52 protein-coding genes (2 of these 52 cut by a window edge) are annotated in these 55,737 nt (G+C 62.2%); 19 read left to right on the forward strand and 33 right to left on the reverse strand.

The window, feature by feature from the left end; translation table 11 throughout:
- Positions 1-542, reverse strand: partial view of an HAD family phosphatase gene (locus tag Q0P52_RS02310; RefSeq protein ID WP_293765524.1) — the 5' portion only. The gene continues 124 nt to the left of window position 1, outside the view; 542 of the gene's 666 nt are visible here — the first part of the coding sequence; the start codon lies at positions 540-542; the stop codon falls past the left edge of the window.
- A gap of 130 nt (positions 543-672) precedes the next feature.
- Here Q0P52_RS02310 and Q0P52_RS02315 point away from each other — a divergent pair, with 130 nt between their 5' ends.
- The 3 genes from Q0P52_RS02315 (at position 673) to Q0P52_RS02325 (ending at position 4,270) form a co-directional block, all read left to right on the forward strand.
- Positions 673-1,356 carry a ParA family protein gene (locus Q0P52_RS02315; protein WP_293765523.1) on the forward strand — a complete coding sequence of 228 codons (684 nt, stop codon included), beginning with the start codon at positions 673-675 and terminating at the stop codon, positions 1,354-1,356.
- A gap of 178 nt (positions 1,357-1,534) precedes the next feature.
- The gene (locus tag Q0P52_RS02320) at positions 1,535-2,485 is read left to right on the forward strand and encodes a GMP reductase (protein WP_293765522.1); all 951 of its coding nucleotides are present in this window, start codon (positions 1,535-1,537) and stop codon (positions 2,483-2,485) included.
- Between the two features lie 174 nt (positions 2,486-2,659).
- Positions 2,660-4,270 carry a PAS domain-containing methyl-accepting chemotaxis protein gene (locus tag Q0P52_RS02325; RefSeq protein WP_293765521.1) on the forward strand — a complete coding sequence of 537 codons (1,611 nt, stop codon included), beginning with the start codon at positions 2,660-2,662 and terminating at the stop codon, positions 4,268-4,270.
- Positions 4,271-4,335: 65 nt separating this feature from the next.
- On the opposite strand, the gene Q0P52_RS02330 is transcribed toward Q0P52_RS02325, so the two are convergent.
- The 4 genes from Q0P52_RS02330 to lptF form a co-directional block, all read right to left on the reverse strand.
- Positions 4,336-4,782: a MaoC family dehydratase gene (locus Q0P52_RS02330; RefSeq protein WP_293765520.1), complete on the reverse strand. Its 447-nt coding sequence runs from the start codon at positions 4,780-4,782 to the stop codon at positions 4,336-4,338.
- A gap of 69 nt (positions 4,783-4,851) precedes the next feature.
- Positions 4,852-7,422, reverse strand: a complete 2,571-nt coding sequence (locus Q0P52_RS02335; protein WP_293765519.1) for a [protein-PII] uridylyltransferase — start codon at positions 7,420-7,422, stop codon at positions 4,852-4,854.
- Position 7,423: 1 nt separating this feature from the next.
- Entirely contained in the window at positions 7,424-8,500 is a 1,077-nt protein-coding gene (gene lptG, locus Q0P52_RS02340) for an LPS export ABC transporter permease LptG (protein WP_293765518.1), read from the reverse strand.
- A complete protein-coding gene (gene lptF, locus Q0P52_RS02345) occupies positions 8,497-9,603 on the reverse strand; it encodes an LPS export ABC transporter permease LptF (RefSeq protein ID WP_293765517.1) in 1,107 nt (368 codons plus the stop codon). Before lptF ends, lptG begins: the two co-directional genes overlap by 4 nt.
- Positions 9,604-9,808: 205 nt before the next feature.
- Here lptF and Q0P52_RS02350 point away from each other — a divergent pair, with 205 nt between their 5' ends.
- The 5 genes from Q0P52_RS02350 to Q0P52_RS02370 are packed head-to-tail and all read left to right on the forward strand — an operon-like array spanning position 9,809 to position 15,690.
- Positions 9,809-11,374: a leucyl aminopeptidase gene (locus tag Q0P52_RS02350; protein ID WP_293765516.1), complete on the forward strand. Its 1,566-nt coding sequence runs from the start codon at positions 9,809-9,811 to the stop codon at positions 11,372-11,374.
- Positions 11,361-11,783, forward strand: a complete 423-nt coding sequence (locus Q0P52_RS02355; protein WP_293765515.1) for a DNA polymerase III subunit chi — start codon at positions 11,361-11,363, stop codon at positions 11,781-11,783. Before Q0P52_RS02350 ends, Q0P52_RS02355 begins: the two co-directional genes overlap by 14 nt.
- Positions 11,780-14,065 (forward strand): hypothetical protein, encoded by a 2,286-nt coding sequence (locus Q0P52_RS02360; protein ID WP_293765514.1) that lies wholly within the window; start codon positions 11,780-11,782, stop codon positions 14,063-14,065. The genes Q0P52_RS02355 and Q0P52_RS02360 overlap by 4 nt, the downstream gene beginning before the upstream one ends.
- Positions 14,065-14,619, forward strand: a complete 555-nt coding sequence (locus Q0P52_RS02365; protein ID WP_293765513.1) for a cob(I)yrinic acid a,c-diamide adenosyltransferase — start codon at positions 14,065-14,067, stop codon at positions 14,617-14,619. Before Q0P52_RS02360 ends, Q0P52_RS02365 begins: the two co-directional genes overlap by 1 nt.
- Positions 14,620-14,670: 51 nt before the next feature.
- Entirely contained in the window at positions 14,671-15,690 is a 1,020-nt protein-coding gene (locus tag Q0P52_RS02370) for a class I SAM-dependent methyltransferase (protein ID WP_293765512.1), read from the forward strand.
- A 66-nt stretch (positions 15,691-15,756) separates the two neighbouring features.
- Here the strand turns inward: Q0P52_RS02370 and Q0P52_RS02375 are convergent, their stop codons facing one another.
- The 5 genes from Q0P52_RS02375 to trxB all read right to left on the reverse strand — a co-directional run bounded on the left by Q0P52_RS02375 (position 15,757) and on the right by trxB (position 20,189).
- Entirely contained in the window at positions 15,757-16,593 is an 837-nt protein-coding gene (locus tag Q0P52_RS02375) for an alpha/beta fold hydrolase (protein ID WP_293765511.1), read from the reverse strand.
- Complete coding sequence (locus tag Q0P52_RS02380; RefSeq protein ID WP_293765510.1) at positions 16,593-17,996, reverse strand: PhoH family protein; 1,404 nt, start codon at positions 17,994-17,996, stop codon at positions 16,593-16,595. Before Q0P52_RS02380 ends, Q0P52_RS02375 begins: the two co-directional genes overlap by 1 nt.
- 52 nt (positions 17,997-18,048) lie before the next feature.
- Positions 18,049-18,501, reverse strand: a complete 453-nt coding sequence (locus Q0P52_RS02385; protein WP_293765509.1) for a peroxiredoxin — start codon at positions 18,499-18,501, stop codon at positions 18,049-18,051.
- Between the two features lie 78 nt (positions 18,502-18,579).
- Positions 18,580-19,230: a Smr/MutS family protein gene (locus Q0P52_RS02390; RefSeq protein WP_293765508.1), complete on the reverse strand. Its 651-nt coding sequence runs from the start codon at positions 19,228-19,230 to the stop codon at positions 18,580-18,582.
- A gap of 5 nt (positions 19,231-19,235) precedes the next feature.
- Positions 19,236-20,189, reverse strand: a complete 954-nt coding sequence (gene trxB / locus Q0P52_RS02395) for a thioredoxin-disulfide reductase (RefSeq protein ID WP_293765507.1) — start codon at positions 20,187-20,189, stop codon at positions 19,236-19,238.
- A gap of 118 nt (positions 20,190-20,307) precedes the next feature.
- Between trxB and Q0P52_RS02400 the strand changes: the two genes are divergently transcribed.
- Positions 20,308-20,499: a hypothetical protein gene (locus Q0P52_RS02400; protein WP_293765506.1), complete on the forward strand. Its 192-nt coding sequence runs from the start codon at positions 20,308-20,310 to the stop codon at positions 20,497-20,499.
- A 166-nt stretch (positions 20,500-20,665) separates the two neighbouring features.
- Positions 20,666-21,232: a tetratricopeptide repeat protein gene (locus Q0P52_RS02405; protein WP_293765505.1), complete on the forward strand. Its 567-nt coding sequence runs from the start codon at positions 20,666-20,668 to the stop codon at positions 21,230-21,232.
- Between the two features lie 68 nt (positions 21,233-21,300).
- Here the strand turns inward: Q0P52_RS02405 and Q0P52_RS02410 are convergent, their stop codons facing one another.
- The 6 genes from Q0P52_RS02410 to glnE form a co-directional block, all read right to left on the reverse strand.
- The gene (locus Q0P52_RS02410; protein WP_293765504.1) at positions 21,301-21,852 is read right to left on the reverse strand and encodes a hypothetical protein; all 552 of its coding nucleotides are present in this window, start codon (positions 21,850-21,852) and stop codon (positions 21,301-21,303) included.
- 71 nt (positions 21,853-21,923) lie between these two features.
- The gene (locus tag Q0P52_RS02415) at positions 21,924-22,514 is read right to left on the reverse strand and encodes a TetR/AcrR family transcriptional regulator (protein ID WP_293765503.1); all 591 of its coding nucleotides are present in this window, start codon (positions 22,512-22,514) and stop codon (positions 21,924-21,926) included.
- Complete coding sequence (gene waaF / locus Q0P52_RS02420; RefSeq protein ID WP_293765502.1) at positions 22,514-23,563, reverse strand: lipopolysaccharide heptosyltransferase II; 1,050 nt, start codon at positions 23,561-23,563, stop codon at positions 22,514-22,516. The genes Q0P52_RS02415 and waaF overlap by 1 nt, the downstream gene beginning before the upstream one ends.
- A gap of 94 nt (positions 23,564-23,657) precedes the next feature.
- Positions 23,658-23,858, reverse strand: coding sequence for a zinc-finger domain-containing protein (locus tag Q0P52_RS02425; RefSeq protein ID WP_293765501.1), 201 nt, complete (start codon positions 23,856-23,858; stop codon positions 23,658-23,660).
- 54 nt (positions 23,859-23,912) lie between these two features.
- A complete protein-coding gene (locus Q0P52_RS02430) occupies positions 23,913-24,836 on the reverse strand; it encodes a branched-chain amino acid transaminase (RefSeq protein WP_293765500.1) in 924 nt (307 codons plus the stop codon).
- 71 nt (positions 24,837-24,907) lie between these two features.
- On the reverse strand, positions 24,908-27,589 hold the full coding sequence (gene glnE / locus Q0P52_RS02435; RefSeq protein ID WP_293765499.1) for a bifunctional [glutamate--ammonia ligase]-adenylyl-L-tyrosine phosphorylase/[glutamate--ammonia-ligase] adenylyltransferase: 2,682 nt from the start codon (positions 27,587-27,589) through the stop codon (positions 24,908-24,910).
- A gap of 56 nt (positions 27,590-27,645) precedes the next feature.
- Between glnE and Q0P52_RS02440 the strand changes: the two genes are divergently transcribed.
- Genes Q0P52_RS02440 through Q0P52_RS02455 form a run of 4 tightly spaced genes read left to right on the forward strand, consistent with a single transcriptional unit; the run spans position 27,646 to position 34,607 of the window.
- The gene (locus Q0P52_RS02440) at positions 27,646-31,545 is read left to right on the forward strand and encodes a YhdP family protein (RefSeq protein WP_293765497.1); all 3,900 of its coding nucleotides are present in this window, start codon (positions 27,646-27,648) and stop codon (positions 31,543-31,545) included.
- Entirely contained in the window at positions 31,545-32,354 is an 810-nt protein-coding gene (locus Q0P52_RS02445; protein ID WP_293765548.1) for a carbon-nitrogen hydrolase family protein, read from the forward strand. Before Q0P52_RS02440 ends, Q0P52_RS02445 begins: the two co-directional genes overlap by 1 nt.
- A gap of 9 nt (positions 32,355-32,363) precedes the next feature.
- Entirely contained in the window at positions 32,364-33,806 is a 1,443-nt protein-coding gene (tldD, locus tag Q0P52_RS02450) for a metalloprotease TldD (RefSeq protein WP_293765495.1), read from the forward strand.
- Positions 33,807-33,812: 6 nt separating this feature from the next.
- Entirely contained in the window at positions 33,813-34,607 is a 795-nt protein-coding gene (locus Q0P52_RS02455; protein WP_293765494.1) for a transporter substrate-binding domain-containing protein, read from the forward strand.
- A 95-nt stretch (positions 34,608-34,702) separates the two neighbouring features.
- On the opposite strand, the gene Q0P52_RS02460 is transcribed toward Q0P52_RS02455, so the two are convergent.
- The 7 genes from Q0P52_RS02460 to Q0P52_RS02490 all read right to left on the reverse strand — a co-directional run bounded on the left by Q0P52_RS02460 (position 34,703) and on the right by Q0P52_RS02490 (position 42,553).
- On the reverse strand, positions 34,703-36,055 hold the full coding sequence (locus Q0P52_RS02460; protein ID WP_293765493.1) for a sigma-54 dependent transcriptional regulator: 1,353 nt from the start codon (positions 36,053-36,055) through the stop codon (positions 34,703-34,705).
- Positions 36,042-37,871, reverse strand: a complete 1,830-nt coding sequence (locus Q0P52_RS02465; RefSeq protein ID WP_293765492.1) for an ATP-binding protein — start codon at positions 37,869-37,871, stop codon at positions 36,042-36,044. The genes Q0P52_RS02460 and Q0P52_RS02465 overlap by 14 nt, the downstream gene beginning before the upstream one ends.
- Before the next feature lie 145 nt (positions 37,872-38,016).
- Positions 38,017-38,811 carry an ABC transporter ATP-binding protein gene (locus Q0P52_RS02470; protein ID WP_293765491.1) on the reverse strand — a complete coding sequence of 265 codons (795 nt, stop codon included), beginning with the start codon at positions 38,809-38,811 and terminating at the stop codon, positions 38,017-38,019.
- Positions 38,812-38,821: 10 nt separating this feature from the next.
- Complete coding sequence (locus Q0P52_RS02475) at positions 38,822-39,649, reverse strand: ABC transporter permease (RefSeq protein WP_293765490.1); 828 nt, start codon at positions 39,647-39,649, stop codon at positions 38,822-38,824.
- 64 nt (positions 39,650-39,713) lie between these two features.
- Positions 39,714-40,688, reverse strand: a complete 975-nt coding sequence (locus Q0P52_RS02480) for an ABC transporter substrate-binding protein (RefSeq protein WP_293813650.1) — start codon at positions 40,686-40,688, stop codon at positions 39,714-39,716.
- 206 nt (positions 40,689-40,894) lie between these two features.
- Positions 40,895-41,524, reverse strand: a complete 630-nt coding sequence (locus Q0P52_RS02485; protein ID WP_293765488.1) for a hypothetical protein — start codon at positions 41,522-41,524, stop codon at positions 40,895-40,897.
- A gap of 534 nt (positions 41,525-42,058) precedes the next feature.
- Complete coding sequence (locus Q0P52_RS02490) at positions 42,059-42,553, reverse strand: hypothetical protein (RefSeq protein WP_293765486.1); 495 nt, start codon at positions 42,551-42,553, stop codon at positions 42,059-42,061.
- 188 nt (positions 42,554-42,741) lie between these two features.
- Between Q0P52_RS02490 and Q0P52_RS02495 the strand changes: the two genes are divergently transcribed.
- The gene (locus Q0P52_RS02495) at positions 42,742-43,425 is read left to right on the forward strand and encodes a response regulator transcription factor (protein WP_293765485.1); all 684 of its coding nucleotides are present in this window, start codon (positions 42,742-42,744) and stop codon (positions 43,423-43,425) included.
- 3 nt (positions 43,426-43,428) lie between these two features.
- Entirely contained in the window at positions 43,429-44,715 is a 1,287-nt protein-coding gene (locus Q0P52_RS02500) for an ATP-binding protein (protein WP_293765484.1), read from the forward strand.
- Positions 44,716-44,792: 77 nt separating this feature from the next.
- On the opposite strand, the gene Q0P52_RS02505 is transcribed toward Q0P52_RS02500, so the two are convergent.
- The 7 genes from Q0P52_RS02505 to Q0P52_RS02535 form a co-directional block, all read right to left on the reverse strand.
- The gene (locus Q0P52_RS02505) at positions 44,793-44,966 is read right to left on the reverse strand and encodes a hypothetical protein (protein WP_293765483.1); all 174 of its coding nucleotides are present in this window, start codon (positions 44,964-44,966) and stop codon (positions 44,793-44,795) included.
- Positions 44,967-44,969: 3 nt separating this feature from the next.
- Positions 44,970-45,353, reverse strand: a complete 384-nt coding sequence (locus tag Q0P52_RS02510) for a PTS transporter subunit EIIC (RefSeq protein ID WP_293765482.1) — start codon at positions 45,351-45,353, stop codon at positions 44,970-44,972.
- A complete protein-coding gene (locus Q0P52_RS02515) occupies positions 45,354-45,740 on the reverse strand; it encodes a PTS transporter subunit EIIB (protein WP_293765481.1) in 387 nt (128 codons plus the stop codon). It abuts the gene before it with no gap.
- Positions 45,733-46,428, reverse strand: coding sequence for an N-acetylmuramic acid 6-phosphate etherase (locus tag Q0P52_RS02520; RefSeq protein WP_293813651.1), 696 nt, complete (start codon positions 46,426-46,428; stop codon positions 45,733-45,735). The genes Q0P52_RS02515 and Q0P52_RS02520 overlap by 8 nt, the downstream gene beginning before the upstream one ends.
- A gap of 367 nt (positions 46,429-46,795) precedes the next feature.
- Positions 46,796-47,221, reverse strand: coding sequence for a BLUF domain-containing protein (locus Q0P52_RS02525; protein WP_293764105.1), 426 nt, complete (start codon positions 47,219-47,221; stop codon positions 46,796-46,798).
- 2 nt (positions 47,222-47,223) lie between these two features.
- The gene (folE, locus tag Q0P52_RS02530) at positions 47,224-47,931 is read right to left on the reverse strand and encodes a GTP cyclohydrolase I (RefSeq protein ID WP_293764108.1); all 708 of its coding nucleotides are present in this window, start codon (positions 47,929-47,931) and stop codon (positions 47,224-47,226) included.
- Positions 47,932-48,035: 104 nt separating this feature from the next.
- Positions 48,036-48,164, reverse strand: a complete 129-nt coding sequence (locus Q0P52_RS02535; RefSeq protein WP_293764110.1) for a hypothetical protein — start codon at positions 48,162-48,164, stop codon at positions 48,036-48,038.
- A gap of 144 nt (positions 48,165-48,308) precedes the next feature.
- Between Q0P52_RS02535 and Q0P52_RS02540 the strand changes: the two genes are divergently transcribed.
- Positions 48,309-49,283: a VirK/YbjX family protein gene (locus Q0P52_RS02540; protein WP_293764113.1), complete on the forward strand. Its 975-nt coding sequence runs from the start codon at positions 48,309-48,311 to the stop codon at positions 49,281-49,283.
- A 120-nt stretch (positions 49,284-49,403) separates the two neighbouring features.
- Here Q0P52_RS02540 and Q0P52_RS02545 read toward each other — a convergent pair whose 3' ends face one another.
- Positions 49,404-51,071 carry an SgrR family transcriptional regulator gene (locus Q0P52_RS02545; protein ID WP_293764115.1) on the reverse strand — a complete coding sequence of 556 codons (1,668 nt, stop codon included), beginning with the start codon at positions 51,069-51,071 and terminating at the stop codon, positions 49,404-49,406.
- Positions 51,072-51,165: 94 nt separating this feature from the next.
- Between Q0P52_RS02545 and Q0P52_RS02550 the strand changes: the two genes are divergently transcribed.
- On the forward strand, positions 51,166-52,356 hold the full coding sequence (locus tag Q0P52_RS02550; RefSeq protein WP_293813652.1) for an MFS transporter: 1,191 nt from the start codon (positions 51,166-51,168) through the stop codon (positions 52,354-52,356).
- A 106-nt stretch (positions 52,357-52,462) separates the two neighbouring features.
- Positions 52,463-53,881 (forward strand): HDOD domain-containing protein, encoded by a 1,419-nt coding sequence (locus tag Q0P52_RS02555; protein WP_293764121.1) that lies wholly within the window; start codon positions 52,463-52,465, stop codon positions 53,879-53,881.
- Positions 53,882-53,964: 83 nt separating this feature from the next.
- Here Q0P52_RS02555 and Q0P52_RS02560 read toward each other — a convergent pair whose 3' ends face one another.
- Both Q0P52_RS02560 and Q0P52_RS02565 read right to left on the reverse strand, forming a co-directional pair.
- Positions 53,965-55,407 (reverse strand): amidase, encoded by a 1,443-nt coding sequence (locus Q0P52_RS02560; RefSeq protein ID WP_293764124.1) that lies wholly within the window; start codon positions 55,405-55,407, stop codon positions 53,965-53,967.
- Between the two features lie 14 nt (positions 55,408-55,421).
- Positions 55,422-55,737, reverse strand: partial view of a DUF3138 family protein gene (locus tag Q0P52_RS02565; RefSeq protein ID WP_293764127.1) — the end only. The gene runs 1,073 nt beyond the window's last position; only the last 316 of its 1,389 coding nucleotides appear in the window; the start codon falls outside the window, past its right edge; the stop codon is at positions 55,422-55,424.

The following is a 55,737-nucleotide window of genomic DNA, read 5'->3' on the forward strand; positions in this document are numbered from 1 at the left end:
GCCGCTTGCGCCGCGCGCACGCCATATACCGAGTCTTCCAGTACGACGCATTGCGCGGGCGCCACATCCAGCAAGGCCGCCGCGGCCAGATAGATGTCCGGCGCGGGTTTGGTGTTGGCAACCTCGTCGCCGGCCACGGTATGGCGGAAGAAGCGCTGCAGCCCGGTGCGCGCCAGCTTCAGGTCGCACAATTCGCGCTGGGTGGAGGTGGCTACCGCCCGCGGCAAAACGGTGTCTTCCGCCCATTGCAACACATCGAAAATGCCGGGTTTCACGCGTAATTCGCCATGAGCGAGCAGGCGGCGATAATGGCGCCGGCAGCTTGCGCTCAGCGTTTCAGCGAGGGAGCGATCCTGAAAGTGCCCGGCAATGAAATCCACGCACTTGTGTACGGACAGGCCCACCATACCGAGGATGAGCGCCTCGTCGATGGGTTGGCCGACTTCCTCGGCCGCCAGGCGCCAGGCATCGCCGCTAACGCTTTCGGTGTCGATCATCAGGCCGTCCATATCAAACAACAGGGCGGTGAAGGGTGCTTGCATGGCTTGTCCTTGTGTACGGCTGCAGCCGCAGTGTGTGGTGAAGCAGTATGCCAGATAAATTGCCGGCTGCCGGCCCGGCGTCGCCTCGCTCTGGTATAGTGGGTCGTCCTACGCTCGATGGAGAGTCTGCGTGCAGTCCGTGTTAGTAGCCAACCCCAAGGGGGGCAGCGGCAAATCTACTTTGGCGACTAATCTCGCCGGGTACTTTGCCAGTTCCGGCCGCAAGGTCATGTTGGGCGACGTTGATCGTCAACAATCCTCACTCAGGTGGTTGGCCGAAAGAGACGCGGCCTTGCCGCCCATCGTTGGCTGGGAGATAGAGCCCGGCGCGCCGGCCAAACCGCCCAAGGGCACCGAGATGGTGATTCTCGACAGCGGGGCTGGTTTGCACGGCAAAAAGCTGGCGGCGCTGGTGTCCCGTGTGGAGCGCATTCTGGTGCCGATTCAGCCGTCTCCCTTCGACATGTGGGCGAGCGGAGAGTTTTTCGAGCAGCTGCTGGCGGAAAAGGCCGTGCGCAAGAACAAGGTTTTCATGGCGGTAGTGGGCATGCGGGTGGATCCGCGCACCCGCTCGGCCAAGGAGCTGGAACGTTTTCTTGAAAGTCACGATGTGCCGGTGCTCAGTTGGCTGCGCGACACTCAGCTGTATGTGCAGGCTGCCGCCAACGGTATGACCCTGTTTGATTTGCCCGCCTCCCGCACGGCCAAGGATCGCGAGGCCTGGAAGCCCATTTTGCACTGGTTGGGCGAGCCGGCCGCCACAGCCGTCGCGGCAGATTCCGGCAAAGACCCGGAGTGTTGGTTTGATAAATAATCTTCATGTGAAGAAATAATGCTTGACGCGAAGATAGTTGCAGCGTAGCTTGTATCCGTAATTGCGTGCGGCCCGGACGGGCGACGCAGGTACCACTGCACACGGGAGCCTATACGGCTCCCGCGTTTATTTGGGGCCCCTGTGTTTTCTTAATGAATCCGTCCGAAGGAATTACCGCATGATCAACACCGAACTCAACTATGGCGATGTTTACCTCGTCCCCAAGAAAACCATCGTGGATAGTCGCAAGGAGTGCGATACCTCGGTGCAATTCGGGCCTCGTCGTTTCGACATGCCCATCTATCCTTCCAATATGAAATCCGTGGTGTCCGCCGAAACCTGCGAGGCTTTTGCTCGTCTGGGGTGGTTCTACACCATGCATCGCTTCAATGTGGACGCCGCCGCGTTTACCGCGGACATGCAGTCCAAGGGCTTGTTTGCTTCCATCAGCGTGGGCGTCAACGAAGATACGCATGAGCAACTCAATGCGCTCAAGGCCGCGGGCCTCACGCCGGAATACATCACGCTGGATATCGCCAATGCCTGGTGCGTCAAGGCCGAGCGCATGATCAAGCACATCAAGCAAACCTTCCCCGGCAGCTTCCTGATTGGCGGCAACGTGGCCACGGCAGAAGCGGCCCGCGATCTGGAAAACTGGGGTTGCGACGCCATCAAGGCCGGCATTGCCGGCGGTCGCGTCTGCATCACCAAGAACAAGACCGGCTTTCATCGCCCGATGATCTCCACTGTGCGCGACTGTGCCTCTGCAGTCAGCGTGCCGGTGATCGCCGATGGCGGCATCGTGGAGCATGGCGACATGGCCAAGGCCATCGCTTGCGGCGCCAGCATGATCATGGCGGGCTCGCTGTTTGCGGGTTACGACGAGTCGGCGGGCGAAATCGTAGAAATCAATGGCAAGCACTACAAGGAGTACTTTGGCAGCGCCTCCCAGTTCAACAAGGGGGCTTATGTCAATGTGGAAGGCAAGAAAATCCTGGTGGAGTACAAAGGCAGCATTGGCAAATTGCTGCGCGAGTTGAAGGAAGATCTGCAATCGTCCGTCAGCTATGCAGGCGGTCGCGATCTGACCGCCTTGCGCGCCGTGCAGATGATTCAGGTGCATCGTTAAGCCATCTGGGCTGACAGACAAGAAAAACCCGCTGCGGCGGGTTTTTCATTTGCCGGAGTCAAAGGCTTGCGCTGGCCGCGGAATGTCTATGATGAAGTCAGTGAAAGCTTGTTAGAATGACGGGATTTGTATTTGCTTTTAAATAATTAAAAACTTTATAAGAAAATATATCAGATGAAGATCAATCTGCCTGTCACCACTACAGAGCGCATGGTCGACCCGGTCAATCCCATCGTTACCAAAACCGATGTGAAGGGCGCCATTACCTATGCCAACCGGGCCTTCATCGACATCAGCGGCTTCGAAGAGGCGGAGCTGCTGGGCAAAAACCATAATATCGTGCGCCATCCGGACATGCCGCCAGAGGCTTTCGCCGATTTGTGGGACACCATCAAAACTGGCAAACCATGGCGCGGGCTGGTGAAAAATCGCGCCAAGAACGGCGATTTTTATTGGGTGGAGGCTTATGTTACCCCGATCAGCGAGCATGGTCGCATTGTGGGCTACATGTCGGTGCGATCCGCACCGGAACGTGCCGAAGTCCAGGGGGCGGAGGCGCTTTACGCTGCCATTCGCGACAAGCGCGCCACTGTGCCGTCAACGCTGAAAAGCTATGCCAGTCGTTCGGATGTGCTGAAGATCGCCCCTTGGCTGGCTGGCGCCGGCAGCGTGCTGGCGATGGGCGCGCTGTTCTTGCCCGATACCATGCAGCCGTTGCGCGAGATTGTCGGCATGGCTGGCAGTGCGCTGGCGCTGGGTGCCGGTGTTTGGGGCTGGGTGCGGGTGTGTAAGGCCATGCATGTGCTGAATGACCGGTTTCTGGATTTGCGGGAAGGCCGGCTGGACCATGCCGTGCTGGTGCGAGAGGGCGGCTTGATTGGCCAGGTGTTGGCCTCGCTGGAAGCGATGCGCATTCATTTTCGTGCCACCATCGCCGATGTGATTCGCGCCGGCGGCGAAACCCACAAGCAAGCGGAGGCGCTCCGCATTGACATGCATTCTCTGGCGGTGCGCACGGGAGAGCAGCGTCACGGGCTGGATCAGATCAGCGTCAATATGGAGTCGCTCAGCATTGCAGTGCAAGAAGTGGTGAAGTTGGCCGAACGCAACCTGCAAGACTCCGCCGCCACTCAGCGTGTGGCGCAGGAGGGTAGGGAAACCATGAATGCCGCCACGCATGCGGCAGAGCGCGCGGTGGGAGTGGTCACCGAATCGCGCAATGCGATGGCCGAACTGGACGAAGCGATGAGTCGCATCCGCACCATGACCACGCTGATTCGTGAAATCGCCGATCAGACCAATCTGCTGGCGCTCAACGCCGCTATCGAAGCGGCCCGGGCCGGTGAGATGGGGCGCGGCTTTGCCGTGGTGGCGGACGAAGTGCGCAAGTTGGCCGAACGCACTACCAACACCACGGACTCCATTGGCGGCATCGTGGCGGAAATCGGCCGCATCACCCAGACCGCGGTGGGCAGCATGGATGCTACGGTGACCGAGGTGGGCGAGGTGAATGGTCAGATCGGCCTGTCTTCGGCCAACCTGCAGGGGCTGATCGAAGCCGCGCAGTCTTCCAGCCGACAGGCGGAAGAACTGGCGCAGGAGATGAGCAGCAAGTCCGACTCCATCAATGTGATGGCTGCCGCGCTTGAGCAACTGAACGCCCTGTCGGAACAAAATCAGGAAACCACTCACTCCGTGGGCGAGAGCGCACGTCATTTGGCGGATACGGCGCTGGATCTGGAGCATCTCACGGAAGATTTCCGCAAGTGGAGCACGCGCAACTGAGGTGCGGAGCCGAGTCGAGAAGGGCATGGTCTTGCGGCCATGCCCATTTTTTGCGACAAGAGGTTTCAGGCTGGCCGGCAGGCGACCCAAATGGAGGTTTCCAGCGCCATCACTGTCTCGCCGTGCTGGTTGACGGTGGTCCAGCTGAATCGCACTACGCCAAAATCCGGTCTGCTGCCGGAGCGGCGCTGATCCAGTACGGTGAGTTCCGCTGTCAGCGTGTCGCCGGGGCGGGTTGGGCGCGGCCAGCGCATCTTGTCGATGCCCATGCCGATCAGGCCGTTGGCTACGGTGGAGAGCTCGCTTTCCACGACCAGGCGCATGGTGAGGCTGCTGGTGTGCCAGCCGGAGGCCGCCAGACCGTCGAAGAAGGTGTGGCGGGCTGCTTCCGGGTCGGTATGGAAGGGTTGGGGGTCGTACTGCTGCGCGAAACCGATGATGTCCGCCTCGCTGACAGTAACGCTGCCGGTGCTAAAGCGCCGGCCCGGGGTGAGGTCTTCGAAATAGAGCATGGTGACGTCAACGTAATGACAAAACGCCAGCCTACCGTTGGTGCGGTTTCAGGTCAAAGTCTTTGACGCTCACAGCCTGAGGGCGGTGATGAGATCGGCCTCCAGCGCCAGTACGGTCTTGTCGTCTTTCAAGCGCGGGCCTGAAATCAGGAAGGAGTCTTCCACGCGGCTGCCCAGCGTCATGATCTTGGCGGATTGCACGCTCAATTGATAATCGGCCAGTACTTTGGCGATGCGGGCCAGCAGGCCGGGGCGGTCGCCGGCCACGATGGACAGCACAAAGAAGTTGTCGCGATCGTCCGGGCGAATGAGCACCTGCGGGGCTATCGGGAAGTGCTTCAGGTGCCGGCTGATGCGGCCGTTGCCCGGCATGGCGATGGGCGCTTCCTGTTTGAGGCATTCAGCCAGTTCGAACTCGATGAAATTGATCATGTCGCGATAGTCGCCGTCATGATGCTCGGGCACGAATACATGGAAGGTATCCAGCGCGTAGCCATGCCGAGTGGTGTAGACCCGCGCGTCGGCGATGCTGTAATTGGTGCGGCCGAAAAAGACGCAGATGCGGGCAAACAGTTCCGGCCGGTCCGGCGTGTAGACCAGCACCTGGATGCCTTCGCGATCATCCGACAGGCGTGCGCGCACCATGGGCGCGTCCACATTGACGAAACGGTTGAGGATGCGCGCGTGCCAGGCGATTTCCTTGGCTTCGTGCCGCAGGAAGTACACGGTGTCGAGCTGCGACCACAGGCGCTGCTCCACCCCTTCAGGCACGGCGTAAAGGCGCAGCAGGCTCAAGGCCTGCGATTTGCGTTCTTCCAGTTCCGAGTTCAGATCCACTTCACCGCCGCGCAACAGGAAGCGCAGCGTGGCGTGGTAGAGGTCTTCCAGCAACTTGGCTTTCCAGGCATTCCACACTTTGGGGCTGGTGCCGCGAATATCGGCTACCGTCAGCAGGTACAGGGCGGCGAGGCGACGCGGCGTGCGGGTCAGTTCGGCGAAGCGCTGGATGGTGTCCGGGTCGTAGATGTCCTGCTTTTGGGCAATGCTGGACATGGTGAGATGTTCGCCCACCAGCCACACCACCAGTTCGGTGTCTTCGGCCGACAACTCGTGCTGTTCGCAAAATTCGCGCGCATCGGCCTTGCCCAGTTGGGAGTGGTCGCCGCCCCGGCCTTTGGCGATGTCGTGAAACAGGCCCGCCACGTATAGTACTTCCGGGCGCTCGAAGTCATTGATCAGGCGCGACAGGAAGGGGTATTCGTGATTGAAGGCGCTGATGGCGAAGCGGCGCAGATTGCGCACCACCATCAGGATGTGCTCGTCCACGGTATAGACATGAAACAGATCGTGCTGCATCTGGCCGATGATGCGGCCGAAGCCGGGCAGGTACTTGCCCAGCACGCCGTACAAATTCATGCGGCGCAGGCAGCGAGTCAGGCCGGGTTCGCGCAGCATCTGCATGAAAAGGCGGCGGTTTTCCGGGTCCTTGCGGAAGCGCTCGTTGATATGGCTGCGGGCATGCCAGAGGGCACGCAGCATGCGTGGCGCAAATCCGGTGAGGTCTGGATGGCGCTGCAGCATCAAAAAGGCTTCAAGGATGGCCGAAGGCTGGGTTTCGAACACGTCGGGCCTGCGGATGCCGAGCATGCCGTTGACCGAGTAGAAATTGTCGTTGAGGTTTTGCGTAATGCGCGGCACTTGCGAGTACAAGCGGCCGCGCAGGTTGGGCAGCAGGATGCCGTTGAGCTGGCTGACAGTTTTCGCCGCACGGAAATACAGCTGCATCACTTGTTCGCTGGCGCGTTTGGCGGGTGTGTCTTCAAGACCCCAGGCTTTGCCCATCTGTTGTTGCAGATCGAAAATCAGTCTGTCTTCGCGGCGACGGGCCAGAATGTGCAAGTCGATGCGCAAGCGCTGCAGCTGGCGGTCGCTATGGCGGATCAGACGTGCTTCGGCGTGGGTGAGAATACCGCGCTCCGCCAGGGCGTTCCAGTCGTCGCCCAGGCCGATGGCTTTGCTGATCCAGAGAATGGTGTGCAGATCGCGCAGGCCGCCGGGGCTTTCCTTGATGTTGGGTTCAAGGTTGTTGGTGACGCCAAAGTGTTTGGTATGGCGTTGCTGTTGCTCCAGTGTCTTGCCTTCGTAAAAGGCTACCGGGTCGCGCTGGCAGTCAAGTTGCCGGATCAGGTTTTGCCAGGGGAGAACCGCACCGGCGATGAGACGGTTTTCCAGCAGGTTGGTTTCAATGGTGATGTCTTTGGCTGCTTCGGTCAGGCATTCTGATGCGGAGCGCACGCTGTGGCCGACCTCCAGCCCGATGTCCCACATGCGGCCAATCAGCGCGGCGACCGACTCCTGCAGGAAAGCCGGGGCGTTTTCAGGCAGCAACACCAGAAGGTCGATATCGGAGCTGGGGAAGAGCTGGCCCCGGCCATAGCCGCCGACGGCGATCAGGCTGGCCTGATCGCCCAGCGCCGCCTCTCGCCACAGGGTCTGCAGCAACTCGTCCACCGCTTCGCTGTGCTGTTGCAGGTAGTCTTGCGGATTGCGCTCTGACTGATACCTCGCAGCCAGCTCCTGGCGGCGTTGTGTCAGCTGCTTGCGCAGCGCGGCGGCGGAGTCGGCAGCGGCGGCGTCCATGTCAGCGTCTTTCCTGTTTGAGGATGATGGCGATGCCGGCAAAGAGGAAAATCAGGGTCGGCAGGGTGGCGGACAGTACGGCGTTCCAGCTGTAGAGCAGCCCGAGGTGTCCGAACAGACGGTTGACGAAGTGAAAGCCGACGCCAAGGCAAATGCCGGAGAACAGGCGAACGCCAAGCTGGCCATGCCGGCGCTGCTGTGGCGTGAACGCCAGCGCCACCAGCGCCATGGAAACGCAGGCCAGCGGATAAAACAGTTTGCTCCACAGGGCGATGTCGTAGCGCTGGGTTTGCTGTTTGTTGGCTTTAAGGTGGTCGATGTACTTGATCAGGCTGAGTGCGGACATTTGCTCCGGCACCACCAGCAGCACATTGAGAATGTCCGGCTCGATGATGGATTTCCACTCGTAATGATCGCGGCGCGCGCTTTCCATCCGATCGGCATAGAGATGGGTTTCCTTGACGTTGTCCAGCTTCCAGGTTTTGGTGTCGCGGTTGAAAACGCCGCGTTCGGCCAACCTTGTCTGCGTCAGGGTAAAGCTCTCGTCGTAGGTATAGATGCGCACGCCCAGCAGGGTGCTGTCGGGTAGCATCTCATGCACATTGATGATGTTGTTGTTGTCCTTCACCCAGATGCCGGAGCGGAACTCTTGCGCCACCATGGAGTGCATAGCGGACAGCTTCATGCGCTCGGCCTGTTGCAGGGTGTAAGGGCTGACGAACTCGCCCAGTGTGATGGTCAATGCGGCAAAGCCGGTGCCGAAAATCAGCAGGGTGCGGGCAATCTGCCACAGCGTGATGCCGCAGGTGCGGATAACAGTGTATTCGCTGCTGGTGGCCAGTTGGGTCATGGCCACCATGCCGCCGATCAGCACAGCCAGCGGCATCAGTTCATAGGCATGCGCCGGGGCCTGCAGCAGGATGTAACCCAGCATTTTGCTGATGTTGTAGCTGCCCTGGTTGAGGTCAGGCACTTCGCGAATGATGTCGAAGAAGCCGTACAGGCCCAGTAGCGCGGCAAGGGTGAACAGGGTGGACTGGCTGAGCGCGCTGATGATGTAGCGATAGATCAGTTTCATCGGTCAGCGCCTCGCAACAACGATTTCATGGTGGTGGAGAAGTTGGCCGCGGGTTTGTCGCGGTATTTCAGCAGGAAGAGGGCAATCGCCAGTACGATGGCGTGCACCAGCAGAATGCTGGCCATGGGTACTTTGCCTTGCAAAATCCAGTTGCGTACCAAGGTTAGCGTGTTCTGGTACAGGAAGAATCCCATGAGTGCGGCGATCAGGTTGTAGGTATGACCGCTGCGCGGATTGAAATAGGACAGGGGAATGGCTAGCAGCGCCAGCAGGATGCAGCTCAGCGGCATGGATAGGCGCCAGGCCAGTTCTGATTTGTGCGACGGGTCTTTGCTGGCCAGCAATACCGACGTGGGCAAGGCTTGGCGATTGGTGGCCGGCGCCACCAGCTTTTGGCTGCCGCCAATCAGGACCGTGTAGCGCTTGAAGCTGCCAACTTCGTAGTCTGCCTGGCCGGGCTCGCCCACATAGCGCTTGCCGTCTTCCAGCACCAGCACGCGCTCGTTGTCCTGGTTGGCGGTGATGTAGCCGCGCTTGGCGAAGATGGTGGCCAGCTTGCCCTCGGTCATGTCCTGCATGAAGATATTGGTGGCCGCGCCATGCTCGCCGCTGTAGTCCTCGATGAAGTACACCTTGCTGGAGGAGGCGGATTCCTTGAATACGCCGGGCGAGATGGCGGAAATTTCCTCACGGCGCTTGATGATTTCCGCATAAGCCTGGCTGCGCTGCTCCGCCCAAGGGGCGACGAACAGCGAAATGCAGGCTACCAGCACGGCCAGCGGGATGGTGAAGCGCATCACAGGCCACACCCAGTCCTTGAGCGCGAGGCCGGAGGACAGCCATACGGCCATCTCATGATCCCGCCACAGACGGGTCATTACCACCATGACGCTGACAAATACCGTGAGAATCATCAGCAGGGGAAAGAGGCCGAGCGCCCAGAAGCCGATCAGCGCGGTGACCGCCTCGTTGGCGACCTGTCCTTCGGCGGCGCGGCCGAGCAGGTTGATGGCCTGAGTCGAGAGAATGATGGCGAGGAGCACGACGAACACGCCCAACGCGGTAAAAGTCAATTCTCGGGTCAGGCTTTTACGAAAAACCATTTATCTGTGCCTTTTTGACTTTTTATGACTTGCGTAGCGATAATTTGATTTGATAACTCTGAAACGCCGGTTTTGGCAAATTTCGGGATAGACACACTTTCTGTCTTCGCCATCGGAAAGCAGGGCATTCCAGCCAATAGCCTGCAGGGTTGCAGGCCTGTCGGGAAGCGGAAAAACAGACACTCGCACTACACGGGAGTACAAGATGGAATTTAACATAAAAAGCGGCAGCCCGGAAAAGCAGCGCGTCGCCTGCGTCATCGTCGGCGTCTATGAATCGCGCAAGCTCACTTTCGCCGCCGACCTGCTGGATCGCATCTCCAACGGCTTCATCAGCGACGTCATTCGCCGCGGCGACATGGAAGGCAAACTGGGCAGTACGCTGACCCTGCATTCGGTGCCGCATGCCCTGTGCGATCGCGTCATGCTGGTGGGCTTGGGCAAGGAACGCGACTTCCGCGCCAAGGAATACCGCGAGGCGGTACGCAGCTCGGTGCGCGCCCTCACGCAAACCTCCGCCACGGAGGCAGTCAGCTATCTGTCCGAACTCACGGTCAAGAAGCATGACGTGGAATGGATGATCGAGCAGGCCACCGTGGTAACGCTGGATGTGCTGTATCGCTTTGACCGCTTCAAGAGCAAGAGCGACGATCAGGCCAAAGAGCCGCGCAAACTGACGCTGGCAGTGCCCCGTCGCAGCGACTTGGCTGATGGCGAGAAGGGTCTGCTGCGCGGGCTGGCCATCGGCAACGGCATGAAGCTGGCCAAGGATCTTGGCAACCTGCCGCCGAATGTCTGCACCCCCACCTATCTTGCCGAAGAGGCTGGCCGCATCGCCGAGGCCTTCGGCGTCGGTCTCGAAGTGTATGATCGCGCCCAGATCGAAGAGCTTGGCATGGGTTCTTTCCTGTCCGTCGCGCGGGGCAGCGTGCAGGAACCACGGCTGATCGCGCTCAAGTATCAGGGCGCGAAAGACAAGAACGACAAACCCATCGCCCTGGTGGGCAAGGGCATTACCTTTGATTCCGGCGGCATTTCCCTCAAGCCGGGCGAAGGCATGGATGAAATGAAGTACGACATGTGCGGCGCGGCCTCGGTCTTGGGCGCGTTCCGGGCCGTGGCGGAGATGAAACTGCCGATCAATCTGGTGGCCATCGTGCCCGCCTGCGAAAACATGCCGGCCGGCAATGCCGTCAAGCCGGGCGATATCGTGACCAGCATGTCGGGCCAGACCATCGAAGTGCTCAATACCGATGCCGAAGGTCGTCTGATCCTGTGCGACGCGTTGACGTTTGCCGAACGCTTCAGTCCCAGCACCGTGATTGACGTCGCCACCCTTACCGGCGCCTGCGTCATCGCCTTGGGTCATATCGCCACCGGCCTGTACAGCAATCAGGACAGCCTGGCGCGCGAACTACTCGCCGCCGGCGAGGAAGTGGCCGACCGCGCTTGGCACATGCCCCTGTGGGACGAATACCAAGAGCTGCTGAAGAGCCCGTTTGCCGACATGGCCAATATCGGTGGTCGCCCGGGCGGCAGCATCACCGCAGCCTGCTTCCTGTCGCGCTTTGCCAAGGCGTATGACTGGGCGCATCTGGACATCGCCGGCACGGCCTGGAAGAGCGGCAAGGACAAGGGCGCTACCGGTAGGCCGGTGCCGTTGCTGGTGCAATTCTTGCAAGACCGCGCCGACATCGCCCTGGGCAATGTGGTACGTCGCGGTCGCCCGCGTCGCGAGGCCCCGGAAGCGGTGGAAGATGACGCGGATTGATTTTTACACCAATGTGGCGCAGCCGCAGGACTTCGCCTGCCGGCTGTCCGCCACGGTGTTTCGCAAAAAAGAGCGCCTGCTGGTCTGGCTGGACGACGAGCGGGCGCTCGACACTTTCAGCAACCGGTTGTGGTGCATGGACGATACCGCTTTCATCGCCCATTGCCGCCTGGGCGCTGCCGAAGCAGATGAGACGCTTATTTGGCTGACGGCGTCCCTGCCGGTTGACCTGCAGCATCCCGTGCTGCTGAATCTGGGGTCAAAATTACCCGCCAACCCGGACCATTTTTCTCGTATTCTGGAAATCGTCGGTAACGATGAACACTCCCTCGCCGTGGCGCGGGAGCGATTTCGCGAATACCGGTCCCGCGGGTATGACATTCAACACCATGACATGAGCCAAAAGTGACCATGACCGAGTCGCCCAAGCCTGATCTGCCTTCCTGGGACGATCTGGACCTCCCCGTGCTGAGCGATGTGGTGGACGAGACGCACGTCCCCACGTTGAGCGAAGAGGCTCTGGATGTGCCCGAGTTTGACTTCTCCAGCGAGCTGGATGCCCTGCAGCAAAGCGTTGCCGTGCCTGAAACCGGCATGGCTGAGCTGGAAATCCCCGAACTGACGCTGGAAGATCTGGATGTCAGTCCGCCGTCGCCGGGCGCGCTCGATCTGGGCACCTTGCCCTCACTGGACCTTTCCGTGCCGGTGGCCGGTGAGCTGACCCTGGACGATGTGCTGCCGGACCTGGGCAAGCCCGTGCGGGCGGAGCCTCCCGCAACGGCGCTGTTTCAGCCGCCCGCGCCGGTAGCGATTGCACAGTCGCTGCCGGAAATGCCGGCGGTGGCGGTAGATGGTTTTGAATTCACGTTGGACGAAGAGCCTGGGCAGACGGACTCCTTCGCCGGCATGCAAGTTAGCTGGGACGCGCCCGCTGAGCCTGCTGCTGCCGCGCCGGTAGAGTTGGTGCATCATGTGGCCGGCGAATCCAATGTGGCGGACGGCCTGGATCAGTTGCTTTCCAGCCTCAACGCGCTGCAAGGCGATGTGCCGCCGGAGGAGGCGGTAAATCACTTGCTGGCCGACGCGGAGCCTGGCGATGCTGTTTGGCCTGCACCGGATAATGTCTTGTCGCTGCCGCATGTTGAGGCAAGCCATGAGGCGGCGCACGAGCTGGCCTCTGCCGGTTTTGCCGCGGAGATGCCTGAGGCTGCGGCCTCTACGCCGGAAGAGGCATTGCCTGTCTTGTCGCTTGAGGCGCACGAGGCGGAATCAGTATTGCCGCCTCAAGCCGCGGCAGGCGAGCCGCCGGAGGTCGTGGCAGGGCGCCAGCCCGCCGCCGAAACCGCGCAGCTTGTGCCGGAAAGTCATGCCTTTTCGGAGTCTCACGCCGTTGCCGGCGACTTGCCGACGCTGGAGCATGCTTTTGATGCCGGCGTTTCGGATATGCCCGCAGCCATCGAGCATATCTCCTTGGACAGTCTGCCCACCGGTGTGCTTGGCGGTGGTTTGGGACTGGCCGCGGCATACGAGGCGGAAGCGCCCACGTCCGCCGAGCCGGTGCTGCATCACCCGCTGGACGAGGTGCTGCGTGCTGCTGAGGCGACGTTGGCCGAAGAGCGGAAGGGTATGACACCCGTCCCCGCGGTCGATGCGCCAGATGAAGATGAATGGACGCCGGCCAGTGAGGTGGATCACCAAAGCGAAACCGAAGACCCTTTGCAAGAAGGCCTGCCGCAAACTGGTCTGGAGCGTCGCGTACCGGATAGCCTGAGTGCGCCGTCGCCGCAACTATTGCATCCGCCTCATCTGGATGCGGCTGCGCCTGTCGCGGAGGAGATGCGCGCCAGCGAGGAGTGGCCTGCCGCGCATGAAGTGGGGCGTGAAAACGAGGCTGAGACAGAAGCCGAGGCTGCGCCGCCTGCTCCCGTGTCGATGCAAGTGGATACCTTGTTTGGCGAATCGCCTTTCGCTAGCGAGCGTGCGGCTGCCTTGCAGGCGTCAAGCCCACTTGAGCCTGAGCATGCCTTGCCGGTTGCCGCAACACCGGATGCGTTACCGGTACTGAGCGAGGAACCGGCGCTGGACGCTGCCGTAGAGCTTGTGCCGCAAGACGCACCGGCTGAGGTTGAGGCACCGGCCACCCCGCAAGCCATGTTGGCCGAAATCGATGAGCCCGAGCCGCAAGCCTTGCCGATACTGACTGAAGAGGCGGCAAGCGACCATGTGGACGAGCCGTTTGCGCTGGAGGCAGGTGTGCTGGCCGGGGGCGCGATGGCGCTGGCGGCAGCTGGCGTGGCCCAGGTGGCTGGTCAGGACGCTGTTGTGCAAACGGATACGGCGCGCAAGGGTGTTTCCGTGCTGAGCGTTTCCGCTATGAGTTCCCAAGCGACTTCAGCGCAGATGATGCAGCCGCAGTCGCAGGATCACACCATTGCAGTGGTGGACGAAAAGGCGCTGGTGGATGCCATGTATGAAAAACTGCTGCCGCGCATGAAGGTGGAGCTGACATTGTGGTTGCAGGACGCGCTGGAAATGCAGGCCAAGAGCATGCTGTCCGGCGTGATGCAGCAGCTCAAGGAAGATTACGACATGTTGTTTGGCGACACGCTGCGGGAGAGCCTGCGACAGGCCATCATCGCGCTGGGCCGCGAGCAACAGGATGAACAGGATAAAAGGGAAGGTAAGCACTAATGGGTCACAGGCTTTCGCGCATCGTTACGCGCACCGGCGACGATGGCAGCACCGGTCTTGGCGACGGTAGTCGCGTCGGCAAGGACTCCTTGCGCATTCAAGCCTTGGGCGATGTTGACGAGCTCAACTCCGTGGTGGGTCTCTTGTTGGCAGAAGACTTGCCGGCTGACGTGTCCGACCGCCTGCTTGCCGTACAGCATGATCTGTTCGATCTGGGCTCCGAGCTGGCTGTGCCCGGCTACGAAGCCTTGAAAGAAAACCATGTAGCCATGCTTGAGACCTGGGTTGGCGAAATGAATGAACACCTGCCCATGCTCAAAGAGTTCATCCTGCCCGGCGGCAGCCGGCAGGCTGCCTTGTCCCATCAGGCGCGCTCGGTCTGCCGCAGAGCGGAGCGCTCTGTCGTGGCGGCCGCGCGAGAGGCGGAAGTCACCCAGGCGGCGCGTCAGTACCTAAACCGGCTATCGGACGCGCTGTTTGTGCTGGCGCGACATCTCAACAAGCATCTGGGTCGCCCGGACGTGCTGTGGCAGCCGCATCGTCGGGATGCCTGAGTCTGTGCGCTGTGCTTGCTGCTCAGTCTTTACTGAACTGATGGTCTTGTCATGAATCGTGCCGACTTCGACGCAGCCTCTTACCCCTGGATTCGCGAGGCGTTGCGTGACAGCAACCAAGCCTTGCGGGGGGCGGAAAAGGCGGACTTTTCGCTGTTGTTGGATGAGACCGGCGAATTCTTGCCCGGCGTCAGCGCGCAGCGCAGCTGTCCGATGTGCGATCAGCCTTCCGCAAGCGCGACCGAGCTGTTTGTGGCGCACGGCATGCATATCATGCGCTGCGCTGCTTGCGACTTTATCTACAGTCGCGAGGTGATCCTGCCTGAGGCCGAGCGCGCCCGTTATCGGCATAGCCAGTCCAGTCAGGCCAACCAGGCCCTGAAAGCCAATGAAGCTTACGCGTTTCTGGAAAAGAAAAAGTCCGAATACATTGTGTCGGTGCTGGAGCAGTTTGCCGCGCCGGGACGACGTTTGCTGGACGTTGGTTGCTCCAACGGCGCCTTGTTGGCCGAAGCGGCAAGCCGGGGATGGCAAGCTGTGGGCATCGAACTTGGCGCCACGGCGGTAGCCGTGTGTCGCGAGCGTGGGTTGAACGTGGCTCAGGGGTGTTTTCCGCAGGATTTGCCGGCAGGCTGGCGAGATCAGGACGTGGTGGTGCTGCTGGATGTGCTGGAGCACCTGCCTGAGCCACGACAAGCTATGTCGGCGATGACGGACTGTCTGAGAGATGGCGGCCTGTTGTTGGTGCAGGTGCCTAATCAGCATAGCCTGCTGTTGCAGATCGAGCAGGCCGGCAACAACAATTACTGTCATGGGCACTGGAGCTACTTTACGCCAGTCTCCCTGCAACGGTTGATGGATGGTGCGGGTTTTGACTGTCTGCGCTTGGAAACCTACATCAGCGAACTGGATCGCGTACAAGCGCATGATGCGGCGCGGGTGGCGGCTGCATGGCAAGCGATGGGCGGCGACGAGCCGTTGACTGCTGAGGCAATGTGGCGGCGGGGGGTGGGCTACAAGATTTTTGGCGTGTTCCGCCGCAGGCGCGGAGCAACAGGATTGTCCTTCTAAACCAGCACATGCATGACAAAGCCCGCGCAAGCGGGCTTTGTCATGCTGGGGGCGAATAATATGGGTTTAGTGCGCGATCAGTGTTTCTTCCTCGGTACCGGCGCCGATGCAATCCAGCGTTTCCAGCCACGCCAGCAAGCGCGAGGCGGTTTTATCCCAGTGGGTGTCCAGCATCATCATGTGACCCATGTGCGGCAGAATTTCCGCGCTCACATCCAGGCGCTCAGCGGTGGCTACGACATCCTGCGGCGAAATCAGCGCGTCGTCCGCCGCGCCCAGCACCAGCGTGGGGAGTGGCGCGATGGCGCGAATGCCAAGCGGATTCACCAGTGTCATGTCCATCACCGCGCGTTGGCTTTCTTGCTGGCAGTGCTGCATGAGGTAGTCAACGGTATCGTCCGGCGCGTCGGGGGATAGCAGCATTTCCCGCAGCTCTTCCGCCGCCGGGTCGTAGCGGCCTTGCTGGTAAAGGTTCAGCCCCAGCAGCATGGCCGGAGCCTGCGCCATCAGGCGCAGGCTGGAGGAAGCCAGTCCGTTGGGCGGCACCGAGGCGAGAAAAGCCGCTGCGGGCAGGCGATGATGGGTCAGATACTGTTGCAGCACAAAGCCGCCCATGGAGTGGCCGATCATGATGGGCGCGGCGCGCAAGCGCTTTACCGCGGCGCCAAGATTGCGCACGTAGTCGTCGATGCTGACTGCCGCCAGGTACTGATGGCCGTCACTGTCGCCGTGGCCTTCCAGGCTGAGGGCCCAGCAGTCAAAGCCGCGTTCGGCAAACCAGGGCATGAAGTGGCGCTGCCAGCACCAGGCTGCGCAAAAAGCGCCATGGACGAACAAAAGGGGTGGCGATTCGCGCGCCACCCCTTTGGCCGCCTCGTGCAACAACTCGAGGCGTGGCTGCATTACAGCACCTCGCCGGCGTGGTCCGCCAGCCGCGAGCGTTCGCCGCGCTGCAAGGTGATGTGGCCGGAGTGCTCCCAACCCTTGAAGCGGTCCACCACGTAAGTCAGGCCGGAGCTGCCTTCGGTCAGATACGGCGTGTCGATTTGCGAGATATTGCCCAGACACACCACCTTGGTGCCAGGGCCAGCGCGGGTGATCAGTGTTTTCATCTGTTTGGGCGTCAGGTTCTGCGCCTCGTCGATGATCAGGTACTTGTTGAGGAAGGTGCGGCCGCGCATGAAGTTGAGCGATTTCACCTTGATGCGAGAGCGAACCAGATCGCGGGTGGCGGCCCGGCCCCAGTCGCCGCCATCGTCGTCGCTCTTGTTGAGCACGTCGAGGTTGTCTTCCAGAGCGCCCATCCAAGGGGCCATTTTCTCTTCTTCGGTGCCTGGCAGAAAGCCGATATCTTCGCCCACGGGTACGGTAACGCGGGTCATGATGATTTCGGAGTAATGCTTTTGCTCCAGCGTCATCGCCAGGCCGGCAGCCAGCGTCAGCAGTGTCTTGCCGGTGCCCGCTTGCCCCAGCAGCGTGATGAAGTCTACTTCCGGATCCATCAGCAGGTTGAGGGCGAAATTCTGTTCGCGATTGCGCGCGGTGATGCCCCAGACATTGTTCTTCTGGTGGCTGTAATCTTTCAGCGTTTGCAGGACGGCAGTCTTGCCTTCCACCTGGATGACTCGCGCCTGCAGGGGCTGCGGGCCTTCCTGCCAGATCATCTGGTTGACGTGCAGATTGACTACGTCCGGACCCTTGATCTTGTAATAGGTGCGGCCTTGCTCCTGCCAGGATGTTATGTCCTTGCCGTTGCGGTCCCAGAACGCACTGTCGATTTCGCGCGTGCCGGTGTACAGCAGGTCGGAGTCTTCCAGTACCTTGTCGTTGAAGTAGTCTTCAGCAGCCAGGCCCAGCGCGCGCGCCTTGATGCGCATATTGATGTCTTTGGACACCAGAATCACGGCGCGGCCGGCGTAAAGATCTTGCAGCGCCATTACGATGCCGAGGATCTGGTTGTCCGCCTTGCCAACGGGCAAAGAAGGCGGCAGCACGCTGTGAATGGCTTGTGTCTGCAGAATCAGCTTGCCGACGGCGGCGTCGCGGCTGGCGCTCTTGAGGGAGATGCCCTCGTCGATTTTCTCTTCCGCGCCACTGATGATGTCATCAAGGAAGCGGCTGGCCTGACGCGCATTGCGGGCCACTTCGGACATGCCCTTCTTGTGGGTGTCCAGTTCTTCCAGGGTGATGATGGGGATGAACACATCGTGTTCTTCAAAGCGGTACAGACAGGTAGGGTCGTGCAACAGAACGTTGGTATCCAGAACAAACAACTTGGTGGCCTTGCTCTTTTTGCGGCTTACCATGATGGACCCCTTGATCAGTGCAGGACCCGGCGACAGGGCCGGGCGTCTGCGTTTAGAGAGTTTTGACGAAGGCGAGCACTTCTTCTGCGTGACCGGGCACTTTCACGCCTCGCCATTCCCGCGCCACCTTTCCGTCGGCGCCGATGACGAATGTGCTTCGCTCTATGCCCCTTACCTGTTTGCCGTACATATTTTTCATCTTGATGACAGCGAGGAGGTTACAAACAGTTTCCTCCGAATCGGACAGCAGTTCAAACGGCAGTTCCAGCTTGGCTTTGAAGTTTTCGTGGGACTTCAGGCTGTCGCGGGACACACCCACTACGTCTGCGCCGGCAGCGGCGAAGTCGGCGTAAAGATCGCGAAACGCCATGCTTTCGTTGGTGCAGCCAGGTGTGTTGTCTTTGGGGTAGAAGTAGATGACCAGCGGTTTGGCGGCGCTGGACAAGGTGAAAGTTTTGCCCGAAGTGGCGGGCAAAGTGAAGTCGGGGCAGAGATTGCCTGACATGCATGACTCCTGTGCGTGGTTGATGTTGTTGGAGTGCATCCGCCTTGCCTTCAGCTTAGCGGAAAAAATCCGTCCTTGTCATCCGCCATCCCTCATGTCGGCCGGCTGGCTCTGATGCCTGCGGATGAGCACCAGCAAGGCTCCGTCGCCGCCCATGGTTTCATCGGCCTGGCAGTAGGCCAGTACCTCGGGGTGATGACTGAGCCAGGAGCGCACCAGCTTTTTCAGTATGGGCTGCCCGTTGGAGCCAAACCCTTTGCCATGAATGATCCGCAGGCAGGGCCCCCGATGACGGGCGCGATGCAGAAACAAGGCTAGCGCTTCTTGCGCCTGATGCCTGTCCATGCCGTGGAGGTCCAGCTGCGCGCCCACCGGCCAGTTGCCGGTGCGAAGCTTGCGCAAGGTTTGTGCGGGTATGCCTGGGCGGGTGAATTGAGCCTGCTGCTCGATGGGTTCGAACAGGCCGATCATGTGCCGCCAGACTTCATCCTCGGTCAGTTCCGACATGGGAGAGGTTGCGTGCCGGTGCTTGGGGTGAGGGCTGGGGCGGGGCGGGGCGGGGTGATGGCGTGCGGTGGCGCGCAGCGGTTTGACGTCGCTGAAGAGTAGCCGGAAATCCGGTTCCGCTTCTTGCTGTTTCGCTGCGGCAAGGTTGGCCGAAGACCGGGCGGGCGCGCTGTCGCGCACCTGCCCGCGGATGACCTTCAAAGAGTCCTTGAAGGTTTTCAAGAGACTTACTTCAGGCTGTCGAGATAGCGCTCGGCATCGAGCGCAGCCTGACAACCGGAGGCGGCGCTGGTAACAGCCTGACGGTAGATGTGGTCCTGCACATCGCCAGCGGCGAACACGCCTTCCACGCTGGTCAGGGTAGCATTGCCTTCGCGACCGCCTTTGGTGATCAGGTAACCCGTGGCGTCCATTTCCAGCTGTCCCTTGAAGATGTCGGTATTGGGCTGGTGACCGATGGCGATGAAGACGCCCATCAGCTTGATGTCTTCGGTGGTGCCGTCATTGAGCTTGATGCGCGCGCCGGTCACGCCGCTGTCGTCGCCCAGTACTTCATCCAGGTTGGCATTCAGCTTGAGGGTGATCTTGCCTTCGGCCACGCGAGCCATCAGCTTGTCCACCATGATTTTCTCGGCGCGGAAGCTGTCGCGGCGATGAATCACGGTGACGTGACGGGCGATGTTGGCCAGGTACAGTGCTTCTTCCACGGCTGTGTTGCCGCCGCCCACGACTGCGACGTCCTGATTGCGGTAGAAGAAACCGTCGCAAGTGGCGCAAGCGGAAACGCCCTTGCCAGAGAAGGCTTGCTCAGAGGGAATGCCCAAGTACTTGGCGGAGGCGCCGGTGGCGATGATCAGCGCGTCGCAGGTGTACTCGCCGGCATCGCCCACAAGGCGAATGGGCTTTTCGTGCAGGTGGGTGGTATGGATGTGATCGAAGATCATTTCCGTGCCGAAGCGTTCGGCGTGTTGCTGGAAACGCTGCATGAGCTCCGGGCCCATCACGCCGTTGGCGTCGGCCGGCCAGTTGTCCACTTCAGTAGTGGTCATCAGTTGACCGCCTTGCGCAAGGCCGGTGATCAGAACCGGCTTGAGGTTGGCGCGGGCGGCGTAAACGGCGGCGGTGTAGCCGGCTGGACCGGAACCGAGAATCAGGAGGGGGCTGTGACGGGTGTCGCTCATCGTGTTGTTCCTGTTTTGGTCGTTTGAGCGCTCATTTTAGCAGCATTGCCATGACAAATCGGCTGTCGGCGTCTACACTCGCAAATGAACGCAGTAATCAGTAGAGGGAGGTGGGGGCATGAACGGATTAAGTCAAGTGAGTGGTCAGAATGTTTCTTCGGCCAATGAAATCTATGCGCTGAAGAAATCACTACAGGCCAATGGTCAGTCTGTCCTCTCATTGCTGGACGGCGCAAGCCAGAATGCCGCGCAAATCAACCAGACAGTAAATCCGTCCCATCTGGGGCAGAATGTCGATATCAAAGCCTGATCTGGCTTGGTGTGAGACAGTGAGAAAGGCAGCTTCGGCTGCCTTTTTGTTTTGCTGTAAGAACGGATTGTCCTGCGCGACTCACGCACAAGGAGGTGGCGCAATGAGACGAGCGATAGCGCTGATGTGTTTGTGGGTCGGCTTGGCGCGGGCCGGCGGAGCTGTGATGGTGCCAGGCTGGGCGGCCTATCAGTCTGGTGATTATGCAACCGCTGTCAAACAGTTTCAGGCGGCGGCCGTGCGGGGCGACCGTGTGGCGCAATATGACTTGGCAATGATGTACTGGCGCGGCGAGGGCGTAGGTGTGGACAAATCGGCTGCACTGGCATGGTTGGAAAAATCAGCAGCGAACAGGCTGTCGTCGGCTGAGTTTGCGCTGGGGCAGGTTTATGAGTCCGGCGACGGCGTGGTCAAGGATCTTGTCAAAGCGACGCTGTGGTTTGAAAAGGCTGCGGCGCAGGGTCATCGAGATGCACAGGTCAGCGCCGGGACGCAATACTATCTTGGGCGCGGAGCAGTGCAGGATTATCGCAAGGCAGCGCACTGGTATTTGTTGGCTGCCAAGCAAGGAGATGTAGGCGCGCAGTATCTGGTGGGCAGCATGTACGAGCATGGCGATGGTTTGCCGAAGGATTGGAAGCTGGCGGTGAAGTGGTATGCCGCCGCTGCGGCGCAGGGCGATGTCGGTGGCGGCGTGAAAGCCAGGAGTTTGCAGGCGGAGCATGCCCGTTGAATGAAATGTGGCTTTTTAATGAACAAAGCCCGGCTTCGGCCGGGCTTTGTTCATGGTTCAGTGCGGAGTCAGGCGCGCTCCGCGACCCGGTTGCGGGTTGGCGGGCTGGTTTGCAGCAGGGATTGGTTGTCCTGATACTGGGCTACGGCAAGTTGCCCGCTGCTCTTCTGGTTTTCCAGCGAGCGCTGGGACGGCGTGGGCGCGGTTTCTTGCGGCTTGTTTTGCGCCGACTGCTGCTCTGACTCCTGCTTGCGAGTACCGTTGCTGGCGCTGCTTTGCTTGGCGTCTTGCACTGCGGCGGAGGAGATTGACTCCACCTGAGCTGCTGCCGGGCGGGCGCTGATGCTTTGTTCGCGCGCGCTGACCTGGTTGCTCTGGCTTGCCGCCAGCTGGCTGGCAAGCTGTTGCGCCACCTCGTCGCGATTGCGGCTTTGCTGTGATCGGCTGCTGGAAGTGGTTTGCGTTGCCTGCTGGTTTTCCTGCCGCTGAGTGACAGCCTGGGTGCGGGTGCTGGGTTCGGAGGACGTGCTGGCGGCGCGCGTTTCTTGCGCATTGCGCGCCGACTGCAGTTGCGCATAGGCTTGCGCCGACTGGCTGGCGATGCTGCTGACGCTGTTCATGGCTGTCCTCCCGCGGTTCTATCTTTATGATTCTAGAACAGATTTCGCTGTTTGTGCACCCGGAGGCCCGATTACTTGAGCACAACCAGCGCCAGCATGCGTTCGGCCAACGCATCCACGCTTAATTCGCCGTCGGAGCGATACCATTGTACTGACCAGTGCAGGCTGCCAAGCAGCGTGCGACGCAGCAGGCGCGTGTCGTTCTTCACCAGACCTTCTGCCGCCGCTTCGTCCAATACTTCCTGCCACAGCGCCTCATAGCGGTCGCGCAGAACGATCAGGCCGGGCTTGGCGGCTTCGGACACGCTGCGCCATTCGTAAAGCATCACTTCCAGCGCTGCCTGGTTGTCGCCCAGCAGGGAGTTGAGGTGTACGTGAAACAGTGCGGACAGTTTGTCCCGCGTGCTGCGCGCACGGGCAATGGCCGCACCAAGTTGCTCTGTGGTGGCGGTGATGCCAAGCGCCATGACGGCGACCAGAATTTCTTCCTTGGTGCGGAAGTGGTAGAAAAGGCTGCCGGACTGTAGTCCTACCGCATTGCCGAGGTCGCGAACTGTAGTGCGCTCATAGCCCTGGTCGCGAAACAGTCGGGCGGCTGCGCGCACAAGCTCCATGCGGCGGCTGTTTTCTTCCGGCGGATTGTTCTTGTCTTGGTTGTTCATTATTCGGTAGCCGATGGGTTGGCTGCTTGTTCCTTTGCCGGCAGGAGGCGTTGCGCGGCTTGCCAGACCATATCCGGCATCAGGTTTTCCAGGCAGTGGGTATGTTTGTAAGGGCACTGCCGTTCAAAGCAGGGGCTGCATTCCAGTCCTAGACTAACGATGGCCGCATTGTCAGACAAGGGTGGGGTGAAGTCGGGGCTTGATGAGCCGTACAGCGCGACCAGCGGTTTGCCCAATCCAGCGGCCACATGCATCAGGCCGGAGTCGTTGCAGACTGCCAATGCGCACAGGCCCATCAGGTCGATGGCTTCTTCCAAGCCTGTGCGCCCACACAGATTGATGGCCTTGCCGTCCGCCAGGCGGGTAATGTCGTCGCCGATTTCCTTGTCTTTGCCGGAGCCGAACAGCCAGACCGCATGACCGGCGGCGTCAAAACGCTTGGCCAGTTCTGCAAAGTGGCGGGCGGGCCAGCGTTTTGCCGGGCCATACTCGGCGCCGGGGCAGAAGGCGAGCACCGGGCGCGAGATATCCAGGCCAAGCCTTGCTGCTGTGGCGTGCTGCGCCGCGCTGTCTACTGTTAACGAGGGGTGGGCGATGGGGCGTTGCAGCGCTTGTTTGCGCTCTTCTGCAAGGGCGCAGAAGCGCTCCACCATCATGGGCAGTGCTTGTTCGTCCAGTTCGCGGGCGTCATTGAGTATCCAGTAGCGGGATTCGCCAATGAAGCCTGTACGCAGCGGAATGCCGGCGAAAAGGGGGATCAGCGCCGACTTGATGGAGTTGGGCAGTACGATGGCCTGGTCGAAGCGCTCGCGCGCCAGTTGGCGCGCTGTCCGCCAGCGATCACCAAGGCGCAGCGCGCCGTGACCGAAGGGGTTGAGATGGGCCTTGGCCACTTCCGGCATGCGCTCAAGCAGCGGCAGCGTCCAGGAGGGGGCAAACACATGCAGCTCGAGGCCCGGGTGTTTCTCGTGCAGTCGTTGGTACAGCGGTTGCGCCATGACGCTGTCGCCTACCCAGGAAGGGCCGATTACCAGAATCTTCTTTTTCATCTTCCGTTTCCGCTGTGGGACGGTGTCCTCGCGGCAAAGCAAAAAGGTGCGACCTATGTCGCACCCTTGGTTTTGTCTTGATCGGCGAGGCTGTTTAGTGGTGACCGCCGGCCGGCCCGATCAGCTTGTAATGGGTGCCGCAGTAAGGGCAGAGCGCTTCGCCGGTCTTGTGCACGGGCAAGAAGACGCGGGGGTGGGAGTTCCACTTCACCATGTCCGGCATGGGGCAATGCAGCGGCAGGTCCTTGGCGGTGACTTCAATGGTGCGTTGGGTGTTTTCTTTCAGTTCGGACATTGCTTTTCCTTGTCGGGCCGGCGGTGGCCGGCCCAGCATGCGCTAAATAACGGGTCAGGCGACGTAGGTGAGCCAGTGCTCGTGTTCGGCGTCCTGTCCCTTGACGATCTTGAAGTAACGATCCTGGATGGCTGCGGTGATCGGGCCGCGTTTGCCTTCGCCAATGGCGCGGCGATCCAGTTCACGAATCGGGGTGACTTCCGCAGCGGTGCCGGTGAAGAAGGCCTCGTCAGCGCTGTAGACTTCATCGCGGGTGATGCGTTTTTCGATGACTTCCAGGCCCTGTTCCTTGGCGATTTGCACCACGGTGTCGCGGGTGATGCCTTCGAGGGCGGAGGTGAGGTCCGGGGTGTAGATCTTGCCCTTGCGGATGATGAAAATGTTTTCACCCGAGCCTTCCGCCACAAAGCCGTCCACATCCAGCAGCAGGGCTTCGTCGTAGCCGTCGGCGGTGGCTTCGTTGTTGGCAAGGATGGAGTTCATGTAGTTGCCGTTGGCCTTGGCCTTGCACATGGTGATGTTGACGTGGTGGCGGGTGAAGGAGGAGGTCTTCACGCGGATGCCTTTTTCCAGGCCTTCATCACCCAGGTAGGCGCCCCACGGCCAGGCGGCGACGATGACGCGCACGTCGTCCTTCTTCGGCGCCACGCCCAGTTTGCCGGAGCCGTAGAAGGCCATCGGACGGAAGTAGCAGGACTGCAGCTTGTTGGCTTTCACCACGTCAAGGTGAGCCTGATTGATGGCTTCCTTGCTGAAGGGCAGGTCCATGCCGAGAATCTTGGCGGAGCGGAACAGGCGGTCGGTATGGTCTTGCAGGCGGAAGATGGCCGGACCCTTGGGGGTTTCGTAAGCGCGCACGCCTTCGAATACGCCCATGCCGTAGTGGAGGGTGTGGGTCAGCACATGGGTGGTGGCGTCGCGCCAGTCAACCAGCTTGCCGTCATACCAGATGAATCCGTCACGATCTGCCATCGACATCTTGATGCTCTCCGTCTTGTGTTTTGTATCCCGCGATTATACCTGCGGTCGGCCGCTTGTGCAGCCTTGCGTCATGCTTCCGCAGCTTGGCCGAAGACGGCCTGCCACAGCGAGGAAACTTCGCGGTAGTAGTGCCGCAGGGTGTCGTCCACTTCCACCGTGCCGTGTTCGTTCAGCCGTGCGGCGTGTTGCAATTTGCGGTAGTGGCGATAGGCAGAACGCGCCTCTTCCGCATGGTGGCGGCTGATCAGGCCTGTTTCCGCCGCCACGCCCAGCAAGGCGATGGTGCCGGTATTGCCGGTGAGGGCGGGGATGGCGGCGGCATGAGCCAGAATCAGGTATTGCACGATGAATTCGACATCGATGATGCCACCGCGCGCGTGCTTGATGTCGCTCTCTTTGGCCGGATGGGTTTCCAGCATGCGGCGGCGCATGTCGGTAACCTCCTTGCCCAGTGCTGCCGGGTCGCGCTGTTGCGTCAGCACCTCATGGCGGATGGCTTCGAAGGCGTCGCCAATGGCGCGGTCGCCAGCGGCATAGCGGGCGCGGGTGAGGGCCTGATGCTCCCAAGCCCAGGCTTGCTTTTCCTGGTACTGGCGGAAGGCGGGCAGGGTGCTGACCAGCAGCCCGCTGACGCCGTTGGGGCGCAGGCGCAGGTCGATGTCGTAGAGGATGCCGGCGCTGGTGGCGCTGGTCAGCCAGGTGGACAGTTTGCGGGCCAGGCGTGAGTAGAGTTCGGTGGCGTCCGGGTGGTCGTCCTCATAGAGGAAGATGATGTCCAGGTCCGAAGCGTAGCCCAGCTCCTTGCCGCCCAGCTTGCCATAGCCGATGACGGCGAAGCGCGGGGTTTCCACGTGACGAGTGGGGATGTCGCGCCACGCGTGGCGCACGGCAGAATCCAGCACCATGTCGGCCAGGAGCGAGAGCTGATCGGACAACGCTTCCACCGTCCACATGCCGGCAATGTCCTGCGCCACCAGGCGGAAGGCTTGTGCGTGCTGGAAGTGACGCAAGGTGTCCATCTTGGCCTCCACGTCGCTCTCGCACTGGCACATTTGTTCTTCCAGTTGCAGGCCCAATTGCGGCCAGTCCGGCGTAGCGTACAGCACCCGCGCGTCCAGCAGTTCATCCAGCAGGATGGGGTGGCGCGTGAGGTAGCCGGATACCCAGGCGCTTGATGAGCATAAGGTGGCCAGACGTTGCAGTGTTTGCGGGTATTCGGTGAGCAGCGCCAGATAGGATGCGCGACGGCTGATGGCTTCCATCAGGCCGATGATGCGCGACAGGGTGGCGTCGGGGTTGCCGAAGTGGGTGGATACTTCGATCAGCGGCGGCATCAGCGCATCGAATTTCTTGCGCCCGGTCAGTGGTATCTGCTGGTAGCGCTGGCTTTGCGCCAGCGCTTTGAGTTGGCGTGCCACTTGTTCCGCGTCATGGAAGCCAATGTCGGCCAGTCGTGGGGTGGGCTCGCATTCGGCGATGTCGCGCCAGAGACCTGACAAGGGGTGATCCGGCGCGCTTTCTGTCGGCAGGATGAAAACCTGCTCGAAATGGCGCGCCACCTTGCGGCGTTCGTTGTTGAGCGCATCAAGAAAATCATGCCAGTTGTCAAAACCCATGCTGCCAGCAATGCGGGCCTGGCTGTCGGCGCTGGACGGCAGGGTTTGCGTTTGCTGGTCGTCCAGGTATTGCAAACGGTGTTCCAGATTGCGCAAAAAGGCATAGGCGTCCAGCAGTTCCGTGACGGCGGCCGGCTCCAGCAGGCGCAGTTCGGCCAACCTGGCGAGGGTGGCGCGCGTACTGCGCAGCTGCAGGGTTTTGTCGCGACCGCCGCGAATCAGCTGGAATACCTGCGCGATGAATTCCGCTTCGCGAATGCCGCCAGGGCCAAGCTTGATGTTGTCCGCCATGTCGCGGCGGGCCACTTCGCGGCGGATCTGCGCGTGCAGGTCACGCATTGCGCCGTAGGCGTTGTAGTCCAGATATTTGCGATAGACGAAGGGGCGCACCATGTCGGCCAGGCCAGCGCTGTCGCCGGTGAGTGCTTTGGCCTTGATCCAGGCGTAGCGCTCCCATTCGCGGCCTTGCGTCAGCAGATAGTTTTCCAGCGCGGCGAAGCTCATCACCAGCGGGCCGGAGTCGCCATAGGGGCGTAGTCGCATGTCCACGCGAAACACTTGTCCGTCGGCGGTGGTGTCGTTGAGCAGGGCAATGACGCGCTTGCCCACCTGAGTGAAATACTCGTGATTGCTGATACGGCGCGGGCCGCTGGTTTCGCCGCCTTCGGGGTAAATGAAGATGAGGTCGATGTCGGAGGAGACGTTGAGTTCGCCGCCGCCCAGCTTGCCCATGCCGATGATGATCAGCTCTTGCTTGTCGCCGCTGTCCTCGCCGATGGGGTCGCCATATTGCGGCAGGGCGCGGCAGGCGCCGGCCAGCGCCGCGCGCACGACGAATTCCGCCAGTTCGCTAATGCTGCTCATCACCTCGTCAAGGGTGGCCATGCCACCGATGTCGCGGGCGATGATGCGCGCCATGACGGCTTGGCGCAGTTGCCGCAGCGCCGCGCCCAGCGCATCCAGATCGGTGAATGAGTCCCATTCGGCAAACCCCTGCATTTGCGCAAGATCGAAAGGACGGTCGATGGCGTTTTCCAGCAGGGAGAGCTGCTCGGGACGAGCGCCGAGCAGGCGGTCGAGATATGTGGAAAACTGACGTCCGCGGGCAATGGCAGAGGCCTGGTTTGCTGGCATAATGGCGGGCACTCGCAGGTTGTTCCGAATTCATCAATTGTAACGGTTTGGGTCATTTGGAAAAGCACTCCGCGCCGTTGTCCGGCATCCATGTCGTCGCAACCGTCAAACGCCTCCTCAAAATCGCCGGCGCGCTACTGGCGCTGGCTGCTTTTGTGGTGTCGTCTTCTTTTGCCGTCTTTACCTGGTGGTTTCTCCCGCGTCTGGACGAATTCCGTCCCCGGCTCGAGCAAGAGTTGTCTCGCAGCATGGGGCGCACTGTCAGCATTGGCGAGCTGTCCGGCTACTGGGATGGCGTGGCGCCGCTGCTGGAGCTGAAAAAGCTGCGCGTGGCCAATCCCGCCACCGGCGCAGCGTTGACGCTGGGTGGCGTGAGCGTGGCGCCGTCCTGGTGGTCAATCCCGGCACGGGAGCCGGTGTTTTCCCATATCGTGGTGGATGCGCCTTCGGTAGAACTGATTCGCGACGCGGATGGCGGCATTCTGCTCAATGGCATGGATTTACTGCCCAAGCCGCAAGCTGATCAGTCTGAAAAGGGCGGCGAGCCGGCCGCCAACTGGTTGCTGCGCCAGTACAGCATCGAGGTGCGCAATGCCCGTCTCAGCTGGCAGGATCAGCGACTCGGCCTGCCGCGGCTGGATTTGCAGCAGGGCCGTCTGCTGCTCACGCGCAGCCTGTTCGGTCATCGACTCAAGCTGTCCGGCCAACCCGTGGCCACCCTGGGGCGGGCATTCGACCTCGATATGAGTTGGCGCGGCGATGATTTTGCCGACTGGATGAACTGGGCCGGGTCGGCGAAGGTGACGCTGAGCGGGGCGCGCCCAGGCATGCTGTCGCGTTATCTGGCCAAGGTGGGCCTGATAAACAGCGGCGAAGGCGACGGTGTGGTGGAGGCGGAGTTCGCCGAAGGCCGCATCAACAGTCTGACCGCCGATGTCAGCGTGCGCAATGCCAGCTATACGCCCAAGGACGCGCATGCGCTGGTGTTGCCGGTGCTCAGCGGCAAGTTGGCGGTAACGCGCAACCGCTCTGGCGCGTATGACGTCAAAGCCAGCGATCTCACGCTGGCCAGCGCTTCCGGGCTGGCTTTCGATCATTCTTCCATCAAGGGCGAGTGGTTGCCTGGCGATCAGGGGCGCGGCGAGCTGACGCTGGACAATGTCAACGTGGCGCACCTGACGCCCTTCCTGCACGCCCTTGGCGGCGAGAACAATCCCTTGCTGACGCGTTTTGCGCCCAGCGGCCACTTGCGCGATCTTTCCCTGTCCTGGCGCGGGCCGGCGCAGTCGCCCAGCCATTACGCGGTGGCAACCCGCTTCGAGCAGCTGGGCTGGCAGCCCTTCGGCCACATCCCCGGGGTGAGCGGTGCAGGCGGCAGGCTGACGCTGGATGAGGCCGGCGGCAGGCTGGAGCTGGACAGCGGCAAGAGCGCGGTGAGCTACCCGCAAGTTTTTCCGCAGCCGCTGTCTTTTGATAGTCTGCAGGCCGATGTTGGCTGGCAGGTAAAAAACGGCGCGGTGGCTGTGGGTTTCAAGAGCGTGCGCTTCGCCAACGCCGATCTCAAAGGCAGTTTTGGCGGCAATTACCACAATAGCGGCAACGGTGCGGGCACCGCCGACTTCACCGCCAGCATCGATGCGGTGCCGGCGGCGCGCGTGCCCGCTTATCTGCCGCATGCGGTAGGCGAGCACACCATGCGTTGGCTGGAACAGGCCTTGCAGGCGGGCACCGCGCGCAATGTGCGCATGGTGCTGAAGGGCGATCTGGATCACTTCCCCTTTGCCGGCGGCAAGGGCGGGGAGTTCAAGGTGGATGCCGACGTGGAAGACGCTCGTCTGCTGTTCGAGAAAGGCTGGCCGACACTGGATGGTATTCGCGCCGGCCTGTCTTTCCACAACGAGCGCATGGATGTGAGCGGCAGGGCGGTCAGCACTGCCGGCGTACCGCTGCACGATGTGCTGGTGAGCATCGACAACCTGGCCGCACCGGTACCGATGCTCGCTATCAAGGGCAAGGCGCAGGACAGCCTGCAAAAGATGTTGCGTTATACCGCCCAGAGCCCGGTGGATGGCTGGCTGGACGGTTTTACCGGGCAAATCGCGGCAAGCGGCGATGCCGGACTGGATCTGGATATAGCCATTCCCTTGGCGGGCGAAGGCGGCCCCAAGGTAAAAGGCGACATCAAGCTGGCTGGCAATCGGCTGGATTTCAAATCGCTGCCGGTGCCGCCCTTGCATGGCGCGCGCGGCACGCTCACCTTCACCGAGCAGGGCGTGGAGAGCAAGGGCGTTCAGCTGGACGCCATGGGCGGGCATTTCCTGCTCAAGGCCGCCACCGCCAAGGGCGGGCGCATGAGCTTCGACATTGCCGGCGACGCCGACTCCGCGCAGGTGATGAAACAATATCTGCCCATTCTGCAGCCCTATGTGTCCGGCCATTCCGCTTTCGGCGTGAAATTCGATGTGGCCAAGGGGCTGGAAAATCTTAGCGTGACGTCTTCGCTGGCCGGCACCGCCATCAGCGCACCAGCCCCGGCGGCCAAACCCGCAGAAGCAAGCTGGCCACTGCAATTGAGCTTGCAGCCGGGCAAAACCAGCCAGCAGCCGATAAAGGTGGATTTCTCGGTAGGCAACATGGCTTGGGGCAATATGCTGCTGAGCGGCAAGGGCGATTTTAAAAGCGGCGTAGTGGCGTTGGGGCGCGATACCGGCGCCATGCCGGCGGATGGCCTGACCATCCGCATCGCCTCGCGCCAACTGGTGCTGGCGGACTGGGTCGGGGCCATTTCCAAGCGCAGTTTTGGCGCCGGCGGCGGCAAGAATGTCAGCCTGGACTTGCCGCTGACGCTAGAGATCGATTCGCCGCTGGTGGATGTCTGGGGCCGCCCTTTGCACCGCGTGGCGGCACGGTTGGGCAATCGCCGCTTGCAGGATGGCTGGACGCTGGATGTGCGTTCGCAAGAGCTGACTGGCCAGATCGAATACCTGCCGGCAGGCAATGGTCTGTTGCGCGCCAATCTGTCGCGCGCTGTGCTGAATCTGGCCCAGAAGGGCGCTTCGGCCAACGGCAGCGCAGCCAGCGAAGAGGCACTGACCCCGTCACAGTTCGACAGCATGGACTTGCCAGCGCTGGATATCCGCGTGGGCGAGCTGGTTTACAAGGGCAAGGTGGTAGGGCGGGTGGACATGAAAGCGCGGCGCGACGGCGGCGATTGGGTGCTGGATCCGCTGAAACTGACAGCCAAAGAAGGTGCGCTGGATGCCTCTTTGCGGGTGAAAGACGCCGATACGCGGGGCAAGTCGGTGCAAAGCCGTTTCCGCATTGACAGCGGCGATGTGGGCGCGCTGCTGGCAAAGCTGGGTCTGGATGATACCTTCCGCAAGGGCGAGGGCTGGCTCAGCGGCAATCTGTCTTGGCCGGGCGGCTTGTCGGACGCCGAAACGCGCAGCCTGTCGGGCGATATGAGCATTGATGTCAAGAACGGCCGCTTTGCCAAGGTCGATCCCGGCGCGGCCCGGCTGTTGGGTGTTTTGAGCCTACAATCGCTGTCGCGGCGAGTGAAGCTGGATTTCACTGATGTGTTCAGCGACGGCTTTGCCTTTGATTCCATCACCGGTTCGGCCAACATCCGCAAGGGCGTGTTCATTTCTGATAATGTGCAGATGAAAGGTCCGGCCGCCGATGCGCGCCTGAGCGGTCAGGTGAATCTGGTGTCGGAAACGCAGAATGTGAAGATCCGGGTGCAGCCGCACTTGGCTGAGAGCGTGGCGCTGGCGGCCGGCGCGGCCTTGCTCAATCCGGTGGTGGGCGTGGCGGCGCTGGCGGCGCAAAAAGTGCTGCAAGACCCGGTGGGCAAGATTCTGTCGGTGGACTACGCCATTACGGGCCCGATTTCCAATCCGCAAATCAACAAGCTGGGGCTTGAATCCCGGCAGGACAAACGGACTACGCCATGATGAAGGAAAAATTCAAGGTCGCCGTCGCGCAGATGGTGTCCGGAACCGATGTCCCCGCCAATCTGGCCACGGCAGCGCGGCTGGTGCGCGAAGCGGCCGCAGAGGGCGCACGCTTTGTGGTGCTGCCGGAGTACTTCTGCCTGATGGGGCGTCAGGATGGCGACAAAGTGGCCATCAGCGAGACTTTCGGCCACGGGCCGATGCAGTCGGCGCTGGCGGCCATGGCGCGCGAGAGCGGCGTCTGGCTGGCGGCCGGCACCTTGCCGCTGACCTGCCCTGAGCCGGGCAAGGTGTTCAACACCACGCTGGTGTATTCGCCGCAAGGCGAGGTCAAGGCCCGTTACGACAAGATTCACCTGTTCGGTTTTACCGGCAATGGCGAGCGCTATTGCGAATCGGACAGCATCCTCGCCGGCGCTACGCCGGTGAAAGTGGATATCGGCCTCGCGGAAGTGGCCTGCGGCATCTGTTATGATCTGCGCTTTCCGGAACTCTTCCGCACCTTGTCGCCCTTCGATGCGATGATCCTGCCGGCGGCATTTACCGCCACTACCGGCGAGGCCCACTGGGAAGTGCTGATGCGAGCTCGCGCCATCGAAAACCAGTGTTATGTGCTGGCCTCCGCGCAGGGCGGCACCCATGAGAACGGCCGCAAGACCCACGGACAGTCGATGATCATCGACCCCTGGGGCAAGATTCTCGCCCAGGTGGACAAGGGCGAGGGCGTGGCGGTGGCCGAGCTCGACCCCGAATTGTTGCACTCGGTGCGCAGCCACTTGCCGGCGCTGGCGCATCGTGTCCTGAATTGAAAGAACTCCATGCAAGACGCATTCAGCACTGCCGACAGCCTGTTGCTGCGCCCCTACGGCGTAGACGAAGCCCTGATCGAAAAAACTTTCTCCCGCATGCGTCAGCATGCGGTGGACTATGCCGACCTTTACTTCCAGTACACCCGCACTGAAGGCTGGAGCCTGGAAGAAGGCATCGTCAAATCCGGCAGTTTCAGTATTGATCAGGGCGTGGGCGTGCGCGCCGTGGCCGGCGACAAGACTGCTTTTGCCTATTCCGACGACATCGGTCCTGAGGCCATCGGCCGGGCTGCCGAGGCGGTGCGCGCCATCGGCGCGGCAGGTGGCGACGGCAGCGCGGGCGCCGTGTCTGCGCGACGCGGTCAGGCGCTGTATCCGGCCATCGACCCCTGTCACAGCCTGGAGGCCGCCGCCAAGGTGGCTCTGCTGGAAAAAGTGGAGCGGCTGGCCCGCGCCATGGATCCGCGCATCATTCAGGTGATGGCGGGCGTGGCCTCCGAATACGACGTGGTGTATGTGGCCCGCCACGACGGCGTGCGCGCCGCGGATGTGCGCCCGCTGGTGCGCCTGTCGGTATATGTGATCGCTGAGCAGGATGGGCGTCGCGAGCAGGGTTCCAGCGGCGGTGGCGGACGGTTTGATCTCACCCGTTTCGACGACGAGCTGGTGGAAAAATACGTGCGTCAGGCCGTGGATCAGGCGCTGGTGAATCTGGAAGCGCGTCCGGCGCCGGCAGGGCAAATGACCGTGGTGCTGGGCTCTGGCTGGCCGGGCGTACTGTTGCACGAAGCCATTGGCCACGGGCTGGAGGGCGACTTCAATCGCAAGGGCACCTCGGCCTTCTCCGGCAAGATCGGCCAGAAGGTGGCCGCCGAAGGCGTCACCGTGGTGGACGACGGTACCATGGCCGGTCGTCGCGGTTCGCTGGCCATCGATGACGAAGGCAATGCCACCCACTGCACCACGCTGATCGAAAACGGCGTGCTCAAGGGTTATATGCAGGATGCGATGAACGCCCGCCTGATGCAGGTGGCGCCTACCGGCAACGGCCGGCGCGAATCCTATGCCCACATTCCCATGCCGCGCATGACCAACACCTACATGCTGCCCGGCAAGCACGACCCGGCGGAAATCATCGCCTCGGTGAAAGACGGACTCTATGCCGCCAACTTTGGCGGCGGCCAAGTAGACATTACCAGCGGTAAGTTCGTTTTTTCCGCCTCGGAAGCCTGGCGCATTGAAAATGGCAAGCTCACCTATCCGGTGAAGGGAGCCACCCTGATTGGCAACGGTCCGGATGTACTGGGCTACGTTTCCATGATCGGCAATGATCTCGAGCTGGATCAGGGCGTGGGCGTGTGCGGCAAGGAAGGCCAGAGCGTGCCGGTGGGTGTGGGTCAGCCCACTTTGCGCATCGACGGCGGCCTGACCGTGGGCGGTACCGGCGGCTAAGCAGACATGCGCGGCCTCTCACTCCTGTGCCTGCTTTTCGGATGCCTGTTGGTGCTGCCGGGCGGTTTCGTCTTGGCGCAGGATCTGGTGGTGGCGGTGGAGCAGTCCGACAACCGGCCCTTCGAGTATGTCTATCAGGAAGGCAGGACGCATGCCGGTTTTCACCTCGAGGTGATAGACGCGGTGGCGGCGCGGCTGGGCTGGCGGGTGGTGTACCGGCCCATGCCCTGGCAACGCGCCTTGCGCGCGCTCGAGCTGGGGCAGGTCAATGCGCTGAGCTATACCGCGCGCTCGCCGGAGCGGGAAGCCTATGCCTGGTTTTTTGCCGACGCCGTGCAGCACAAGCAGTACGCTGGCTTGTTCGTGCTCAAGTCCAAGCGTTCTGGCTTTCCGGAAAGCCGCGAACCCTGCCGTTATGCGGCCTACAGCTTTGGCGCGGCCAGCAATTACTTTTATGGCGACGTGGTGCGCGACGCCATGCGCGAATGCTGGCGCGTGGACATGACGGCCGCCTCCAAGGAGGATGTGTTCGCCAAGCTGCTGGCCGGCAGGGTGGATATTGCTGTGGGCTATATCACCTCGTTGCAATCGCTGGCGGACGAGATGCCGAACATCAGCGACAAGGTGGTGGCTTTGCGCCAGCCGCGCTGGCTGATTGGCGATTTCTATCTGGCTTTTTCGCGCAAGGGCTGTCCTCAAGAGATAGCGCAAAGCTATGTGCGCGAGTTGAAGGCTTATCGCAAAACACCCGCCTACCGCCAACTAGCGGTCAAGTACGCGGTGGCCGATCTCTTGCCCTGAACGCGGGCAGCCACTTGCGGCGGTCCTCCCCGTCTCTGTTTTGAATAGGCGGAAGACGGCGGGCAGTTGCCGCCTTGCGGCGGCGGGTTGAGAAATTACTGCGCGCGGAAATCCTCCGGCAACAGCCCGTGGCGCGCCATCTTGTTGTAGAGGGTTTTGCGCGGCAGGCCGAGTTGCTCCGCTGTTTGCACCACTTGCCCCTTGCAAAGGCGCAGGGCCTGCTCGATCAATTGCTTTTCGTAGGCGTCCACTTGCGCTTCCAGCGCGCCGCTTGAGTTGTTTTCAACGCCGTTGCCTATCTCCCCGGGCATGACGCCCAGCACAAAACGTTCAGCGCAGTTGCGCAGCTCGCGCACATTGCCGGGCCAGGCTTGGGCTTGCAAGCGGCCCGCCAGCGCCGGCGTCAGTTCCGGCAAAGGCCGGTTGAAGCGTTCGGCGGCTTGTTCGGCAAACCATTGAAACAGTTCCGGAATGTCTTCTGGCCGTTCCTTCAGTGCCGGCAGCCGCAATGTGACTACATTCAAACGGTAGTAGAGATCCTCGCGGAAGCGCTTCTCCGCACTGGCCTGCGCCAGATCCTCCTTGGTGGCGGCCACCACGCGGCAATCCACCGGTATCAGGCTGTTGGAACCCAGCCGTTCCACAACCCGCTGTTGCAATACGCGCAGCAGCTTGGCTTGCAACCCTAGCGGCATCCCTTCGATCTCGTCGAGAAACAGGGTGCCCCCGCTGGCGTATTCGATCTTGCCGATGCGCCGTTTCAGCGCGCCGGTGAAGGCACCGGCCTCATGGCCGAATATTTCGCTCTCAAACACCGATTCCGGCAGCCCGGCGCAATTGAGCGGCACGAAGTGGCGCTGCCGGCGGCGGCTCCAGGCGTGCAGGGCCTGCGCCACCATTTCCTTGCCGCTGCCGGTAGGGCCGTGGATCAGCACATCGGCGTCCGTGTCGGCAATGTTGACCAGGGTTTGCCGAAGCGCCTGCATCACCGGGCTGCGGCCTATCAGCACCGGCCCCTTGTCTTGCGCCAGCGAGGCGCGCAGCAGGCGGTTCTCCAGAGTGAGCCGGCGTTTTTCCATGGCGCGCTTTAGCGATTCCAGCAGCCGGTCCGCACTGTAGGGCTTTTCGATGAAGTCATAGGCGCCGGCGCGCATGGCGGCTACCGCCATGGCAATGTCGCCGTGGCCGGTCACCAGAATCACCGGCAGCTCCGCGTCGGCCTGTTTGGCCCGCTCCAGTAGTTCCAGGCCTGACAGGCCGGGCAGTCGCACATCGCTCAATATCACTACTCGGTCTTCATGCCGCAGCACGGCCAGCGCGGATTCGGCATCGGGCAGGGCTTTCACCGGCAGGCCGGCCAGTTCTAGCGTCTGGCTGTTGGCCATGCGTACCGCGGGGTCGTCTTCCACGTAAAGAATGGTCAGGGGCAGGGCGTCAGTGGTGCTCATGAGGTGCTTTCAGGGGCCAGCGCAGGGTAAAGCAGGCACCGCCCGCGGGGAGGTTGGCGGCGCGGATGTCGCCGCCGGATTGCGCCATGATTTCCTGCACGATGGCGAGTCCAAGCCCGAGGCCGTAGCCGCGCGGCTTGGTGGTGAAGAAGGGTTCGAACAGGTGAGGCAGGTCGGTTTCGGCAAAGCCCGGGCCGTTGTCTGTCACCTGCAATACGGCCTCTCCCTCTGTGCACTCCAGCCGGAAATGAATGACCGCGTTCGGCTGCCCGCGCAGCGCCGCCAGCGCGTTGCTGATGAGGTTGGTGAAGACCTGCTCCAGCCCGGTCATGTCGCCTGGCACGGGCGGGCAGTCTGGGGCGAGTTGCAGCGAGGCGCGGATGCCGGCCGCGCTCAACTCCGGTTCAAGCAGGCGCAGGCTGCCGCGCAGGGCGGCGGCGATGTCTGCGCGGCCTTGTTCGGCCCGGTTGCGGCGGGCAAAGGTTTTCAGGTCGCCGGTGATGTGGGCCATGCGGTCCACCAGTTGCAGGATCTGTTGCAGATTGTCGGCCACGCGCTCGGGTTGGCCGCGTTCCAACAGGGTGCCGGCGTTTTCCGTGAAAGTACGCAGCGCAGATAGCGGCTGGTTGACTTCGTGGGCGATCCCCGCCGCCATTTGTCCCATGGCGGCCAGCTTGCTGGCTTCGGCCAACTGGCTGCGGGTGGCGCGCAGATTGTCTTCGGTGCGTTGTCTTTCGGCGATTTCCGCGCTCAGGCGCTGGTTGGCCGAAGCCAGTTCGCCGGTGCGTTCCGCGACTTTGCGTTCCAGATTGTCGTGCGCTTGTTGCAGGGCCTGACGTGCGGCCAGCTGCTCCGTCAGACGCCGCCAGCGCTGACGGCGGTAGTGCCACAAGGCCAGCAGGGCAAGGTAGCTGGCCAGCGCCGCCGCCAGTTGCGTGAGCAGGCCATCGCGCCAGGCGCGCATGTCAAGCAGCAGGCTGAGAGTCCAGCCGCTGTCCGGCAAGGCGTGATCCAGTCTGAGAAAGCGGCCGCCCAGCAGCGCGGGCGCATCGAGCGGGAGCAGCCAGCCCGCTTGTCGCGGCTGCAAGGGCATGGGGTGCAGCGTTGCGCCTTCATACTGGCGGGTGCGGATCAATTGGGACTGGACCGCGCCTGGCAAGGGTTGCCAGCTGGAGAACTTCCACTCCGGCATGGCGCTGAGAAAGGCCACGCCGTGGCGATCGCTCACCAGTATCGCCTCGCCGCCCTTGCGCCAGGCGGCCTCCAGCGGAGACAGGCTGACCTTGACCACGGCGACGCCAATGACGTTGCCGTCTAGTTTTCTGATAGGCCAGGAAAGAAAATAACCGGGGTCGCGGCTGGTGGTGCCTATGCCGTAAAAACGCCCGGGCTGACCGGCGCGGGCGTCGAGAAAATAGGGTCGGAAGGCGTAGCTGTTGCCCACAAAGCTGTAGGGGCTGCGCCAGTTGCTGGAGGCCAGCGCTTTGCCGTCGGCGTTGGTGACAAACAGCGCGGCGGTGTGCGAGCGGGTGTTGACGTCATCCAGATAGCGGTTGACCAGATCGCGTCGCGCCGCATCGGCAGGGGCGTCCAGCAGCGCTAGCACATCGTGGTTCAGCGACAGCACATAGGGCAGGTAGCGGTATTGATCCAGCGTGGCGGCCAGGTTGGCGGCATGCATGTCCAGCCGGTGCCGCCCTTCGCGCATGGCCTCGTCCAGCGCGCGCTGGCTGGCCAGATGCCAGGCAAACAGCATGATGAGCAGCCCAGGCAGGGCCGCCAGCAGCAGATTGAGGCGTTGTCGTTGGTCCAGCATGCGACTCCAGCGAGACGATAACAGGGGCTCGGAACGAAACCGGTTGCCGTGAGAAGCGCGCCGGGTCTTCGCTCATCCTACCCAATCGCCCGGTTTGCGGCCATTGCCGCCAGCCCCGGCGGGGCCGGCGGAAAGTTGGCCGGGGCTAGTCTACGGCGGCTTGCAGCAGCTCCGCCGCTTCATGGCGCGAGTGCTCTTCCATCACCAGTCGCGTCAGTTCGCGCTTGAGCGCGTTGAACTCGGCCGTGCTGGTGTCGCGAGGGCGCGGCAGCGCGATGTGCACATCGCGTTTGATGGTGCCGGGACGATAGGTCATGACGACCACGCGGTCGGCCAAGTAGATGGATTCCTCGATGCTGTGGGTGACAAAGACGATGGTTTTGCCGGACTCCTGCCAGATGCGCAGCAGCTCGTCCTGCAAGGAGCGGCGCGTCAGCGCATCCAGCGCGCCGAAGGGCTCGTCCATCAGCATCACTGGTGAATCCAGTGCCAGCACGCGGGCAATGGCCACCCGCTGGCGCATGCCGCCGGAGAGGTCCTTTGGGTAACGTTGGCGAAAGTCCTTCAGGTGCAGCTTTTCCAGCAAGGGTTCCACCACGGCGCGAATCGCCTCGCGCGACAGTTTGCGGATTTCCAGCCCGAAGCCGATGTTCTGTTCCACCGTCATCCATGGAAACAGCGCGTATTCCTGAAACACCATGCCGCGATCCGGGCCGGGGCCGGTCACGGTTTTGCCCGCCACCTCGATATGACCGCTGCTGGGCAGCGAGAAGCCAGCAATGCCGTTAAGCAGGGTGGATTTGCCGCAGCCGGAGGGGCCGAGCAGGCACACGAACTCGCCGGGCTGGATGTCCAGATTGATGTCGGACAGGGCAGTGACGTCGCCGCCCGGAGTGCGAAAGACCTTGTCGACGCCAAGGGCCTTGATGTCTGCGCTCATGAGAGGCTCCTTATTGGTCGATGCCGCGGTGCCATTTGAGCAGCCGCTGGTTGAGGGATTGCATCAGCACGTCGATCAGCAGCCCGAGCAGACCGATGGTGACCATGCCGGCGATGACCTTGTCGGTCCAGAAGTATTCCCGCGCCTCCATGATGCGGTAGCCCACGCCGCTGTTGACGGCGATCATCTCGGCCACGATCACCACAATGAAGGCGGTGCCCATGCCGACGCGCGCGCCGGTGAAGATGAAGGGCGTAGCCGCCGGCAGGATCACTCGGGTAAACAGCGTGGTTTTGCCGGCGCCCAGATTGCGCGCGGCGCGCAGATAGATGCCGTCCACGTGGCGCACGCCGGAGATGGTGTTCATCAGCACCGGGAAGAAGGCGCCGATGGTGATGAGGAACACCGCCGGCGGGTTGCCCAGACCGAACCAGAGAATGGACAGCGGGGTCCAGGCAATAGGCGGGATGGGGCGCAGAAACTGGATCAGCGGATTGAGCGCGCGGTACAAGCCGTCATTGACGCCCATGAATAGTCCCAGCAGCAGTCCAAGGCCGCCGCCAAGGCCAAAGCCCAAGGCCACCCGCCACAGGCTGGCGGCCACATCGTGAATCAGCTCGCCGGACAGCAGCCAGGCCAGATAGCTTTGCTGCGCGGGATCAAACGCTTCTTGCGGTTGCCAGTAGGCCAGCCATTTGCCAAATACCGATACCGGCGAGGGCAGCACTTGCGGGTTTACCCAGCCCAGCGCGGCGCTGGCTTGCCACAGCGCCAGCGCCAGCAGGGGGACGATCAGGCTGTGCCACCAGCCCGAGCGCGGTTTGAGAGGACGTGACATGTCTTGCTCCGAATGTATGCGGTAGTCGTCCGCCGGCTTGGCCGGCGGCAGGAAGGCGGTGGGGTCAGTTCACCATGAGTTCGCGCTTGGCCTTGTCCAGCAAGTCCAGCTTCACCCAGTCGGCGGCTTTGGGCGGGGTGGCCATCTTGCCGATGCCGTACTGCTGCATCATGTCGGTGGTGGTCTGGATGTGCGCTGTGCTCAGGTTGTAGCTGTAGGGCGAGTTGGCGATGGCGTCCTGGAAGTCGTCCGCCGTGATCTGGTTCTTGAACATGTTTTCGCGCACGTATTTTTCCGCCAGCTTGGGGTTTTTGATAAAGGTGTCAGTGGCCTCCACAAAGCACTTGATCACCCGCTCCGCCACGCTGCGGCGCTCCTTGTACATTTTTTCCGTCATCACCAGCGTGCGGATGGGCTCGCCCAGCGGCGTGTCGTAAGGCTTCAGCACTTCCACGCCAAAGCCCTTGTTGATGGCTTGCGAGGATTGCGGTTCGGACTGGCTCATGGCGTCTATCTGGCGAGTCAGCAGTGCCTGGTTGAGATCGGCGAAGGGCAGGTAGACGATCTGCACATCCTTGCCCGGCTTGTCCGACCAGCTCAGCTTGTACTTGGACAGCTCCGCCGCCAGCAGCAACTCTTGCGCGCCGCCGCGAGCCACGCCCACTTTCTTGCCTTTGAGGTCGGCCACGCGCTTGATGCCGCTTTCCTTGCCGGCCACGATGCGCGCGCCGCCACGGGCAAAACCGGCCACCGCGTAGATGGGCGCGCCGCCGGCGCGCCCGGCTACCGCCGCATCGGCGGCGCTGGCGGCGATGTCCACTTCGCCGGCCACGATGGCCGGCATGATGTCGATGCCTTTGGCGAACATGCGCTCTTCGATTTTCAGGCCGTACTTGGGCGCGATTTCCTTCATGTAGCTGATGGCGCCGTAGTGGGCGAACTTGAGATTGCCGAGGCGGACAAGGTCTTCCGCCAGCGCGGCGGCAGAAAGGGTGGCGGACAGCAGGCCCAGGCTGAGCAGTTGGCCGAAGTGTTTCATGGTTTCTCCTTTGTCTTTGGCGTGAGTCGGGTTATGTGTCCCGTCTCGCCATCAGTGCAAAGGGTGTGCCATGTTTTTTTGATGGTAAGTTGTTGAGATATATGGGCTTGTGCTTAGCGCGGCGGCCGGAATCGGCCAGCGGCATGTCATGATGTGCCAGAAAAGGCACAGGGCCGGCAGGCGCCGGCCCTGTTCAGCGGCGGCGATCAGATGGTGGTGCTGAGCAGATTGCCGGTGCTGCTCTGATTGCTGGACTGGCGGCTTTCCAGATTGTTCAAGAGCGCGGTCAGGAAGGACTGCAGGGTAGCCGAGCTGCTGCTGGAACCGGAGCTGCCGTCGGAACTGGCGGCACTGCTGTCGCTGCTGGTGCCGCTGGAACTGGAGCCATTGGCAGCCTGGATGCTGCTAACCAGATTGCTGAAGTCGCTCTGCAATTTGCTGACGGTGCTGTCGCTGCTGCTGGAACTGTTGCTGATCGAGGAAATCAGCTGTTGCAGCTTGCTGTCCATCGAGCCATATGCCGACGCCGCGCTGCTTGCGCTGGTGCTGGAGGTGTCGCTGGTGCTGGTGCTGTCCGAACTGCTGCTCTGACTGCGCAGGGCGCTGAACAGATCGTGCATCAGCGTATGCAGCGCTTGCATCGGGTTGGTGCTGGCGTTGCTGCCGTCGTCGCTGTCGCCATCCCCGTCGCCGCCTCCGGGCGGCGGAGGGGGAGGGAGGCTGGCCGCCTGCAGGTCGGAGCTGGTGTCGCTGCTGCTGCCGCTGGCGCTGCTGGTGGATGAAGGCTGTTGCAGGGTGAGCCCGATTGAACTCAGCGCCGATGCAATGCTCTGCATGAATTCGTCGTTGCCGCCCCTGCCGTGATGCCTCCCATGACTTTGAACCGTTCCGCTGCTCGAGCTGGAGCTGGACGATGTCGAGCTTAGCCAGTTCGTATAGAGCGAGGAGGTGTTGCCGATGCCTGAAACGCTCATGATGGACTCCTGAACTTGAAATGATGAAGGCGAAGGCCGTCTCCGGCACTGTCGCAGCCATACCCCTTAGCAATTTATCGGCCCAAGCCACCGCCATGGCACGGGGAAAAAGGTAAATACGCGTTATCAGGCGTTAAGAGATGTAAAGCGCAAGCGGCCGCCAGGCAGTCTGAGAGGCGACTGGCGGGCGGCGCGACGATCTGTCATCAGCAGGAATGGCAAAAATTGCCGCCGCAACCTTACCGAAACCAGCCGTAAAGGCTTGGATTCGGCAAGGTTGGCCGAAGAAATGGCTTTGGCGGCAAGGTTTTGCCGTTGGTTGGCGCGTCGCAACCGATATTCTGCTTTGCGGGGCGCTGCAAAAGCGCATCGCTCGGCAGGAGCTGGCGGTTTTTCCTAGTCTTGATGCGGGGGCGGCGGCTGATCCGGGCCGGGCATCGGTGGTGTTTCACGCCAGCGTACGCGTTCTTCCGGGCTCAGAATGGCTGCGATTTTCCGTTCTGTCTCCACCAGCAGCCGGGTGCGTTCCATGCTGTTGTCGGCGAGGCGCTGGATCAGCTTGTCCATGTCGGCCTGCTGGTATTGATTGGACGTGGCCAGCTGGTGAATGGCGGCCATGGTTTCATGTTCGCGGTGAAAGGCGTCGTCGATGGCGGTATCGTGCTGTTGCAGCAGCAGACGGGCTTGCGACAGGCGGCTTTCAGCGACGCCTGCACGTTTCAGCTGCTCCATCAGCGGATGCCCCGCACTGTGAGGCGGGTGCCTGGGGGGCGGGTTCGCGGCGTCGCAGCGCATGGGAGCCGGCGCGTTGTCGGCCATCGCCGTTGCAGCCGGCAAGGCCAGCGTCAGCAGAACGAGCGCCGGCAAGAGGGTGGAATGAAGGAGCGGCATGAGAAACCTCCGGGCGGGTTGATCATGTCGCTAGTGTGGATCTGCTGCTTGTTAAGTGCTGTCATGCCGGGGTAAAGCTGCTACAAGTCATGTAAAAGCGGGTAAAGGGGCTTTTCTTTCAAGGCCGCTGAGGGATCATGTCGGGCTGCTTGCTCCATGTGGGGCGGGAAGTGGAATACAGGAAGGTTATGCGCATACTGTTAGTGGATGACGACGCCGAGCTGACCAGCATGCTGGCCAGCTATCTGGAGCGGGAAGGCTGCATCGTGGGCCGGGTGCTGGAAGGCGCCAGCGGCGTGGTGCAGGCGCTGTCCGGACATTACGACCTGATGGTGCTGGATGTGATGATGCCTGGCTTGTCCGGGGTGGAGGTGCTGCGTCGCGTTCGCGAGCACAGCATGCTGCCGGTCATCATGCTGACAGCCAAGGGCGACGATATGGATCGGGTGCTGGGGCTGGAGTTGGGCGCGGATGACTACGTACCCAAGCCGTGCACACCGCGGGAGTTACTGGCGCGTATCCGCGCCATCTTGCGCCGCGCCGGCGGACAGGCCGGTTCGACAGACCCGGAGGTGCTGCGCGAAGGCAGCTTGCAGCTGTGGCCAGGAGAGCGCCGGGCCGAGTGGGATGCCGCCGCCGTCGAGCTGACCAGCACCGAGTACAGCCTGCTTGAGTTGCTGGTGCGCCAGGCCGGTCAACCGGTCAGCAAGGACGTGCTCTCGCGCGAGGCGCTGGGCCGGCCGCTGGCGCGCTTTGACCGCAGCGTGGACGTGCACATCAGCAGCATCCGGCAAAAGCTGGCTGCGCTGGCTGGCGACAGGATGTTGATCCAGACCGTGGTGCGGCGCGGTTATCAGTTCATCAAGGCCTGACGCATGGGTCGCCTCTTCTGGAAGCTCTTCCTCTTCATCCTGCTGGCCCAGCTGACCACCGCCATGGGCGTGGGGCTGGTGTTCTCTCTGCGGCACAAAGCCGAGCGCGAAGCGTTGAAGATGCATCCGAACGACGCCGCGGTCATTGCGCTGGCCAGCAAGGTGTTGGCCGAAGAGGGCGAGCCGGGGCTGCGCCGCAAATTGCAGGAATGGCAGAGCATGCCCTTGCCGCGGGTTTTTGCCGTGGACGGCGAGGGCAAGGAAATCCTGCAAAGAAAACTGCCGGCCGGCGCGGGCCTTGTGAAGCAAAGCGTCAATTTGAAAGACGGCCGCCACTGGCAACTGCTGCTTGAGCCCCCGCCGCCGCCGCCCGGCATGGAACGCATACCGCCCAGCCCGGGCCATATTCCCTTGCCGGCCCTTTTTGGCGCTTTGTTTGGCAGCCTGTTGTTCGCCGCCTTGCTGGCCCAGTATCTGTCCAAGCCCATTCGCCTGATGAGCGAGGCATTCCAGTCGGTGGCCGAGGGCAATATGGACGTGAACCTCTCCGGGAAAATAGGCAGGCGTCGCGATGAACTGGCTGATCTGGGACGTGAGTTCGATCGCGTGGCCTTGAGGCTTAAGCTGCTTATCGAGGGGCGCCAGCGTTTGCTGCACGATGTCTCCCACGAATTGCGCTCGCCGCTGGCACGTATCAGCGCGGCGGTGGATTTGGCCCAGCAGCAGCCGGAAAAAATGGATGACTGGCTGGCGCGCATCCAGCGCGAAAGCGAGCGGATGGACGTACTGGTGGGTGAGATACTGGCAGTGGCTAGGCTGGACGCGGCCGCCGGCCAACGACAACTGCAATCCATTCCGCTGGCCGAATGGCTGGATGAGCTGCTGTCCGACGCCGCATTTGAGGCGGAGAGCCATGGCGGCACGGTCGAGCTGGTCAATCACGGGCCGGACACCCTGCATTGTGAGCCGGAGCTATTGGCGCGCGCTGTGGAAAACGTATTGCGCAACGCAATCCGCCATGGCGGAGCGGGAGGGCGGATTCTGTTTGTGGTGGATCAGGACAACGGCGGGGTGCGATTCACCGTTGCCGATCGTGGGCCGGGCGTGCCTGAGGCAGAGCTGGAGTCCATTTTCCAGCCCTTCTTTCGCAGCGCGCATGCGCAGGCAACCGGCGGCTACGGCCTCGGGCTGGCGTTGGCCCGGCGGATCGTCGAAGCGCACGGCGGCGTCATCCGCGCCGCCAACCGCGTTGGCGGCGGGTTGGAGGTAGTCATCGAGTTGACTGCCTGAGCGCAGTTTGTTCCCTAAAGAAAAAGACCCGGCAAGCCGGGCCTTTTTCTGGGTGTGGTGCGGGGCTGCGTAATTGATCAGTCCAGATCGACGTTGCGGCATCCCCATAGCCAGGTCAGTACGAAACCACCGCCATACGCAGCCAGCAACCCGGCCAGGTAAATGCCGATCGCTGGCAGCAAACCCTGTGGCGAGGTCATCAGGGGCAGCGACGCCAGTCCTGAGGGCCCGTATACCGTGTTCAGCCCCATGGGTCAGCCCATCCTAGCAAACAGTCCAATCACGAATCCGCCAATGGCGTCGCCACAGCGGGCGGTGACGAAGGGTTTTACCCTGGCCAGCGTGACGCCGTAGATCAGCGGTTCTCCCACGCCGAGAAAGCCCGGGAGGATGGCCCCCTTGATCTGCCGGCGCAGTAGTCCGGCGCGCGGCGTGCGCGTGCACAAGGTCAGCGCAACCCCCACCTGACCGGCTCCGACCATGGCCAGTACGGGAAACAGCGAGTTGAAGCCTTGCGTATCCATCGGCGCGAAATAGACCGGTACCAAACCCTGGTGCACCCCGAACATCACCGCCATCAGAAACAGGCCCGCCAGCACCGCCGAACGCAGCGGATTGCCTCCCAAGTGGCCGAACAACTAGGACATGCCGTCAAACAGCACCACGCCCAAGGGCTTGATTGCGAGGTAGGTGGGCGTCCCGGCCAGCAGCAGGGTGATGAGCGGTGTGAGGAAAACGTCCAGATTGTCCGGTATCGCTCTGCGCAGGCGTTGTTCTATGCGCGCTCCCGCCATGGCGGCCAGGTTTTCCGCCGCTCGCTGTGCCTTGGCTGGTCCCAGTACGATCTGCAATTGCCCTTCGCCGTCGATCACGCCAAGCACGCCGGCAACCTGCTTCAGCGCGCTGCGGTCAAGCTGCGCGCTGTCTGCCGGCGTCAGCCGCAACCGGGCCATGCAGTTGCCGCTCTGGCGGATGTCGCCAGCGCCGCCGCAGGCGGCAAGGATGGCGACCAGTTGTTCAGTCATGGCGCGTCGCCTTCTTTTGGCCGGCAGCCATGATGGCGGGCAGCAGGCGGCCCTTGTGGTTCGCCAGCAGGCTGCGCGCGCCTTGCGCGTCCAGTTTGCCCAGTGGCATCTGGATGGCGGTTTTGCAGTGCCGGCCACTGGCGGCCAGCAACTCTTCCGCTTTCTTGTGATCGCAATTGCAGGCTTGCATGACAATGCGCGCCTGCCGCGCTTCCAGTTTGGCGTTGGTGACTGCTACATCCACCATCAGATTGCCGAACACTTTGCCCAGCCGCACCATGCCGGCGGTGGAGATCATGTTGAGGACCATTTTCTGCGCAGTGCCGGCTTTGAGGCGCGACGAGCCTGTCAGCACCTCCGGTCCGGTGTCGGGGTTGATGGCGATATCAACGATGGCGGCCATGGCGCTGTGCGGATTGACGCTGAGGCCGATGGTCAGCGCGCCTGTGCGGCGGGCGTGTTGCAGGCCGGCCAGGACGTAGGGCGTACGGCCGCTGGCGGCGATGCCGATGACGCAGTCCTGTGGGGCGAGGTGGTGTTCTCGCAGCGTGGTCCCGGCGGCGGATTCGTCATCTTCGGCTTTTTCCATGGCGTGGAATACGGCTTCGCGGCCGCCGGCGATCAGCGCAATGATCTGGTCCGGTGCGGTGCCGGGTGGGCGGACACTCGCTGGCGTCCAGTACGCCAAGCCGGCCGGAGGTGCCCGCGCCCAGGTAGAACAGGCGGCCGCCTGCGTCCAATCGCGCCGCAATCGCTTCCGCCGCGGTGGTGATGGCAGGCAGGCATTCGGCCACGGCGCGATGGACGAGGGCGTCTTTCTAGTTCATTAAATGCTGGATTTGCCAGGTGCTCATGCTGTCCAGCTGGCGGCTGGCGTTGAGGGAGCGTTCGGTAGCGAGCTGGTCGAGACGGGTTTCCATGACGGCTTCCATGTGGGTTGGCCGTGGGAGAGTAGACTGGCTGTCCAGTCGGGTTGGCCGAAGGGCGGGCACTGTTGCGGCTATTTCGGAATTTTCCAAAAAAAAGCCGGCCACCGTGGCCGGCTTTGTCGCCTGTCAATTTTTTGATCGCAAGCCGCCGGAGTTGCCCAGCTCTTCCAGCAGATGGGCGGTGGTGCTGCCCGACAAGCGGAAGGGGTCCAGCACCGGGCTGGACGAGTGGCGCAACAGCAGTGCGGCGTTTTTCTTGTCCAGCGGCGCTTGTGCCATGGCCCAGCAGGCGAATTGGCGCTGCTCGATCTCGCGATACTCAAGCAAGGTGACGTCGTGGTGGCGAGGGTCGCGACAGATTTGTTGATACAGCTGGTTGACCTCGGCGCGACCGCCTTCCAGCGCCTGTACGAAAACCTTGTCGCTGTAGCACATGACACCGGTGACGCCTTGGGCGGCATTGCGCGGATGGGCGACATCGAGAATCGATTTTACCAGCGCCGGGGTAATGGTTTCATTGGCGCGGCTGGCGTAGATCAGGCGAACAAGCATGGTCAGTCTCCCTTGTGCATCAAGGACAGGAATTCGCGGCGCAGATTGGCGTCCCGGAGGAAACTGCCGCGCATCACACTGTTGGTCATCTTGGAATTATTGTCCTTCACGCCGCGCCAGTGCATGCAGAAGTGGTCGGCTTCCATCACGATGGCGAGACCGTCCGGCTGCAGCTTGTCCATCAGCAAATCGGCGATCTGCATGACGGCTTCTTCCTGGATTTGCGGGCGCGTCATTACCCAGTCGATCAGGCGGGCGTACTTCGACAGGCCAATGAGGTTGGAATGTTCGTTGGGCATTACGCCCACCCAGACGCGGCCCATGATGGGGCAGAGGTGGTGGGAGCAGGCGCTGCGCACGGTGATGGGGCCGACAATCATCAGCTCGTTGAGCTGTTCGATATTGGGGAATTCCGTGTTGGGCGGGCTGGCTACGTAGCGACCGCGAAACACTTCCTGCACAAACATCTTGGCTACCCGGCGGGCGGTGTCTTGCGTGTTGTGGTCGTTTTCGGTGTCTATCACCAGGCTTTCCAGCACGGACTGCATCTTCTCCGCCACTTCCGCCTGCAGCAGGGCCAGTTCGCCTTCCTGAATGAAGTCGGCGATGTTGTCGTTGGCGTGGAAGCGCTTGCCGGCTTCCCGTAGTCGGTAGCGAATGCGTTGCGAAACGCTGTCTTCCGCGATGGCCTTGTTGTCCGATTTGCTCATGGTGGTGCCTTGTCTTGATGCTGTTCTTGATAGTGCGCACAGGTGGACGCGCGATGGGGCGATCCGTCTGGTTTCGGCGATATTTCGTCTTCAGATGGGGGCGGTCAGGCCTGTTGCAAGCTTGATGGCGCTTTCTGCGCCAGCTTGCCCATGCTGGCGTCGACACGCTGCGCGTTTGCCGGATGGTGCAAGTCTTGCGAGGAATTTTCCACACTGTCAATGAGTGGATTCATTTTGCAACAAGGCATTACCGCCTGATTGGGTCGCTTTTTCCGGTTGGTATGGCTGCAAGTTTCATTTGCGGGAAAAAATCACTCGCACAAAATGTAAATTTGTGTGAATATTTCACACGTCAACCAAATCGCAGGCCGCTCGTCATGACTTCTTCCTTGCTTCACGCTTCACGTTTGTACGCCGCCAACGGCAGCACAAGCCGGCAGGTGAAGTTTCTACTGCGTTCGGCAACGCACTGGACAACGGCGGCGCGCTGGTTGGGTTTTCTGCAAGCACAGCCGGAGCTGGCGGCCGCCATGGCCAGCCAGCCGCAATGGCTGCACAAGTTGCAGCGTCCCTATCTGTGCAAGGCTTTTGGCGCCCAACGCAAGCTGATGGCTTTGCAGGATCACTTCAGCCTGTTTTTGTGGCGCTTTCCTTCGCAGCTTCGGCAAACGCTGCTGACCGAAAGCAAGGTGGAAATAGCCCGGGTGGTCGGCAAGAGCGGGGCAGCCTACCGGGTGATGCTGTCGTTGACGCACACCATGGACAAGGAAGGCGAGCTGATGCTGTCCTTGTTGGCCGAAGAGGGCGACGATCGGCTGACTACGCTGGCGTTTTCCTTTGTGCGTAGCGAATCCGGTCGGTATGAGGCGGTGTTGGGTTGCCTGCAGGGGCCGGCCAGCCGCGACGGGCGTGAACGCTTCCGCGAGATGACGAAGGATCTGCACGGCTTGATGCCCAAGGCGCTGATGATGCGCGCCCTGTACGCGCTGTGCCGCAAAGTGGGCGTGCTGGACGTGTTGGCGGTCAGCAATGCCGGGCATGTGCATAACAGTCGCTGGCGGCGTTATCACGCCATCAGCGCCGACTATGACGCTTTCTGGGAAAGTCTGGGCGGCGCGCCAGCCAATGATTTTTTCTGGCGACTCAGCGCTTTTGCGCCGCAGCGCGATCTGGCCGATGTGCCATCCCGCAAACGCGCGCAGTATCAGCGCCGCCAGAAGCTGGAGACAGAGCTGGAAGACAGCGTGTCCGCGTTCTGGCAAGGATGTGCCGGCGAGGGGGCGCAAGTGCGCTCCTCGTTGGCCGAAGAGGCCCATGCGGCAGCGACGGTGATTTCACCCGTTGTCGCCTGAGGGTGATGGAAGCAGTACCCGCTGAGAGTGACGGGGCCCCGACCTTGATGGTGGGGCCTTCTTTTTTTGTCATGTTGCTTGCCGGGCGGCGGCATCTTGTCGTAGCCGATCGGGCGACGCTCAGGCTTTGCGCCACAGGGTGGCGAAGGGCATCCAGCCGTTATGGCCTGGTTCAAGGCCCGCGATGTCGCTGCTGCCGCGCGCGCCGGCAAGCTGATGGGCCAGGGGCATGAGCAGGCCGTCGTCCTGCAGCCGATCGCCGATGCCCTGGTAAGCCTGCAAGCGCGCTTCCCGCAAGCGCATCTCCTGCACCGCCTGCAATTGCCGCTTCATCCAGATGCCGCCGGCTTTGCCAAGCTGGTTTTGCAGCAGGTGATTGGCGCCGAACCACTCAAAGCAGGCGAAGTCCAGATCGTCGTGAAACACCTCGCCTTGCAGCACCAGATCCATATCCGGCCACCACGGGGCAAACGGGCTGCAAGGGTTGTCTATCGTCACGATTTCCAGGGCGATGCCGGCTTCGGCCAACAGTGCCTCAAGACGGCGGGCCAGCGCCATGGCCGCCGGGTAGGCGGCGGTGCGCAGGCGCAGCCGGGTGCCGGCCGGAAGGGGGGCAGACTCGCCGGAGAGCATGTGCGGCGTCCACTGCGGTATCAGCTGTCTTGCCGCTTGCAAGCCGAAGCCGGCTGGCAGCGTGTCGCGCAGGCGGGCAAGTTGGGCGATAAGGCCTCGTCGGGCAGAGGCCTCGCGCAGGACGGGTCGTTGCGGATTGCACATCAGATAAAAGCAGCCGGTTTCCAGTTGCTGGCTGCCCGGCTCAGCGTGTTGATCCAGGCGCACATCGAAGCACTGGCGCGCGGCGGCCTCGTGGCGCATGACCCATAGCTCGATCCGGTCCAGCAGGGCGCGCGGGCCGTGGTGACCGGCAAAGGCCTCCAGCCGCAGCCGGTGTTCACTATTGATGGCCAGCCGGAAGGGTCCGCTGCCCACCGGCAGCCGGTCGAAACCCCGCTGCCGGCGCGGCGGCACGATGGATGCGCCCGCCGTTACCAGCCGATTGGGCCAGAGCCAGTCCTGACTGGACAGCTGGCAGGTGAAAGCATGCGGATGATGCACGACGACTTGTTCCAGATGGGCGAACAAGGGTTGTAAATGCGAACCGGAACGCGCCAGCCGCAGCAGGCTCTTGCGCACGGCTTCGGCATCCAGAGGCTGTCCGTCGTGAAAGCGCAGGCCGGGACGCAGCCAGAAGCGCCATTGTCGGCCCTGTTGATCCGTCTCCCAGTGATGGGCCAGTCCCGGTGTCAGCTGCTGGCTGATCGGGTCCACTTCGCACAGCCGATCGAACAGCTGGCGCACCAGATGCCCCTCCAGCCGGTTAACGACGAAAGGCGGGTCCAGGCTGTCCGGTGCGCGGGCAATGGCCATGCGCAACTGCAGCAGGTCGTCACCGGCCGGCAAGTAAGCCGGCAGGTGGCTGGCCAGTCGCTCGCGTTGTGCGACGTTCAGGTTGGCGAAGGCTTTTTCCAGTTCCCCGCGCGCCAGCAATGTGCCAAGGCGTTCGATGTCCAGCTCGTCTGGCTCTTTGAACAAGCGCAAGGTGCCGCGATGTCCGCGTCCGCGCGCTGGCTGCCAGCTCAGCCAGCCTGCCTGTTGCATGCGCGAGAGCTGCAAGCGGGCGTTGCGCACGGTGCAGGACCACAGCTCGGCTATGCGCGTCATGCCGGGTTCAGCGGGGTGATGGTCGAATTCACGATGCAGCAGGCGGTATTGGTCCGAGAGCTTCATGATAAAAGAGGAAGTTATTTCGGAAGATATTAACCGTTTTTGGCTTCCGTTTTTCTGCGGATACTCGAATCATTCGTCATGGTTCGAGGTGCGTATGTTCCGTTTTCCACTTCCCGTGCAAGTGTTGCTTGCTTTGTCCCTGCTGCAGGCCGCCGGACGCGCCTTGCTGGCGCCGGTGCTGGTGATGGCCATGAGCGAGCGGCTCGGGTTGGCTCCCGCCGCTGTGGGTCTGCTGATCGGCGCGGCAGTAGCGCTCGCGGCCTTGTCCGGCATCGCTTGCGGTTATCTCATCGACCGTTGGCCGAAGGATCGCCTGTTGCGCGTTTCTTTCCTCGCCATGGGCGCGGCGGCTTTCGGCTTGGGCGAAACGCGGTCCTGGGCGGGCTTTTGCCTGTGGCTGACGGTGATGGAGTGCGCGGCCGCGCTGTCCGGCATTGCCGCCAAGGCGATTCTGGCGGAGTGCCTGCCTCCAGAGCGCAGAGGGAAGGTTTTCTCGCTGCGCTACACCCTGATCAACGTCGGCTTCGCCCTGGGCCCCTTGTTGGGCGCATGGCTGGCGCAGTGCTCCATGTATGGTCCGTTCCTGCTGGCTGGCGCGCTGATGTTGGCGGCGGCTGCAAGTCCTTTGTGCTTGAGGCCGGCAGCGCGCTCATCCGAGCGCTTGCCGGGCTTTCGGCAAACCTTGCGCCTGCTGGCCAGCGACCGGCAACTGGTGCTGTTTACCCTGGGCAGCTTGCTGACCACCATGGCGATTGGTCGGTTCTCGGACTACCTCTCGCTGTATCTGTTGCAAGCGCGCTCCGGCATGGAGGCCATGCGCTGGGTATCCTTGCTGATTACCTGCAATGCGTTTGCCGTGATCGCGCTGCAGTTTTTTGCCGGCGCCTGGCTGGAGAGGGGCAAGCTGCTGAGTTGGATTTCCCTTGCCTGCCTGCTGCTGGCGGCCAGTCTGGCCGGTTGGGCCTTGAGCGACAATCTAGCGGTCTGGTGCGGCTGGATGCTGGTGTTTACCGTGGGGGAGGTGCTGCTGGTGCCGGCGGAATACCTGTTTGTCGACCGCATTGCGCCGGAAGCGCATCGCGGCAGCTATTACGGCGCGCAGTCGCTGTCATCGCTTGGCAATGCCGTCAGTCCGGTGGCGGCGGGCGCGACGCTGGCGCTGTTGCCCGGTTCGGCGATGCTGTGGATGTTGGTGCTTTGCGTGCTGGCAGGTGTCGTTTTGATGCGGGCGGCCGGGGCGAAGGCCCGCACCGAGGCTGCGCCGGCTTGCCTGCAAAGCTCATGAGTTTGCTTGCCGTGAAGTAAAGTTTTCGCGCATTTGACTTAAGTCCTTGGTACAGTCGGAACATTATTGCTACTGTCATCAATACAGTCGTACCAGAGAGAGTCACATGCTGAAGAAATTGTTCGGCGGCCTGCTTGGCAAGGAAGAGCAGGCTGTTCCCGTTCCGCAGTCCACGCCCGCTGCCGCGCCTGCGCCGCTGGAGACGCCCGCTTCCGCTTCCGCCGCGGCCTCGCCGCTGGATCAGGTGCAGTCGCTGGGTTTTGTCGCCCATCAGCCGGTGCAGGACAAGGATCAGCGCGTGGTGGCCTATGAGTTTACGGTCAAGGGCGGCGCCGAGCGCGCCAAGACCGCCGACCATCAGCGTACCTTCGACCGCCTGTTGCTCAATACCCTGCGCAACATGAATGTGTTCCGCCTGCTGGCCTATCGCCGCGCTTTTATTCATGTGTCGCTGGCCTCGCTGCCGGATCTGCCGCCGCCCGATTTGCCGGTGGGCAGCTGTATTTTCATCCTTGAAGCGCTGGAAGGCGATGTGCTGGACGAGGCGCTGATGGCCCGCCTCGATGCCTTGCGTCAGCAGGGCTTGCGCTTTGCGGTGGAGCCTGCGCGTTTTGGCAGCAATCCGGCCGCTTTGCACCTGTATCAGCGATTGGATTATCTGGTGCTGGACTTTGCCGCGCCCAATACCCGGGCACTGTTTCCCTTGTTGGAAAAGCTGCCGCAACGCTTCCCCAATGTGCGTTGGCTGGCCCGCAACATCAATTCCGCCGAAGAGCTGGAGTTGTGCCTGCATTCGCCTGGCAGTCAGCATTTCGCGCTGTTTCATGGCTCTTATCTCAGCGTGGCGCAGCCGCGCAATACGGAAACCCGCAAGGAAGCGCCAAGCCAGGGCCGGGTACTTGAAATCATGCGATTGTTGCGCGCCAACGCGCCCACCGCCGACATCGAGGCCCAGTTCAAGCTGGATTCGCTGCTGTTGTTCAAGCTGATGCGTTATGTGAACTCGCCGGTCAACGGGCTGACCCGCAAGATCCAGACCATCGAAGAAGGCATCATGCTGCTGGGGCGCAACAACCTGTTCAAGTGGTTGTCCCTGATGCTGTTTACGGCGGAGGACGACAGCGGGGCCACGCTCACCCAGATGGAAAAGTCGCTGATTCGCGGCCGTTTCATGGAAGAACTGGGGCTGGCGCGGGGCAACCGCCTGGAAGCCGAACACCTGTTCCTGACGGGCATGTTCTCGATGCTGGGCGGCTTGCTGGGTGTCAGCCTTGCCGATGCGCTGGCGCCGCTGGGACTGCCGATGATGGTGTCGGATGCACTATTGCACGGCAAAGGCCTGTTTGCCGAACCCTTGCAACTGGCCCAGGCCTGCGAGCAGGACGACAGCGAGGCCATCGCCGCGCTGTGCGATGCTCAGCAGGTGAGTCTGGAGCAAGTGACCAGCATCTATATGGAAGCGGTGGTGTGGGCGCAGGAAGTGCTGAAGGACAGCGATGTGCAGAGCAATGTCGAGGGTGTGTGACATCGTCGCCTGACCGCGCAGCGCAAGAAAAAAGGAGAAGCCCGGCTTCTCCTTTTTTCTTGCTAGCCATGTCGCCGCGCCGTTCAGGCCAGCAGGGTGTCCAGCTGGGGGAAGCGATGGCGGAACAGGCCGTCCTCGTCGGCCTGCGCGTGGTTCCATGCCACCTGGAATGCGGCCTCGTCGTCGTAAGGCTGGGCAACGATCTGCATGCCGGTGGGCATGCCGTTGGCGGCCAGGCCGGTTGGCGCGGAGATCACCGGATAACGGTTCAGCAGGTTGAAGGGAGGTGTGGCCGCCCAGCCCAGATAGCTGTCCACCGGTTTACCGTCCACCGGGAAAGTGGGCGAAGCCACCGGGTCCAGGTCGGCCAGCAGCTCTGTGGTGTAGGTAGTGGGGCAGAGGAAAGCGCGATAGCCTTGACTCCAGACCTTGCGCTGCATGTCCTGATGCAGCTCGCTGGCCAGCTCAGCCGCGCCGGCGACGGAAGCGGGCCGGTCGCGGTAGTCCCGCCACAGCTTTTGCACATAACTGGTGAGGCTGGGGTAAGCGGCATCCGGCAGCGACTGCAGGTATTCGGTGAAGAAGATGCCGAAGATGCCTTCCAGCAAGACCGTGGCGACGCGATGCATGTCCCAGCTGATATCCACTTGCTCCACTACTGCGCCGCGCCGGCGCAGACCGTCCAGCGCGCGTTGCAGATTGGCGCGCACTTGCGGGCAGACGGCTTCCGCGCCCAGCGTGGGGTGCCAGGCGATGCGCCAGCCGGCGAGGTCGGGATAACTGGCGGGCAGGACTTGCTTGGGCAGGGTGGCGTAGCTGGCCGGGTGCGGGCCGGAGATGATGTTCTGCATCAGGATCAGGTCGTCAATGGTGCGCGCCAGCGGACCCTCGGCGGCAAAGGCGAACAGTTCTTCGCCGCCGCCGGTGGGCAGTCGGCCAAAAGGCGGTTTGTAACCGTACAGGCCTTGAAACGCCGCCGGGATGCGGGTGGAGCCGGCCATGTCGCTGCCGGTGGCCAGCGGGCTCAGGCCGGCGGCCACGGCTGCCGCGCTGCCGCCGCTGGAGCCGCCGCAGGTGTAGCGCAGGTTCCAGGGGTTGCGCGTGACGCCCCAGCGTCGGCTCCAGGTTTGGCCCAGTGTGCAGAATTCCGGATTGGTGGTTTGCAGGTGCAGGATGGCGCCGGCCTCCACCAGTTTGTCGACGATGGGGTGGTTGTGCTCCGGCACATAATCGTCAATGGCTAGCGAGCCAACCGTGTTGGGCCAGCCGGCCACATCGGTTTCCTCTTTCACGGCTACCGGCAGGCCCTCCAGGGGACGCGCGGTGCCCTGGCGATAACGTTCCGCCGCAGCCCGGGCCTGGGTCAGGGCCTGCTCGGCATAGATGCGGGTGGTGGCATTTACCGGACCCTTGAGCGCTTCGGCGCGCGCAAGCAGGGCCTGCATCAGCTCGACCGGGTCGAGACTGCCGTTGCGAAAGCGGCGCAGGGCGTCGCTGGCGGAGAGGTAACACAGGGATGAAGTCATGATGTGCCTTCTGCTTAAAAGCTGTACACGGCTTGCGCCGCCATGGTGGCGTTGCTCTTGCGCGTAGTGCCGTCGGTGGTGTCGAAAGTGGCTTGGCTGGAAAGGTCGTAGCGGGCTTCCAGCTTCAGTTGCAGTTGCTCGCTGGGGTAGAACAGCAGAGCGGCGGTAAGCGCCTGCCGTTTGGCGCCCTTGCAGGCTGTCGCACCGTTGGCGGCGACGCAGGCCGGGTCGCTGCCAAAGCCGTTGATGCCGTCATGGCCGTTGTCGCCCAGCCATAGGTTGGGGTTGCCGCCGCCGCCGCGACTGTTGTCCAGATAGTCGTAGCGCAGG

Origin of the sequence: uncultured Aquitalea sp. (assembly GCF_945957525.1) — a bacterium.
In the GTDB taxonomy this organism is placed as follows: Bacteria; Pseudomonadota; Gammaproteobacteria; order Burkholderiales; family Chromobacteriaceae; genus Aquitalea.

What these genes read in the sequence shown, in the direction of transcription:
- Q0P52_RS02320 (WP_293765522.1), top strand. Translation starts at nt 1,535, where the DNA reads ATGATCAACACCGAACTCAACTATGGCGATGTTTACCTCGTCCCCAAG.
- Q0P52_RS02325 (WP_293765521.1), top strand. Translation starts at nt 2,660, where the DNA reads ATGAAGATCAATCTGCCTGTCACCACTACAGAGCGCATGGTCGACCCG.
- Q0P52_RS02330 (WP_293765520.1), bottom strand. Translation starts at nt 4,782, where the DNA reads ATGCTCTATTTCGAAGACCTCACCCCGGGCCGGCGCTTTAGCACCGGC.
- Q0P52_RS02335 (WP_293765519.1), bottom strand. Translation starts at nt 7,422, where the DNA reads ATGGACGCCGCCGCTGCCGACTCCGCCGCCGCGCTGCGCAAGCAGCTG.
- lptG (WP_293765518.1), bottom strand. Translation starts at nt 8,500, where the DNA reads ATGAAACTGATCTATCGCTACATCATCAGCGCGCTCAGCCAGTCCACC.
- lptF (WP_293765517.1), bottom strand. Translation starts at nt 9,603, where the DNA reads ATGGTTTTTCGTAAAAGCCTGACCCGAGAATTGACTTTTACCGCGTTG.
- Q0P52_RS02350 (WP_293765516.1), top strand. Translation starts at nt 9,809, where the DNA reads ATGGAATTTAACATAAAAAGCGGCAGCCCGGAAAAGCAGCGCGTCGCC.
- Q0P52_RS02355 (WP_293765515.1), top strand. Translation starts at nt 11,361, where the DNA reads ATGACGCGGATTGATTTTTACACCAATGTGGCGCAGCCGCAGGACTTC.
- Q0P52_RS02365 (WP_293765513.1), top strand. Translation starts at nt 14,065, where the DNA reads ATGGGTCACAGGCTTTCGCGCATCGTTACGCGCACCGGCGACGATGGC.
- Q0P52_RS02370 (WP_293765512.1), top strand. Translation starts at nt 14,671, where the DNA reads ATGAATCGTGCCGACTTCGACGCAGCCTCTTACCCCTGGATTCGCGAG.
- Q0P52_RS02375 (WP_293765511.1), bottom strand. Translation starts at nt 16,593, where the DNA reads ATGCAGCCACGCCTCGAGTTGTTGCACGAGGCGGCCAAAGGGGTGGCG.
- Q0P52_RS02380 (WP_293765510.1), bottom strand. Translation starts at nt 17,996, where the DNA reads ATGGTAAGCCGCAAAAAGAGCAAGGCCACCAAGTTGTTTGTTCTGGAT.
- Q0P52_RS02385 (WP_293765509.1), bottom strand. Translation starts at nt 18,501, where the DNA reads ATGTCAGGCAATCTCTGCCCCGACTTCACTTTGCCCGCCACTTCGGGC.
- trxB (WP_293765507.1), bottom strand. Translation starts at nt 20,189, where the DNA reads ATGAGCGACACCCGTCACAGCCCCCTCCTGATTCTCGGTTCCGGTCCA.
- Q0P52_RS02400 (WP_293765506.1), top strand. Translation starts at nt 20,308, where the DNA reads ATGAACGGATTAAGTCAAGTGAGTGGTCAGAATGTTTCTTCGGCCAAT.
- Q0P52_RS02405 (WP_293765505.1), top strand. Translation starts at nt 20,666, where the DNA reads ATGGTGCCAGGCTGGGCGGCCTATCAGTCTGGTGATTATGCAACCGCT.
- Q0P52_RS02410 (WP_293765504.1), bottom strand. Translation starts at nt 21,852, where the DNA reads ATGAACAGCGTCAGCAGCATCGCCAGCCAGTCGGCGCAAGCCTATGCG.
- Q0P52_RS02415 (WP_293765503.1), bottom strand. Translation starts at nt 22,514, where the DNA reads ATGAACAACCAAGACAAGAACAATCCGCCGGAAGAAAACAGCCGCCGC.
- waaF (WP_293765502.1), bottom strand. Translation starts at nt 23,563, where the DNA reads ATGAAAAAGAAGATTCTGGTAATCGGCCCTTCCTGGGTAGGCGACAGC.
- Q0P52_RS02425 (WP_293765501.1), bottom strand. Translation starts at nt 23,858, where the DNA reads ATGTCCGAACTGAAAGAAAACACCCAACGCACCATTGAAGTCACCGCC.
- Q0P52_RS02430 (WP_293765500.1), bottom strand. Translation starts at nt 24,836, where the DNA reads ATGTCGATGGCAGATCGTGACGGATTCATCTGGTATGACGGCAAGCTG.
- glnE (WP_293765499.1), bottom strand. Translation starts at nt 27,589, where the DNA reads ATGCCAGCAAACCAGGCCTCTGCCATTGCCCGCGGACGTCAGTTTTCC.
- Q0P52_RS02445 (WP_293765548.1), top strand. Translation starts at nt 31,545, where the DNA reads ATGAAGGAAAAATTCAAGGTCGCCGTCGCGCAGATGGTGTCCGGAACC.
- tldD (WP_293765495.1), top strand. Translation starts at nt 32,364, where the DNA reads ATGCAAGACGCATTCAGCACTGCCGACAGCCTGTTGCTGCGCCCCTAC.
- Q0P52_RS02455 (WP_293765494.1), top strand. Translation starts at nt 33,813, where the DNA reads ATGCGCGGCCTCTCACTCCTGTGCCTGCTTTTCGGATGCCTGTTGGTG.
- Q0P52_RS02460 (WP_293765493.1), bottom strand. Translation starts at nt 36,055, where the DNA reads ATGAGCACCACTGACGCCCTGCCCCTGACCATTCTTTACGTGGAAGAC.
- Q0P52_RS02465 (WP_293765492.1), bottom strand. Translation starts at nt 37,871, where the DNA reads ATGCTGGACCAACGACAACGCCTCAATCTGCTGCTGGCGGCCCTGCCT.
- Q0P52_RS02470 (WP_293765491.1), bottom strand. Translation starts at nt 38,811, where the DNA reads ATGAGCGCAGACATCAAGGCCCTTGGCGTCGACAAGGTCTTTCGCACT.
- Q0P52_RS02475 (WP_293765490.1), bottom strand. Translation starts at nt 39,649, where the DNA reads ATGTCACGTCCTCTCAAACCGCGCTCGGGCTGGTGGCACAGCCTGATC.
- Q0P52_RS02480 (WP_293813650.1), bottom strand. Translation starts at nt 40,688, where the DNA reads ATGAAACACTTCGGCCAACTGCTCAGCCTGGGCCTGCTGTCCGCCACC.
- Q0P52_RS02485 (WP_293765488.1), bottom strand. Translation starts at nt 41,524, where the DNA reads ATGCAGAGCATTGCATCGGCGCTGAGTTCAATCGGGCTCACCCTGCAA.
- Q0P52_RS02490 (WP_293765486.1), bottom strand. Translation starts at nt 42,553, where the DNA reads ATGCCGCTCCTTCATTCCACCCTCTTGCCGGCGCTCGTTCTGCTGACG.
- Q0P52_RS02495 (WP_293765485.1), top strand. Translation starts at nt 42,742, where the DNA reads ATGCGCATACTGTTAGTGGATGACGACGCCGAGCTGACCAGCATGCTG.
- Q0P52_RS02500 (WP_293765484.1), top strand. Translation starts at nt 43,429, where the DNA reads ATGGGTCGCCTCTTCTGGAAGCTCTTCCTCTTCATCCTGCTGGCCCAG.
- Q0P52_RS02505 (WP_293765483.1), bottom strand. Translation starts at nt 44,966, where the DNA reads ATGGGGCTGAACACGGTATACGGGCCCTCAGGACTGGCGTCGCTGCCC.
- Q0P52_RS02515 (WP_293765481.1), bottom strand. Translation starts at nt 45,740, where the DNA reads ATGACTGAACAACTGGTCGCCATCCTTGCCGCCTGCGGCGGCGCTGGC.
- Q0P52_RS02525 (WP_293764105.1), bottom strand. Translation starts at nt 47,221, where the DNA reads ATGCTTGTTCGCCTGATCTACGCCAGCCGCGCCAATGAAACCATTACC.
- folE (WP_293764108.1), bottom strand. Translation starts at nt 47,931, where the DNA reads ATGAGCAAATCGGACAACAAGGCCATCGCGGAAGACAGCGTTTCGCAA.
- Q0P52_RS02535 (WP_293764110.1), bottom strand. Translation starts at nt 48,164, where the DNA reads ATGAATCCACTCATTGACAGTGTGGAAAATTCCTCGCAAGACTTGCAC.
- Q0P52_RS02540 (WP_293764113.1), top strand. Translation starts at nt 48,309, where the DNA reads ATGACTTCTTCCTTGCTTCACGCTTCACGTTTGTACGCCGCCAACGGC.
- Q0P52_RS02545 (WP_293764115.1), bottom strand. Translation starts at nt 51,071, where the DNA reads ATGAAGCTCTCGGACCAATACCGCCTGCTGCATCGTGAATTCGACCAT.
- Q0P52_RS02550 (WP_293813652.1), top strand. Translation starts at nt 51,166, where the DNA reads ATGTTCCGTTTTCCACTTCCCGTGCAAGTGTTGCTTGCTTTGTCCCTG.
- Q0P52_RS02555 (WP_293764121.1), top strand. Translation starts at nt 52,463, where the DNA reads ATGCTGAAGAAATTGTTCGGCGGCCTGCTTGGCAAGGAAGAGCAGGCT.
- Q0P52_RS02560 (WP_293764124.1), bottom strand. Translation starts at nt 55,407, where the DNA reads ATGACTTCATCCCTGTGTTACCTCTCCGCCAGCGACGCCCTGCGCCGC.